This window comes from Mycobacterium sp. (assembly GCF_035633495.1).
GTDB lineage: Bacteria > Actinomycetota > Actinomycetes > Mycobacteriales > Mycobacteriaceae > Mycobacterium.
In genome coordinates this window covers 1-55,654 of sequence record NZ_DASQEU010000171.1, presented here as the reverse complement: position 1 = coordinate 55,654, position 55,654 = coordinate 1, and the positions used below count along the sequence as shown (strand labels likewise).

General features: G+C 67.3%; 55 protein-coding genes and 8 pseudogenes (1 of these 63 cut by a window edge). 23 read left to right on the top strand and 40 right to left on the bottom strand.

The features are described 5' to 3' along the window. Both VET27_RS25105 and VET27_RS25100 read left to right on the top strand, forming a co-directional pair. On the top strand, positions 1 to 852 hold part of the coding region annotated (locus tag VET27_RS25105; protein WP_526522550.1) for a monocarboxylic acid transporter (this coding region is incomplete at its 5' end). The annotated region extends 628 nt beyond the left edge of the window; 852 of 1,480 annotated nt are visible. 63 nt (positions 853 to 915) lie between these two features. Then, positions 916 to 2,112, top strand: coding sequence for an MFS transporter (locus VET27_RS25100; RefSeq protein WP_526522548.1), 1,197 nt, complete (start codon positions 916 to 918; stop codon positions 2,110 to 2,112). Here VET27_RS25100 and VET27_RS25095 read toward each other — a convergent pair. Together VET27_RS25095 and VET27_RS25090 are read right to left on the bottom strand one after the other, a co-directional pair. Next, a complete protein-coding gene (locus tag VET27_RS25095; RefSeq protein WP_284225155.1) occupies positions 2,109 to 2,279 on the bottom strand; it encodes a DUF5302 domain-containing protein in 171 nt (56 codons plus the stop codon). The genes VET27_RS25100 and VET27_RS25095 overlap by 4 nt on opposite strands. A gap of 17 nt (positions 2,280 to 2,296) precedes the next feature. Continuing rightward, complete coding sequence (locus VET27_RS25090; RefSeq protein WP_526522546.1) at positions 2,297 to 2,740, bottom strand: PPOX class F420-dependent oxidoreductase; 444 nt, start codon at positions 2,738 to 2,740, stop codon at positions 2,297 to 2,299. Between the two features lie 69 nt (positions 2,741 to 2,809). Here VET27_RS25090 and VET27_RS25085 point away from each other — a divergent pair, with 69 nt between their 5' ends. From VET27_RS25085 to VET27_RS25075, 3 genes are read left to right on the top strand one after another with little or no spacing between them, the layout of a single operon-like run. Next, complete coding sequence (locus tag VET27_RS25085; protein WP_526522544.1) at positions 2,810 to 3,631, top strand: class I SAM-dependent methyltransferase; 822 nt, start codon at positions 2,810 to 2,812, stop codon at positions 3,629 to 3,631. Next, positions 3,628 to 4,152 carry a DUF1697 domain-containing protein gene (locus VET27_RS25080; protein ID WP_526522542.1) on the top strand — a complete coding sequence of 175 codons (525 nt, stop codon included), beginning with the start codon at positions 3,628 to 3,630 and terminating at the stop codon, positions 4,150 to 4,152. The genes VET27_RS25085 and VET27_RS25080 overlap by 4 nt, the downstream gene beginning before the upstream one ends. 19 nt (positions 4,153 to 4,171) lie before the next feature. Continuing rightward, positions 4,172 to 5,014, top strand: a complete 843-nt coding sequence (locus tag VET27_RS25075) for a class I SAM-dependent methyltransferase (protein ID WP_526522540.1) — start codon at positions 4,172 to 4,174, stop codon at positions 5,012 to 5,014. Here the strand turns inward: VET27_RS25075 and VET27_RS25070 are convergent. After that, positions 5,011 to 5,376 carry an Rv1152 family transcriptional regulator gene (locus VET27_RS25070; protein WP_526522539.1) on the bottom strand — a complete coding sequence of 122 codons (366 nt, stop codon included), beginning with the start codon at positions 5,374 to 5,376 and terminating at the stop codon, positions 5,011 to 5,013. The two genes, VET27_RS25075 and VET27_RS25070, sit on opposite strands and share 4 nt — an antisense overlap. Before the next feature lie 36 nt (positions 5,377 to 5,412). Here VET27_RS25070 and VET27_RS25065 point away from each other — a divergent pair, with 36 nt between their 5' ends. Beyond that, positions 5,413 to 6,189: an SIR2 family NAD-dependent protein deacylase gene (locus VET27_RS25065; protein ID WP_526522537.1), complete on the top strand. Its 777-nt coding sequence runs from the start codon at positions 5,413 to 5,415 to the stop codon at positions 6,187 to 6,189. A 14-nt stretch (positions 6,190 to 6,203) separates the two neighbouring features. Here VET27_RS25065 and VET27_RS25060 read toward each other — a convergent pair whose 3' ends face one another. The 3 genes and pseudogenes from VET27_RS25060 to VET27_RS25050 form a co-directional block, all read right to left on the bottom strand. Continuing rightward, positions 6,204 to 6,842, bottom strand: a complete 639-nt coding sequence (locus tag VET27_RS25060; protein WP_526522535.1) for a class I SAM-dependent methyltransferase — start codon at positions 6,840 to 6,842, stop codon at positions 6,204 to 6,206. Next, positions 6,835 to 7,127 (bottom strand): annotated as a pseudogene (locus VET27_RS25055) (hypothetical protein). Before VET27_RS25055 ends, VET27_RS25060 begins: the two are co-directional and overlap by 8 nt. Before the next feature lie 60 nt (positions 7,128 to 7,187). Continuing rightward, complete coding sequence (locus VET27_RS25050; RefSeq protein WP_526522533.1) at positions 7,188 to 9,497, bottom strand: MMPL family transporter; 2,310 nt, start codon at positions 9,495 to 9,497, stop codon at positions 7,188 to 7,190. Between the two features lie 154 nt (positions 9,498 to 9,651). On the opposite strand from VET27_RS25050, the gene VET27_RS25045 reads away from it, so the two are divergent. After that, positions 9,652 to 10,197, top strand: coding sequence for a DoxX family protein (locus VET27_RS25045; RefSeq protein ID WP_526522531.1), 546 nt, complete (start codon positions 9,652 to 9,654; stop codon positions 10,195 to 10,197). 83 nt (positions 10,198 to 10,280) lie between these two features. Then, on the top strand, positions 10,281 to 10,403 hold the full coding sequence (locus VET27_RS25040; RefSeq protein WP_142271112.1) for a hypothetical protein: 123 nt from the start codon (positions 10,281 to 10,283) through the stop codon (positions 10,401 to 10,403). 39 nt (positions 10,404 to 10,442) lie between these two features. On the opposite strand, the pseudogene VET27_RS25035 reads toward VET27_RS25040, so the two are convergent. The 3 genes and pseudogenes from VET27_RS25035 to VET27_RS25025 all read right to left on the bottom strand — a co-directional run. After that, positions 10,443 to 11,017: pseudogene (locus tag VET27_RS25035) on the bottom strand (NAD(P)H-dependent flavin oxidoreductase); the annotation flags it as partial. Between the two features lie 392 nt (positions 11,018 to 11,409). Next, positions 11,410 to 11,805, bottom strand: a pseudogene (locus VET27_RS25030) (Rossmann-fold NAD(P)-binding domain-containing protein); the annotation flags it as partial. Positions 11,806 to 11,842: 37 nt separating this feature from the next. Next, a complete protein-coding gene (locus tag VET27_RS25025; protein WP_526522529.1) occupies positions 11,843 to 12,934 on the bottom strand; it encodes a CaiB/BaiF CoA transferase family protein in 1,092 nt (363 codons plus the stop codon). 107 nt (positions 12,935 to 13,041) lie between these two features. On the opposite strand from VET27_RS25025, the gene VET27_RS25020 reads away from it, so the two are divergent. From VET27_RS25020 to tet(V), 3 genes are all read left to right on the top strand, one after another. Next, positions 13,042 to 13,863 carry an enoyl-CoA hydratase/isomerase family protein gene (locus tag VET27_RS25020; protein WP_526522554.1) on the top strand — a complete coding sequence of 274 codons (822 nt, stop codon included), beginning with the start codon at positions 13,042 to 13,044 and terminating at the stop codon, positions 13,861 to 13,863. Positions 13,864 to 14,009: 146 nt separating this feature from the next. Beyond that, positions 14,010 to 14,360 (top strand): type II toxin-antitoxin system HicB family antitoxin, encoded by a 351-nt coding sequence (locus VET27_RS25015; protein ID WP_526522527.1) that lies wholly within the window; start codon positions 14,010 to 14,012, stop codon positions 14,358 to 14,360. Positions 14,361 to 14,429: 69 nt separating this feature from the next. After that, entirely contained in the window at positions 14,430 to 15,692 is a 1,263-nt protein-coding gene (gene tet(V) / locus VET27_RS25010; RefSeq protein WP_526522553.1) for a tetracycline efflux MFS transporter Tet(V), read from the top strand. Between the two features lie 4 nt (positions 15,693 to 15,696). Here the strand turns inward: tet(V) and VET27_RS25005 are convergent, their stop codons facing one another. Genes VET27_RS25005 through VET27_RS24990 form a run of 4 tightly spaced genes read right to left on the bottom strand, consistent with a single transcriptional unit; the run spans position 15,697 to position 19,075 of the window. After that, on the bottom strand, positions 15,697 to 16,449 hold the full coding sequence (locus VET27_RS25005) for a CPBP family intramembrane glutamic endopeptidase (RefSeq protein ID WP_526522525.1): 753 nt from the start codon (positions 16,447 to 16,449) through the stop codon (positions 15,697 to 15,699). Continuing rightward, on the bottom strand, positions 16,392 to 17,528 hold the full coding sequence (locus VET27_RS25000) for an NAD(P)H-binding protein (RefSeq protein WP_526522523.1): 1,137 nt from the start codon (positions 17,526 to 17,528) through the stop codon (positions 16,392 to 16,394). The genes VET27_RS25005 and VET27_RS25000 overlap by 58 nt, the downstream gene beginning before the upstream one ends. Positions 17,529 to 17,561: 33 nt before the next feature. Continuing rightward, positions 17,562 to 18,086, bottom strand: a complete 525-nt coding sequence (locus tag VET27_RS24995) for a gamma carbonic anhydrase family protein (protein WP_526522522.1) — start codon at positions 18,084 to 18,086, stop codon at positions 17,562 to 17,564. 23 nt (positions 18,087 to 18,109) lie between these two features. Continuing rightward, positions 18,110 to 19,075, bottom strand: a complete 966-nt coding sequence (locus VET27_RS24990) for a GlxA family transcriptional regulator (RefSeq protein ID WP_526522520.1) — start codon at positions 19,073 to 19,075, stop codon at positions 18,110 to 18,112. Between the two features lie 39 nt (positions 19,076 to 19,114). Here VET27_RS24990 and VET27_RS24985 point away from each other — a divergent pair. Together VET27_RS24985 and VET27_RS24980 are read left to right on the top strand one after the other, a co-directional pair. Further along, a pseudogene (locus VET27_RS24985) lies at positions 19,115 to 20,456 on the top strand (MFS transporter). 121 nt (positions 20,457 to 20,577) lie between these two features. Then, on the top strand, positions 20,578 to 21,306 hold the full coding sequence (locus VET27_RS24980) for a fasciclin domain-containing protein (RefSeq protein WP_526522518.1): 729 nt from the start codon (positions 20,578 to 20,580) through the stop codon (positions 21,304 to 21,306). A gap of 80 nt (positions 21,307 to 21,386) precedes the next feature. On the opposite strand, the gene VET27_RS24975 is transcribed toward VET27_RS24980, so the two are convergent. The 3 genes from VET27_RS24975 to VET27_RS24965 are packed head-to-tail and all read right to left on the bottom strand — an operon-like array spanning position 21,387 to position 24,476. Then, entirely contained in the window at positions 21,387 to 22,529 is a 1,143-nt protein-coding gene (locus VET27_RS24975) for an acyl-CoA dehydrogenase family protein (protein ID WP_526522516.1), read from the bottom strand. A gap of 7 nt (positions 22,530 to 22,536) precedes the next feature. Then, positions 22,537 to 23,334 carry an enoyl-CoA hydratase/isomerase family protein gene (locus tag VET27_RS24970; RefSeq protein ID WP_526522514.1) on the bottom strand — a complete coding sequence of 266 codons (798 nt, stop codon included), beginning with the start codon at positions 23,332 to 23,334 and terminating at the stop codon, positions 22,537 to 22,539. After that, the gene (locus VET27_RS24965; protein ID WP_526522512.1) at positions 23,331 to 24,476 is read right to left on the bottom strand and encodes a thiolase family protein; all 1,146 of its coding nucleotides are present in this window, start codon (positions 24,474 to 24,476) and stop codon (positions 23,331 to 23,333) included. Before VET27_RS24965 ends, VET27_RS24970 begins: the two co-directional genes overlap by 4 nt. Before the next feature lie 208 nt (positions 24,477 to 24,684). Between VET27_RS24965 and VET27_RS24960 the strand changes: the two genes are divergently transcribed. Next, complete coding sequence (locus VET27_RS24960) at positions 24,685 to 25,482, top strand: FadR/GntR family transcriptional regulator (protein WP_526522510.1); 798 nt, start codon at positions 24,685 to 24,687, stop codon at positions 25,480 to 25,482. A 42-nt stretch (positions 25,483 to 25,524) separates the two neighbouring features. On the opposite strand, the gene VET27_RS24955 is transcribed toward VET27_RS24960, so the two are convergent. From VET27_RS24955 to VET27_RS24945, 3 genes and pseudogenes are all read right to left on the bottom strand, one after another. Continuing rightward, on the bottom strand, positions 25,525 to 27,297 hold the full coding sequence (locus VET27_RS24955) for a DUF3556 domain-containing protein (RefSeq protein ID WP_526522508.1): 1,773 nt from the start codon (positions 27,295 to 27,297) through the stop codon (positions 25,525 to 25,527). Between the two features lie 91 nt (positions 27,298 to 27,388). Continuing rightward, a pseudogene (locus VET27_RS24950) lies at positions 27,389 to 27,649 on the bottom strand (hypothetical protein); the annotation flags it as partial. 4 nt (positions 27,650 to 27,653) lie between these two features. Beyond that, positions 27,654 to 28,178 (bottom strand): DoxX family protein, encoded by a 525-nt coding sequence (locus VET27_RS24945; protein WP_526522506.1) that lies wholly within the window; start codon positions 28,176 to 28,178, stop codon positions 27,654 to 27,656. Between the two features lie 150 nt (positions 28,179 to 28,328). Between VET27_RS24945 and VET27_RS24940 the strand changes: the two are divergent. Continuing rightward, a pseudogene (locus VET27_RS24940) lies at positions 28,329 to 28,923 on the top strand (TetR/AcrR family transcriptional regulator). Positions 28,924 to 28,934: 11 nt separating this feature from the next. Here VET27_RS24940 and VET27_RS24935 read toward each other — a convergent pair. Beyond that, on the bottom strand, positions 28,935 to 30,224 hold the full coding sequence (locus VET27_RS24935) for a WS/DGAT domain-containing protein (protein WP_526522504.1): 1,290 nt from the start codon (positions 30,222 to 30,224) through the stop codon (positions 28,935 to 28,937). A gap of 22 nt (positions 30,225 to 30,246) precedes the next feature. Between VET27_RS24935 and VET27_RS24930 the strand changes: the two genes are divergently transcribed. Further along, positions 30,247 to 30,972 (top strand): SDR family NAD(P)-dependent oxidoreductase, encoded by a 726-nt coding sequence (locus VET27_RS24930; protein ID WP_526522502.1) that lies wholly within the window; start codon positions 30,247 to 30,249, stop codon positions 30,970 to 30,972. On the opposite strand, the gene VET27_RS24925 is transcribed toward VET27_RS24930, so the two are convergent. From VET27_RS24925 to VET27_RS24870, 12 genes and pseudogenes are all read right to left on the bottom strand, one after another. Then, positions 30,969 to 31,868, bottom strand: coding sequence for an alpha/beta fold hydrolase (locus tag VET27_RS24925; RefSeq protein ID WP_526522500.1), 900 nt, complete (start codon positions 31,866 to 31,868; stop codon positions 30,969 to 30,971). The two genes, VET27_RS24930 and VET27_RS24925, sit on opposite strands and share 4 nt — an antisense overlap. A 10-nt stretch (positions 31,869 to 31,878) precedes the next feature. Further along, positions 31,879 to 32,535: an Rv1363c family protein gene (locus VET27_RS24920; RefSeq protein WP_526522498.1), complete on the bottom strand. Its 657-nt coding sequence runs from the start codon at positions 32,533 to 32,535 to the stop codon at positions 31,879 to 31,881. After that, positions 32,532 to 33,227, bottom strand: a complete 696-nt coding sequence (locus tag VET27_RS24915; RefSeq protein WP_526522496.1) for an Rv1363c family protein — start codon at positions 33,225 to 33,227, stop codon at positions 32,532 to 32,534. The genes VET27_RS24920 and VET27_RS24915 overlap by 4 nt, the downstream gene beginning before the upstream one ends. Then, positions 33,191 to 34,693, bottom strand: coding sequence for an MCE family protein (locus VET27_RS24910; RefSeq protein ID WP_526522494.1), 1,503 nt, complete (start codon positions 34,691 to 34,693; stop codon positions 33,191 to 33,193). The genes VET27_RS24915 and VET27_RS24910 overlap by 37 nt, the downstream gene beginning before the upstream one ends. A 1-nt stretch (position 34,694) precedes the next feature. Continuing rightward, complete coding sequence (locus VET27_RS24905; protein ID WP_526522492.1) at positions 34,695 to 35,849, bottom strand: virulence factor Mce family protein; 1,155 nt, start codon at positions 35,847 to 35,849, stop codon at positions 34,695 to 34,697. Then, positions 35,846 to 37,168 (bottom strand): MCE family protein, encoded by a 1,323-nt coding sequence (locus VET27_RS24900; protein WP_526522490.1) that lies wholly within the window; start codon positions 37,166 to 37,168, stop codon positions 35,846 to 35,848. The genes VET27_RS24905 and VET27_RS24900 overlap by 4 nt, the downstream gene beginning before the upstream one ends. Next, the gene (locus VET27_RS24895; protein WP_526522488.1) at positions 37,165 to 38,520 is read right to left on the bottom strand and encodes an MCE family protein; all 1,356 of its coding nucleotides are present in this window, start codon (positions 38,518 to 38,520) and stop codon (positions 37,165 to 37,167) included. Before VET27_RS24895 ends, VET27_RS24900 begins: the two co-directional genes overlap by 4 nt. Then, a complete protein-coding gene (locus VET27_RS24890) occupies positions 38,517 to 39,548 on the bottom strand; it encodes a virulence factor Mce family protein (RefSeq protein ID WP_526522486.1) in 1,032 nt (343 codons plus the stop codon). The genes VET27_RS24895 and VET27_RS24890 overlap by 4 nt, the downstream gene beginning before the upstream one ends. A gap of 43 nt (positions 39,549 to 39,591) precedes the next feature. Further along, positions 39,592 to 41,043, bottom strand: a complete 1,452-nt coding sequence (locus VET27_RS24885; protein WP_526522551.1) for an MCE family protein — start codon at positions 41,041 to 41,043, stop codon at positions 39,592 to 39,594. 2 nt (positions 41,044 to 41,045) lie between these two features. Then, on the bottom strand, positions 41,046 to 41,900 hold the full coding sequence (locus VET27_RS24880; RefSeq protein ID WP_526522484.1) for an MlaE family ABC transporter permease: 855 nt from the start codon (positions 41,898 to 41,900) through the stop codon (positions 41,046 to 41,048). Then, positions 41,897 to 42,664: an MlaE family ABC transporter permease gene (locus tag VET27_RS24875; RefSeq protein WP_526522483.1), complete on the bottom strand. Its 768-nt coding sequence runs from the start codon at positions 42,662 to 42,664 to the stop codon at positions 41,897 to 41,899. The genes VET27_RS24880 and VET27_RS24875 overlap by 4 nt, the downstream gene beginning before the upstream one ends. Before the next feature lie 314 nt (positions 42,665 to 42,978). Beyond that, positions 42,979 to 43,453, bottom strand: a pseudogene (locus tag VET27_RS24870) (VOC family protein). 191 nt (positions 43,454 to 43,644) lie between these two features. Between VET27_RS24870 and VET27_RS24865 the strand changes: the two are divergent. From VET27_RS24865 to VET27_RS24855, 3 genes and pseudogenes are all read left to right on the top strand, one after another. After that, on the top strand, positions 43,645 to 44,508 hold the full coding sequence (locus VET27_RS24865; RefSeq protein WP_526522482.1) for an alpha/beta fold hydrolase: 864 nt from the start codon (positions 43,645 to 43,647) through the stop codon (positions 44,506 to 44,508). Further along, positions 44,505 to 47,438: an aminotransferase gene (locus tag VET27_RS24860; RefSeq protein WP_526522480.1), complete on the top strand. Its 2,934-nt coding sequence runs from the start codon at positions 44,505 to 44,507 to the stop codon at positions 47,436 to 47,438. Before VET27_RS24865 ends, VET27_RS24860 begins: the two co-directional genes overlap by 4 nt. Positions 47,439 to 47,573: 135 nt before the next feature. Then, positions 47,574 to 48,340 (top strand): annotated as a pseudogene (locus VET27_RS24855) (adenylate/guanylate cyclase domain-containing protein). A 5-nt stretch (positions 48,341 to 48,345) separates the two neighbouring features. Here VET27_RS24855 and VET27_RS24850 read toward each other — a convergent pair. After that, complete coding sequence (locus VET27_RS24850) at positions 48,346 to 48,507, bottom strand: hypothetical protein (RefSeq protein WP_526522479.1); 162 nt, start codon at positions 48,505 to 48,507, stop codon at positions 48,346 to 48,348. Positions 48,508 to 48,533: 26 nt separating this feature from the next. Between VET27_RS24850 and VET27_RS24845 the strand changes: the two genes are divergently transcribed. Both VET27_RS24845 and VET27_RS24840 read left to right on the top strand, forming a co-directional pair. Next, positions 48,534 to 49,226 carry a guanylate cyclase gene (locus VET27_RS24845; RefSeq protein ID WP_526522477.1) on the top strand — a complete coding sequence of 231 codons (693 nt, stop codon included), beginning with the start codon at positions 48,534 to 48,536 and terminating at the stop codon, positions 49,224 to 49,226. A 29-nt stretch (positions 49,227 to 49,255) separates the two neighbouring features. Next, the gene (locus VET27_RS24840) at positions 49,256 to 49,513 is read left to right on the top strand and encodes a hypothetical protein (RefSeq protein ID WP_526522475.1); all 258 of its coding nucleotides are present in this window, start codon (positions 49,256 to 49,258) and stop codon (positions 49,511 to 49,513) included. A 4-nt stretch (positions 49,514 to 49,517) separates the two neighbouring features. Here the strand turns inward: VET27_RS24840 and VET27_RS24835 are convergent, their stop codons facing one another. Both VET27_RS24835 and VET27_RS24830 read right to left on the bottom strand, forming a co-directional pair. Continuing rightward, on the bottom strand, positions 49,518 to 49,745 hold the full coding sequence (locus tag VET27_RS24835) for a hypothetical protein (RefSeq protein WP_526522473.1): 228 nt from the start codon (positions 49,743 to 49,745) through the stop codon (positions 49,518 to 49,520). 472 nt (positions 49,746 to 50,217) lie between these two features. Next, positions 50,218 to 50,520: a hypothetical protein gene (locus tag VET27_RS24830; protein ID WP_526522471.1), complete on the bottom strand. Its 303-nt coding sequence runs from the start codon at positions 50,518 to 50,520 to the stop codon at positions 50,218 to 50,220. A gap of 228 nt (positions 50,521 to 50,748) precedes the next feature. Here VET27_RS24830 and VET27_RS24825 point away from each other — a divergent pair, with 228 nt between their 5' ends. Then, positions 50,749 to 50,988 (top strand): hypothetical protein, encoded by a 240-nt coding sequence (locus VET27_RS24825; protein WP_526522469.1) that lies wholly within the window; start codon positions 50,749 to 50,751, stop codon positions 50,986 to 50,988. Between the two features lie 307 nt (positions 50,989 to 51,295). Here the strand turns inward: VET27_RS24825 and VET27_RS24820 are convergent, their stop codons facing one another. Both VET27_RS24820 and VET27_RS24815 read right to left on the bottom strand, forming a co-directional pair. Beyond that, a complete protein-coding gene (locus VET27_RS24820; protein WP_526522468.1) occupies positions 51,296 to 51,559 on the bottom strand; it encodes a type II toxin-antitoxin system RelE family toxin in 264 nt (87 codons plus the stop codon). Then, positions 51,556 to 51,840 carry a type II toxin-antitoxin system Phd/YefM family antitoxin gene (locus VET27_RS24815; RefSeq protein ID WP_526522466.1) on the bottom strand — a complete coding sequence of 95 codons (285 nt, stop codon included), beginning with the start codon at positions 51,838 to 51,840 and terminating at the stop codon, positions 51,556 to 51,558. The genes VET27_RS24820 and VET27_RS24815 overlap by 4 nt, the downstream gene beginning before the upstream one ends. Positions 51,841 to 52,066: 226 nt before the next feature. Between VET27_RS24815 and VET27_RS24810 the strand changes: the two genes are divergently transcribed. Continuing rightward, positions 52,067 to 52,339: a hypothetical protein gene (locus tag VET27_RS24810; RefSeq protein WP_526522464.1), complete on the top strand. Its 273-nt coding sequence runs from the start codon at positions 52,067 to 52,069 to the stop codon at positions 52,337 to 52,339. A 155-nt stretch (positions 52,340 to 52,494) separates the two neighbouring features. On the opposite strand, the gene VET27_RS24805 is transcribed toward VET27_RS24810, so the two are convergent. The 3 genes from VET27_RS24805 to VET27_RS24795 form a co-directional block, all read right to left on the bottom strand. Further along, on the bottom strand, positions 52,495 to 53,274 hold the full coding sequence (locus tag VET27_RS24805; protein WP_526522463.1) for an alpha/beta fold hydrolase: 780 nt from the start codon (positions 53,272 to 53,274) through the stop codon (positions 52,495 to 52,497). Between the two features lie 99 nt (positions 53,275 to 53,373). Then, complete coding sequence (gene ychF / locus VET27_RS24800) at positions 53,374 to 54,465, bottom strand: redox-regulated ATPase YchF (RefSeq protein ID WP_526522461.1); 1,092 nt, start codon at positions 54,463 to 54,465, stop codon at positions 53,374 to 53,376. Positions 54,466 to 54,664: 199 nt separating this feature from the next. Beyond that, on the bottom strand, positions 54,665 to 55,654 hold a 990-nt coding region (locus VET27_RS24795; protein WP_526522459.1), incomplete at its 5' end, for a DUF559 domain-containing protein.

Here is a 55,654-nt window from a genome sequence, read left to right as displayed (position 1 = left end):
CTGCTGTCACTCGGCCTGGCACTCGTGCTCGGTACCGCGGGCCTTCCGCACGTGCTGATGCGCTTCTACACGGTGCCGACCGCCAAGGAAGCCCGCCGCTCGGTGGTCTGGGCGATCGCGCTGATCGGCGCGTTCTACCTCTTCACCCTGGTGCTCGGCTACGGCGCCGCGGCACTGGTCGGGCCCGACCGCATCCTCGCCGCGGCAGGCGGCCAGAACTCGGCCGCTCCGCTGCTGGCGTTCGAACTGGGCGGCGTGGTCCTGCTCGGCGTCATCTCGGCGGTGGCGTTCGCAACGATCCTGGCGGTCGTCGCGGGCCTGACGATCACCGCGTCGGCGTCGTTCGCGCACGACATCTACGCCAGTGTGCTGAAGAATGGCCAGGTCAGCGAGAGCGAGCAGGTCAGGGTCTCGCGGATCACGGCTGTGGTCCTCGGCATCTTCGCGATCGGGCTCGGCATCCTGGCGAACGGCCAGAACGTCGCGTTCCTGGTGGCGCTGGCGTTCGCGATCGCCGCGGCGGCGAACCTGCCGACGATCGTGTACTCGCTGTACTGGAAGCGGTTCAACACCCGTGGCGCGCTGTGGAGCATGTACGGCGGGCTGATCTCGACGCTGGTGCTGATCGTCTTCTCCCCCGCCGTGTCGGGTGCGAAGACGTCGATGATCCCCAGCGTGGACTTCGCCTGGTTCCCGCTGGCCAACCCGGGCATCGTGTCGATCCCGCTGGCGTTCGTCCTGGGCATCATCGGCACGGTGACGTCGAAGCTCCCCGGCGACCTCACGCTCAACGCCGAGATGGAGGTCCGCTCGCTCACGGGTGTGGGTGCTGAGAAGGCGGTCGCGCACTGATCCCTCGCCGGGAAGCCGAAACGGCTTCCCGGCGTTGACCGACACGTGCCTACCACCGACCGCGTGACCGGACCGCCGACCACGTCCACCCGTCGGCGGTTCGGATTCGCCCTGCTGGCCTACTCGTTTGCGGCGATCATGCTGGGCACCACACTGCCAACGCCGATCTACGCGCTGTACGCCGAGCGCATGAACTTCTCGGTGTTGACCACCACGGTCATCTTCTCCACCTACGCCGTCGGCGTCCTCACCGCGCTGCTGGTGTTCGGACGGTGGTCCGATGCGCTCGGCAGGCGGCCCGTCCTGCTTGCGGGGGCGGGCTTCGCGCTGGCCAGCGCGGTGGTGTTCCTGTTCGCCGACGACGTCCCGCTGCTACTGGTGGGCCGACTGCTGTCCGGGCTGTCGGCAGGCATCTTCACCGGCACCGCCACGGCCGCGATCGTCGAGGCCTCCCCCGCCGATCAGCGGGATCGGGCGACGTCGATCGCGACCGTCGCCAACATCGGCGGGTTGGGCGCGGGACCGATACTGGCCGGTGTCCTCGTCCAGTACGCGCCCCACCCGCTGCAGCTGTCGTTCCTCGTGCACATCGTCCTGGTGGTGCTGGCCATCGGCGCGGTGCTGCTGGCGCCGGAGACGTCGGCGCGCACCGGACACCTCGGGTTCCAGCGGCTATCCGTACCTCCCGAGGTGCGGCCCGTGTTCGTGATCTCGGCGACGGCGGCGTTCGCAGGCTTCGCCGTCACGGGCCTCTTCATGGCCGTGGTGCCGGCGTTCGTGAAGTCGGTCATCGGGATCGACAATCACGCCATCGCCGGCGTCGTCGCGAGTTCCATCTTCGTCGCCTCGGCGATCGCCCAGCTGTCGGCCCGTCGCATTCCGCCACGGCGGGCCATCGCGGTCGGCTGCGCGATCCTCGTCGCCGGCATGCTGATTCTCGCCGTCGCGCTGCACTTCTCGTCGCTCCCGGCGCTGCTCGTCGCCGCCGTCGTGGCGGGCATCGGGCAGGGCATCAGCTTCAGCCGCGGGCTGGCCGCGATCGCCGAACTGGCACCCGCCGACCGGCGCGCGGAGGTCAGCTCGACGTACTTCGTGGTGGCCTACGTCGCCATCGCGGTGCCGGTGGTCGGTGAGGGGTTCGCGTCCCAGCACCTGGGGCTGAGCACCGCGGGGGTCAGCTTCGCCATCGCTACAGCAGTGCTGGCGGCGATCTGCCTGGCGGCGATCGTCGTTCAGGAGCGACGGAGTCGCGTTGGCTAGCCGCTCTTGCGGCGGAACTCCCGATGGGCCTCCGCAGGACCGGTCGAACGCGGGCCGTGCTTGCGTCCACCGTCCTTGTGTTCGGAGCCGCCGCCGGCGTTGGCCTTCTTGCGCTCCAGCGCCTCGCGGAACTTGCGCTTGGTCTCGTCTTCGGGTTCCTCGGCCATGCGTTGAGACTAGCGCGTCAGCGCATGCCAGGTGGCATTCCGTACAGGTGGGAGATGGGCATCGTCATCAGCACGCGCCGGTCGTCGACCATCGCCCGCCGGTAGTCGTCCCAGTCGGAGTGCTCCCCGGCGATGTTGCGGTGCAACGCAATCAGCCCCTCGACGGTGTCGTCGTGCAGCGTGGCCGCCGGCGGGGTGAGGATGACGTCACCCTCCGCGACCGCATACGCCCAGCCGTCGTCGGAGCTGACGTGGACCGACGCACGCGGGTCCCGACGCAGATTTCGGGTCTTGGCTCGCGGTTCGGTGATCGACACCCGGATGGCCACCTCACGCGCATCGAAGTGGTAGGCGACGTTCGACAGCTGCGGTCTGCCGTCACGCTTGAGGGTGGCAAGCACGCCTAGCGAGTTGCCACTGAGCAGGGCCAGCAGCTTGTCGTCGAACACGTCGCGTGTCATGTCGCCAGCGTACGACCGCGGCGCGGGCGGGCGGCGGAGATTCCTCAGTCGAATCCCTACCATGACTTCATGACCACGATCGACGGCACCACGTTGGACGGTGTCTCCGCGACGACGCTGTGGACGTTGCACAACCGCGGCACCGAGGCCAAGCGGTCCGACGGGGTGATCCGAGATCCGTGGGCGGTCGCCCTGCTGGACGCGATCGATTACGACTACCTCAAGTTCGGCAAGCCCAACCAGTCCCACGGCCTGCGCGCCGTCGCGTTCGACGTCGCTGCTCGCCAGTATCTGGCGGCCCATCCGAAGGCGTCGGTGGTGGCCCTGGCGGAGGGATTGCAGACCAGCTTCTGGCGCCTCGACCGAACCGGTGCCGTGGCCGAATCCACCTGGTACTCAATCGATCTGCCGCCGGTCATGGAGCTCAGAAGTCAGTTGCTGCCCTCCGACGACCGGATCGTCGAACTCGCACAGTCCGCGCTGGACCGCAGTTGGATGGACCGCGTCGACGCGACGAAGGGCGTGTTCATCACCGCCGAGGGACTGCTGATGTACCTCGTACCGGAGGACGCGCTGGGCCTGATCGCCGACTGCGCCGCACGCTTCCCCGGCGGGCAGCTGATGTTCGATTCGATCCCGCACTGGTTCAGCAACCGCACGCTGCGGGGTGTCAAACTCTCGTCGCGCTACCTCGCGCCGCCCATGCCCTTCGGCCAGTCGGCCGACGAGGCGCTGGCCCTGGCGGGCACGGTTCCCGGTGTGCGATCGGCGCGGGACGTCGCGCTGCCGCCCGGTCGAGGGCTGTGGAAGCTGGGGTCGGCTTCCGTCATGAACCACGTCGGCCCGCTGCGCCGGAACCGGCCGAGCATCACCCTGTTGGAGTTCGGATGACGCGATACGTCGCCTTCCTCCGCGGCGTCAACGTAGGCGGCGTGAACCTGAAGATGGCCGAGGTCGCGGTAGCCCTGACCGACGCGAGGTTCACCGACGTGACGACCGTGCTGGCCAGTGGCAACCTGCTGATGACGAGCAGTGCCACGGTGGGCACGGTTCGCAAGGACGCCGAGAAGGCGCTGCGCGAGGCCTTCGGATACGACGCCTGGGTCCTGGCCTACGAAATCGACGACGTGCGGGCGGTGTCGGACGCGTACCCATTCGAGCGCGAGGTCGACGGCCATCATTCCTACGTCACGTTCGTCACCGACGCCGACGTCCTCGATGAGCTCGCGGACCTCGCCAAGGACGCCGGGCCCGACGAGAAGATCGAGCGCGGCGACGGCGTCGTCTACTGGCAGGCGCCCAAGAGCGGCACGCTGGACACCACCATCGGCAAGACGATGGGCAAGAAGCGGTACAAGTCGTCGACCACGACCCGCAACCTGAGGACGATCGACAAGGTCCTCGCCAAGTGACTTCGGTACATTCGCGATGGTGAGTCCCAACCCGAGTTCCACCCCGAAAGTCGACGTCGCCCTGACCGGCGTCTCCGAGACCGCGTTGTTGACCTTGCAGGTGCGGGCACACGAAGCCCGCAGGTCCGACGCCATCATCGACGATCCGATGGCGATCCAGCTCGTCGACTCCATCGAGTTCGACTTCGCCAAGTTCGGCTACACCCGCCGCCAGGACATGGCGCTGCGGGCGCTGGCGTTCGACGACGCCACCCGCAAGTACCTGATCGACCACCCCTCCGCGACGGTCGTCGCGCTCGCCGAAGGTCTGCAGACCAGCTTCTACCGGATCGACGCCAGCGGCGTCGGTGACCAGTTCCGTTGGCTGACAGTCGATCTGCCACCCGTCACGAAGCTGCGCGAGCAACTGCTGCCGCGCTCGGACCGGGTGGACGTCTGCGCTCAGTCGGCGCTGGACTTCAGCTGGATGGATCGCGTCGACACCGACGGCGGCGTCTTCATCACCGCCGAGGGCCTGCTGATGTATCTGGAGCCCACCGACGCGATGAGGCTGATCACCGAGTGCGCCCGCCGGTTCCCCGGCGGACGGATGATGTTCGACCTGCCGCCGTCGTGGTTCGCGGGCCTGGCGCGGCGCGGGATGCGGACGTCGCTTCGCTATCGCGTGCCACCGATGCCGTTCAGCCTGTCCGCCGCCGAAGCGGCCAAGCTGGTCGACGTCGTGCCGGGAGTTCGCACCGTCCACGACGTGCCCTACCCCGCGGGCCGCGGTCACGTGCTCAACACCATGATGTGGGTGGCCCAGCGGATTCCGTTGCTGGACCCGCTTCGGCCCGCTCTGACCCTGCTCGAATTCGGTTAACCGAGCGCCGTTTCGACGTAGCGCAGGGCGTCGGCCTTGCCGACCCCCAACGCCTTGGCCGTGGCCACGTAGATGTGTGCCGCAGTCGCCATCGCGGCATCGGCGGGGTCGACCCGGGCGACGAAGGTGCCGAACCTACCGCGCGTCTCCAGCAGCCCCGCCGCCTCGAGTTCGCGGTAGGCACGCGCCACCGTGTTGACCGCCATGTTCAGCTGATGCGCCAGGTCACGCACGGTCGGCAACCTGGTGCCCGGCGGAAGCCTACCGTCCCGAACGCCCCCGATGATCTGCGTTCGCAGTTGATCGAACAGTGGTCTGGCACCGTCCGAGTCGACGCGAACCCACTCCCCCAAATCCCCCATATGCCCAGTATCACAAAATGCGGCTAGTTTGGTGGCGTGCAAGTGACGGTGCTCAGCGGGGCGGGCATGTCCGCGGAGAGCGGCGTGCCGACGTTCCGCGACGTCGAGACCGGTCTGTGGGCCAAGGTCGACCCGTACGAGATCTCGAGCTCCGACGGCTGGCGCCGACACCCGGAGAAGGTGTGGGCCTGGTACCTGTGGCGGCACCACATGATGAAGTCCGTCGCGCCGAACGACGGTCACCGCGCGGTGGCTGCCTGGCACAATGGCGCCGAGGTACACGTCGTCACGCAGAACGTCGACGATCTTCACGAGCGCGCAGGCAGCAGGGACGTGTACCACCTGCATGGCAGCCTGTTCAGTTTCCGTTGTGACCGTTGCGGTTTGGCGTACCACGGTCCACTGCCCGCGATGCCGGAGCCCGTCGAAACCGTGGAGCCGCCGACGTGTGAGTGCGGAGGCCTGATCCGGCCCGACGTGGTGTGGTTCGGCGAGCAACTGCCCACGTTGGCGTGGGACCGTTCGGTGGCGGCGGTCAGCCGGGCCGACGTCGCGATCGTGGTCGGTACGTCCGCGATCGTCTACCCGGCGGCGGGACTGCCCGAGATGGCACTGGCCGGGGGAATTCCCGTCATCGAGGTCAACCCCGAGGAGACGTCACTGTCCGAACGGGCGACGATCTCGCTGCGCGAGAACGCGGCGACGGCGCTGCCGGGACTGCTCCAGCGGTTGCCCGCGCTGCTCGGCTTGCAACAGCTCGCCGAGACTACGGTTTCTGACGGGTTTCTGCCCATTTCACGTCACCAACCGTAGTCTCGGCGCGTGCGCTAGGCCGGCCGCACCGCCCGGCCGATGGCGGTCTCCGAGACGGGCAACGGCACCCAGGCGGGCAGCAGCCATTCCCGTCGGGCGTCGCCGACCTCGAAGCCGGCGTCGACGATCGACCGTTCGGTGTCCCGGTGGGTGTGGCAGTTGCCGAGCAGTCGCGGCCACAGTGTCGCGTCGGCGAGTCTTTGAAGCCGCGCCCGCGGGCCGGCGCTCGCCACGTGTTCGAGGTAGCGCAGTTCGCCACCGGGTCGCAGTGTCGAGAACAGCTGCCGCAGAACACCGTCGGGGTCATCGACCGAGCACAGCACCAGCGAGCACACGACGGCGTCGAACGGTTCGCCGGCCTGGTACTCCTCCACTGTGTCGGTGCTGACCGTGACGGGCACGGCTGCCTTGGCGGCGGCCTGCCGCGCGATGACCGCGAGCCGATGCTCGGGTTCGACCGCGACCACCTCGGTGACCGTCGACGGGTAGAAGGCGAAGTTGGTCCCGGTCCCCGCTCCGACCTCGAGCACCCGGCCCGACAACCCGGCCAGATTCTCGCGGCGCAGTCGGCGGATCGACTCGGGTTCGCGGGTCGACATCCTCGACCACAGCCGCGCGAAGAAGGGGTTGTCGACGGTTCCCTCATCAGCCATTCGCAAATCCTTTGATCATCGCGGCCGCCTCCTGCGGCGGCACGTCGCGTCCCATCATCCCCGTCATGATCTGACCACAGCACGCTGAGCTCAGGACGCGGTCGGCGAACTCCTCGACCTCGCCGAACGGCAGATAGGGCCACGAAATGAGCAGCGCTGCCACGCCGTGCGAGACGGTCCACAGTTCCAGAGCGGCCATCGTCGCGTCGCCCTGCGGATAGAGCGGATGGATACCGCCTTGGCGTGACCCGTCTCCATCAGCAGATCGGTTGTGGCATCGAGGATCTCGTCGCGGAGTCGCTCACCCGAACCCCGCGCGGCACGGCGGCTTCAGTGGCCGCGTCGTCACCGTCGGGTGTCCATGAACGAGACGGCTTCGCGGGTCGACGTCATCCCCGGCTGGTCGCCGCCGTCCGGTCCGGACTCGCTGATGCCGATCCGCTGGTGCAGTCGGACGAGCGATGCCGGCGCCCACCAGTTCCAGCCGCCCAGCACGTGCATGAAGGCGGGCACCAGCATCATCCGGACGAGGGTCGCGTCGACGAGCACGGCGAGGGTCAGGCCGACGCCGAACATCTGCATGAACGACACCTGGGCGGCGATCAGCGCGGCGAACGAAATCGACATCACCAGGGCGGCGGCGGTGATGACCCTGCCGGTGTGGGCCAAGCCGAGGGCCACGCTCTCGTCGTTGGCGGCCCGTTGCGCCGCGCGGGTGGCGCCCGTGGGCGGTCGAAGCCTCAGCCAGAACTCCCGGATGCGCGCCACCAGGAACACCTCGTAATCCATCGACAGACCGAACGCGACGCAGAACAGCAGCACGGGCATGTTGGCGACCAGCGTGCCCGTCGAGGTGGTGCCGAACGCGCCGAGATGGCCCTCCTGAAAGATCCACACCAGTGCCCCGAACGCTGCGGTCAACGACAAGACGTTCAGCACAACGGCTTTTAGCGGTAGGACGACGCTGCCGGTGAGGAGGAACAGCAGGCCGAAGCTGATGACGCCGATCAGGCCGAGTACCCACGGCAGGCGGGTCGTGATCGCCTCCACGCTGTCGCGGTTGATCTGGGCGATGCCCGCGAACCGAACGTCGCGACCGTCGGGTCCGGCTACGTCGTGCAGTCTGTCGAGCTGAGTCTCGGACGCGGCGGAGAACAGCGGTGCGCTGCTGCCGACGGTGAGCAGCGCGCTGCCGTCCGCCACACCCGTTGCGGCGGATGGCGGCCCGACCGCCTTTCCGGCGACGAAGGTGCCCGTCGGGGCGGAGACCGACGAGACGTCGGGCACCCGCGACAGGTCGGCGGCGTAACGCTCGACGTCGGCGTCCGACAGCCCGTTCGCGTCCGGCACCACGGTCGACACCGCGGTGGCGGAGTTGTCGGCGTAGTCGTCGCGCAGTTGATCACCCACCTGGTGTGCCGACGCCGATTTCGGCAGCACGCGCTCGTCGGGAAATCCCCACTTGACGGCCAGGAACGGGGCGCCCAGAGCCAGCAGCAGCACCACCACGGCGAGCCCGACCGGAACGGCCCGACGCATGATGGCCTTCGTCGAGCGATACCAGAACAACTGCTCGACGGGCTTTTGCGCCGGCGCGGGGCGACGGGTCAGGCGACGGAGCAACCTGCGGACGTCGAGACCGTCGAGCCGGTCGCCGAGCAGCCAGATCGCCGCGGGGGTGACGATCACCGCAGCGGCGGCCGCGAAGCCGACCGTCGCGACGCCCGCGTAGGCGAACGACTTCAGGAAGTACATCGGGAAGAGCAGCATCGCGACCATCGACAGCGCCACCGTCGTCGCCGAGAACAGCACGGTGCGCCCCGCGGTCGACATGGTCCGCACCAGGGCCTCGTCCCGCGGTACGCCGTCCGCCAGCTCGTCGCGATAGCGGCTGATGATCAGGAGGGTGTAGTCGATCGCGAGCGCCAAGCCCATGGCCGTGGACAGATTGAGGGCGAAGATCGACACGTCGGTCTGCAGCGTGACGAGCCTCAACACCGACATGGACCCGACGATCGCGAGCCCGCCGACGATCATGGGCAGGGCCGCCGCGACAAGACCGCCGAACACCCAGACGAGAACGAGGAAGCTCGACGGAATCGCGATCGATTCCATCAGCAGCAGGTCCTCTTGGGTCTGCTCGTTGATCTGCGCGTAGACCATCGCCGTCCCGCCCGAGCGCACCATGACGCCGTCCCGGTCGTGGACGACCTCGTCGGACAGCGCCTTGGCGTACTTCTGCGCGTCGTTCTCACCGCCGGTGATGCCTGCGACGATGAGGCCCGACGTGCCGTCCTTGCTGGTCAGCTCTGCGGCTGCCTGCGGCGGCGCGGTCCACGCCGAGGTGACCTCGGCGACGTGCGCCGACTGCTCGAGGTGATCGACGATGTCGTCGGCCACCGCGGTGGCGTTCGGGCTCCTGGTGCCGTCGGACGAGGTGACGGTCACCAGAAACTGCATGTCGCCCTGGTCGAACTTGTCGGTGAGCAGTTGGGTTGCCTGGGCGGATTCCGAGCTGGGGTCTTGGAACCCGCCTGCGGAGAGGCTCTTGGCCACCGGGATGCCGAACAGCGCGGCTGCGACCATGACCAACGCAGCGACGGCGAGAATGCGCCGCGGGGCGGCGATCGCCAGGCGTGCGATTCGGTGCAGCACGTGAAATCCTCTCCGGAGTATCGGCGGAGACTCATCAGCGATAACTCAGGATCGTCAACGGACCCTCATCCACAACCACGACTACGACGACCGGATCGTTCAGCTGCACCTCGTGGCAACCGTGGGTTCACAGAAAACGCCTAGGGTGGTCGCCGTGGCGACCACGGACGTGAGTAAACGCACCACCTCGGCCTCGTCTTCCCTGCACGACCTGGGACTGCTCGTCCTCAGAATCGCCGTCGCGGCGTCGATGCTGCAGGCGGGACTCGTCAAGGCCTTGGACTTCGACACCACCACGCAGCTCATGGAGAGCGGCGGCTGGCGGATGTCCACGTTCGCCGCGTATCTCGTGACGGCGACCGAGATCGCAGGCGGCGCCGCCCTGCTCCTGGGTGTGCTGACCCCGTTGGCGGCGTGCGGCATCATCGCGGCGATGATCGACGCCTGGGCGGTCAGCGTCTCCGGTGCCGCGTTCTGGTCGGATCCGTTCAACGTGCCGTTCATGGTGGCGTTTGCCGCGACGGCGCTGCTCTTCACGGGTGCGGGCAGCTATTCGGTCGACGCGAGGGTGTTCGGCCGAGCGCGGTGGCCGGGGGTCGTGACGATCGGGTTGTTCCTGGTGGCGATAGCCGCGGCCATCGCCACCTGGGTCTTCCTGAACGGCACCAACCCGTTGCACCTGAGCACCCCGTCCTCCTGAACCCTACTCAGAGGTAAGAATTGCCAGGGTTTTCCGAACCGTGACTCAATGAACTCTTAATGGTGATGGTTACTGTTCAGTACATGTGGATCGACGACACCAGTGCAGATGTCATCAAGGTTGACTTCGAGGCCTTCTATCACGGGGACTTCCTGGTCGAGGGTGACTGCTCCGAGCAGTTCCCCGACCTCGCTCAAGCAGTCTGATCGACCGCGGGTTCGCCCCCCCGCTGCGGACGTCGACGGTGTGACCATGCCACCGAGGCGCCCAGTGATCTGATCCTCCGCCTCACTCACGATTCTCGAGATCGGCTCCCACACGTGGGGATGTCATCGATCGAGCCCATTACGGTGCCCACGGTCCAAATGCCCGCGTCTAGGTCGCCGTCCTCGAACTGACCGCCACCCTTGAGGATCTCCACCACCCCGCGCGACACCACGTTGCTGGCCACGCGTGCGGTGTCTTGCAGGGTGCGGAAGATCAACTCGGTGCCGCGCTCGTCGCGGCCACGATGGCTTCCTTGACGTTCTGATGGATGCACGACTCCACGGTGCACATGAACCGCGTGCCCATGTTGATGCCATCGGCCCCCAACGCCAACGCCGCGACCAGACCCCCGGGCGTCGTCGAAGCCGGAGGCGATCATCGGGATCTCGATCTGCTTGGCGGCGGCCGGGATCAACACCAGCCCGGGAACGTCGTCCTCACCCGGATGGCCCGCGCACTCGAAGCCGTCGATGCCGATGCCGTCGACGCCGAGACCCTGGGCCTTCATCCCGTGGCGCACCGAGGTGCGCTTGTGGAGCACGGTGATCGCGTTTCTACTCTGCGCTGCCAGCAACGGCGTGAGCTAGACGCCGACGCACAATGATACGAACGGAATGGGCGCGCAGATGCTGGCCGAGACGTACGGCGTGGGACCGTTCCAAGGCGGTGGCGGTGGCGGTGGTGGCTGTTCTGCAACCACGCAAGCGTTGGATCCGGGGTCATATATGGTCCCCTGGCCGCAATCGGCTGCTTTGCTCACTCCCGGTGAAATAAGTATCACGAAAGCGAGCGGCGCGAGCGCGGTCGCGAGAACGATTGCCAAACGACGAACGATGCCCATGATCGCGGGCCCCCTTCGGATCTTTCCCCGACCCAAGGTCAAGGAATTCTACGACCTGCTGGAACCCGAATTCACCAGATTGACGATTCGGGTCGTCTTCAGGCTCATCGCGGCGCCATCCTGATCGCGCCGTCCAGGCGGATGACCTCGCCGTTGAGCATCGGGTTCTCGACGATGTGCACAGCGAGCATGCCGTACTCGTCGGGATCGCCGAGTCGGGCGGGATGCGGCACCTGCTGGCCGAGCGAGCGCTGGGCCTCCTCGGGCAGCGAGCCCAGCAGCGGGGCCTTGAACAGACAGGTCGCCGAGTGGGCAGCTTGACCGATCTGACCCTCGAACGCCGCGACCGACGCCGTGTTGATGATGACGCCGCACTCCTCCCCGATCGGCTCGGCCTTGGCGATGCGCTCTGCCGACAGACGCAGCACGTTGAAGGTGCCGATGCCTGCGCAGTTGACGTTGATCCTCAGGGTTCCGAGAGACTCTGCGAGGTCGAGCGCCGGTCGGCCACCATGCCGACCCACTGGTTGGTTGTGACTATACCCAGTCGTGGAGGATGGCTTCGGCGTCGACGCCCATGGCACCCGGGGGCGTCGGAGTCGGCGGCACGCTGCGCGAGAATCGGGGCGCGGGCGCAGGCTCGAGATTGTCCCCGTCGCGCCAGAACGTGTTGCGCTCGACGATGTGCGGCTCGGTCTCCACTTCGCCGAAGCTGAGGACGGGGGTGACACACGCGTCGGTGCCGTTGAACACCTTGGCCCAGTGGTCGCGATCATGGGCGGCGAACGCCTCGGTGAACGTCGCGCGCAGTTCGTCCGCGCGAGCCGCGTCGTGCTGGCCGGGGAGATCGGCGCCTTCGAGGCCGAGCCCCTGCAGTAGCTGCGCGTAGAACTGGGGTTCGATCGCGCCGACGGCGACGTACTTGCCGTCGGACGTCTCGTAGGTGTCGTAGTACGGCGCGCCGGTGTCGAGCATGTTGGTGCCCCGCTCGTCCGACCACATGCCGCTGGCGCGGAAACTCCACATCATCTGCGCCAGCACGCTGGAGCCGTCGATCATCGCGGCGTCGACCACCTGGCCCTTGCCGGATGTCTGCCGTTCCCACAGCGCAGACAAGATGCCGACGAGCAGGAACATCGATCCGCCGCCGAAGTCACCCGCGAGGTTCAACGGCGGCACCGGGCGCTCGCCCTTGCGACCGACGGCGTGAAGCACCCCGTTGAGAGAGATGTAGTTGATGTCGTGACCAGCCTGTTGCGACCGCGGTCCGCTCTGGCCCCAGCCCGTCATGCGCCCGTAGATCAGGCGCTCGTTGACCTTGGCGCAGTCCTCCGGCCCCAGGCCGAGGCGTTCGGTCACGCCGGGGCGGTAGCCCTCGATCATTACGTCGGCCCTCGCGATCAGCCGCAGCAACAGTTCGCGGCCCTCGTCGCTCTTGAGATCGGCGGCCACCGAACGCCGGTTCCGCAGCATCGAGTCGCGCGTCCCAACGGGCACGCCGCCGCCCTTGCCAGGACGCTCGATCCGCACGACGTCGGCGCCGAGATCGCCGAGGATCATCGCTGCGTGCGGCACCGGGCCGATGCCGGCCAGCTCGACGACTCTCAGTCCCTGCAGTGGTCCAGCCATCGTTGCACGTCCTCCACGAAATCGACCCCAGTTGACCGCGACATAGCTTACTTGTATAACCAAGTCGAGTGACCGCGGGCCTAGCGCTCGCCCAACCAGAGGCGGGCATGACGAACTCCGAGACCACCACCGAGTCCTACACCGGTATCGACGATCTCATCGTGTCGCTCAGCGACGGGGTGCTCTCGATGACGCTGAACCGACCCGACAGCCTCAACTCGCTGACGGCGCCGATGCTCCAGACCATCGCCAACGTCGTGGAGCGCGCGGCCACCGACCCGGCGGTACGGGTGGTCCGGTTGGGCGGTGCGGGTCGCGGCTTCAGTTCCGGTGCCGGCATCGGCGCTCCCGACCACGCGAACCCCGGCGCCATTGGCGCTCCCGGCGACGTACTGCGTGCGGCCAACCGCGCCGTCCGTGCGATCGTGGCGCTCCCGAAGCCGGTCGTTTCGGTAGTGCAGGGTCCGGCCGCGGGCGTCGGGGTGTCGTTGGCGATCTCCGCCGACATCGTCGTAGCCTCCGAAAAGGCATACTTTCTGTTGGCGTTCACCAAGATTGGTCTCATGCCCGACGGCGGGGCGTCGGCCCTCGTCGCGGCGTCGATCGGTCGCGCCAGGGCGATGCGCATGGCGTTGCTGGCCGAAAGACTCTCGGCCGCTGACGCTTTGACGGCAGGTTTGGTCAGCGCCGTGTATCCGGACGATGACCTCGAAGCCGGGGTGAACGCGGTGATCGAAACACTGAAGTCGGGTCCCGCGATCGCGCTTCGCAAGACCAAGCACGCCATCAACGCGGCGACGCTGACCGAACTCGAGGACGCACTCGACCGCGAGACCGAAGGACAGATGTCATTGCTGTCGTCGCATGACTTCCGCGAGGGCACGAAGGCGTTTCGGCAGCGGCGGCCTGCGGTGTTCACCGACGACTAACGAGGCGGCCCCTCCAACCACTGATACCTTTTCAACCTCGATATCGCCAGCGATATCGAGGTTGGGGAGGCATCGGTCCCAAGGCCTGGGGATAACCCCCTCCACACGGCCGCAGGCTGTCGGACCGCCCAGCCACGCTCGACACCATGAGGAACTACACCTACCGCGCACAGTGGTCGATGGAATCCGCCGACTACGTCGCCATCTGCCTCGAGTTTCCGTTGGAATCCGCTCGTGCACCGACGGCGGGCGAGGCGATCGCGCGCATTGAGCAGACCGTCGCCGCGATCGTCGCGGACTACGAGAAGGAGGACGCCGACCCGCCTCCGTCGCTCACCGACCGGCACTACAGCGGCACCTTTCTCGTACGAACTTCGCCGATGCTGCACGGACGGCTGATGATCGAGTCCGCCGAGCAGGGCGTATCCCTGAACCATTGGGTCGTCCAGAGATTGGCCGACCGGGGTCCGGTGCCTTCCACCGACCCGTGGTTCTGAGCCGAATAATCGTTCGACTTGGGGGAGGCGATCAGCCACCATCGTTTGGTGAGTACGCAATTCGACGTCGTGCAACCGGTGGAGGCCACCGGGGGCTGGCGCGTGCTCGCACCATTCCGGTTCCGCGAGTACCGCCTGCTGGTCGGCGCGCTGTCCCTCTCGATCTTCGCCGAGGGCATGTGGGCCGTCGTGATGTCGATGCAGGTGATCGCGCTCGACAACGACCCGACCTCGTTGTCGCTGGTCGCGGCGTGCCTCGGCACCGGACTGGTGGCGTTCGTCCTCGTCGGCGGCATCGCTGCCGACCGCATCGATCAGCGCACCATCATCATCGCCGTCGAGGCGGTGAACGTGACCGTCGTGCTGGCGGTGGCGGTCATGAGTTCCGTTGGCGTGCTTCGTATCTGGCACATGGCCGCAGCGGCCGCGATGCTGGGCATCGCGGCGGCGTTCTTCTTCCCGGCGTACAGCGCGATGCTCCCGCGGATCCTCCCCGCCGACCAACTGTTGGCGGCGAACGGCGTCGAGGGCGTCGTACGGCCGGTGTTCGAGCGCGCGATCGGCCCGGCGGTGGCCGGCGTGTTGGTGGGAGTGACGTTTCCTGCGGTGGGCGCGTTCGCGGTGGCCACGCTGTTCGCAGTGGGCCTAGCTCTTCTGGTGGTCACTCGGCCAGCGAAAGTCGTTGCGATGCAGCCAAATAAAGAACGTCCACACGCGCTGCGCGACATGCGCGACGGCTTCCGCTTCATGGTGCGGACCCCCTGGCTGTTGTGGACGCTGCTGTTCGCGAGCTTCTTCGTGCTTGTGGTACTCGGCCCGATCGAGGTGTTGCTGCCGTTCATCGCGCAGCACCGATTCGTCGACGGCGCGCGAATGTACGGCTTCATCCTGGCGGCCTTCGGGATTGGCAGCGCGATCGGTGCGCTGGCGGTCTCGTCGGGCCGGCTGCCACGTCGCTACCTGACGGTGATGATGGTGATGTGGGGCGCCGGCTCGTTGCCGCTGGCGATCGTCGGCTGGTCGTCGTCGTTCCCGTTGATGGCGTTGGCAACGTTCATCGTTGGCGTCACCGACGGGGCGGGCAGCGTGATCTGGGGAACGCTGCTGCAGCGGCGGGTGCCCCGCGAAATGCTGGGCCGCGTGTCGAGCCTGGACTTCTTCGTCTCGCTGGCGTTCTTGCCGGTATCGTTCGCGATCGCCGGTCCGCTGTCGAAGGTCGTGTCGATGGAGACGATCTTCCTGGCGGCCGGCGTCGTCCCGGTTCTGCTGGCCGCCATCGCGATGATCGCGGCGCGGATGCCCCGCGACGAGATCGCCAACCCGTTGCGCTAGTGGGTCAGACGCCGAAGATCGGTGGAAGTGCGAGCACCATGACGAGCCCCCAGAAGAAGTGGGTGAGCATGGATGCGAGCACACCACCGGTGATTCGGCGCTCGTAGGCGCACACCGCGCCGAGGATGATGCCCGCGAAGCCCAGCATCGGGTTGCCCGCCGCCGACACCGCCAGGGCGTAGACGATCGTCGACACCACCTCGGGATGGAACCTGCCGAGCGAGGAGTACAGCGCGCCGCGGAAGAACATCTCCTCCGCGGCGCCGTTGATCACGGTGATCAGCACGACGAGCCACGGCGCACCGTAGTTGGCGTACTCGAGTACCTGGACGATGTAATCGCGGACCGGACCGATCTCACGAGCCACCAGCCCGCCGACGATGAACACCGCACCGAGAAGTACGCCGATGCCCGCGCCGGTGAGCACCGGACGCCGTAGGCGGCCGCGGAACGTCACACACCCGAGGTGCAATGGGCCGGAGAGTCGAGCACCGACCGCCCAAACCGCAGCCAGTGCGAAGGTCAGCACGAAGAACGACGTATCGCCGGGCGTACTCCTCAGCGAGATCCCGAGCAAAGTCGCGCCGAGGATCAGCACGACAACCACGACGACGCGGCGCCTGCGGACCAGCGACGGCGGCTCATCGTGGTAGACGGGCGGTGTGCCGACGATCGCGCCGATCTCGCCCAACAGCCCCGTCACGGCATCCCCCTGGGAGCCAGACCGATGAGCGTGTCCAGGCCGGTTCGCACCCATCCGGCGACGGGTCCGGGAACGGCGCAGAGCAAGCCGAGGGCGGGCTGAGCGACGGATGGCGTGACCATCGACGCCAGGTTGCGGATCCGCGTGACGTCACCGCCCGCCCAATCCGGGTCGGTGTCGGCGAGGTGGTGCGGATCGGCCAGTCGGTCGACGGGCAGCCGTCGATGTCCGGCCAGGGACAGCATGATCGCGTCTTCGATGCCCACCGGGCCGTTGGGCGGATCGGGCACCAACCCGCGCAGGCCGTCGTTGGATGCCGTCATCGGATAGTCAAGCGACTGAACGAGATCCGCTGCCAAGCCGTGAGGAACGGGGACGAACAACGCGGCTATCTGCGACACCAACCCCATGTCCAGATCCGGCACGGGCACGCCGCTGCGCCACTTTCCCGACAGCCGCGCATAGGTCAACAGCAAATCGCCGTAGGTCGTCGTCTCGGGACCGCGGATGTCGTAGGACCCGGCGGGGACACGCTTCTCGTCCGCCGCCGCGACCAGGTAGCAGAGGACATCGCTGATGGAGATCGGGTCCAGGGGGTTGTGCGCCCACGGCGGCATGGGGATCAGCAGGAAGCGATCGCCGACTGCCCGCAGCATCTCGAACGACGTCGACCCCGCGCCGATGATGATGGCCGCGCCCAACCACACCACCTCCGGTCCCCCGTCGATGGTCAATGCTTCGGCAACCTCGGCGCGGCTGGTGAGGTGCTCGGACAGTTCGTCACCGTCGGGCACGAAACCACCCAGGTACACGATGCGCTTGACGCCTGCGTCCTTGGCGGCGTGAGCGACGTTGGCGGCGGCAGCGTTGTCGGCGTCGCGATACCCGGATTGCCCGATGCCGTGCACCAGGTAGTACACGACGTCGATGGGACCGGCGACGCCGAACGCGCTGGACACCGACTGCGGATCACCGGCGTCGAGCATGACGGGCGTGACGTCGTCCATCCAGCCGAAGTCACCGAGCCGCTCGGGGCTGCGGCTGGCAACGGTCACCTGGTGCCCCTCCCCGAGGAGGGAGGCAACGAGCCGCGAGCCGACGTAACCGGTCGCCCCGGTGACGAGTGTGCGCATGGGTTTCACCGTATGTAGGTACCCGCGCGAATGCTATTCCATCGCGGTGCGGTGCACGTCACTCAAGTGTTCGTAGACCTGCGCGTTGACGCGATTGTGGGCCACCTCGTCGGCGCTGAGCTCGCGACGGACCTTGCCGGGCACGCCCGCCACCAACGATCCCGGCGGAATCACCACGCCCTGAGCAACCACGGCACCCGCGGCGACCAGCGACCCGGCGCCGATGCGTGCGCCGTTGAGAACGACCGCGCCCATCCCGATCAGGCAGCCGTCCTCGATCGTGCAGCCGTGCAGAACCGCGTTGTGCCCGACGGTCACCCCCGCCCCTATGGACGCCGGGAAACCGGGATCGACATGGACCGTCACGTTGTCCTGGATATTGGCGCCTTCCCCGATGTCGATGGGCTCCATCTCGGCCCGTAGGACTGCGCCGTACCAGACGCTGGCCTTGGCGGCGAGCGTCACGGGACCGATGACGGTGGCGTTGGGCGCCACCCACGATTCGGCGTGCAGTTGGGGCGTGCGACCGTCGATGGACAGGATCAGGGGCTCTGGCATGGCCGAAATCCTAGCCTCGGCGATCAGACACCTTGATAGACCTTGCGGTAACTCGACGGTGACATGCCGACCCCGCGGCGCAGGTGGTGGCGCAGGTTGCCGGCCGAGCCCAGTCCGGCGAGGCGGGCCACCTCGTCGACGGACAGATCGCGCGACTCCAGCAGTTCGCGCGCGTGATCGACCCGCCGGTTCCGAATCCACGTTCCCGGTGCCTGACCCGTGTCCTCGCGGAATCGACGATTGAAGGTGCGCGGGCTCATGTGGGCGTGTCGGGCCAACCGCTCGACGGTCAGTTCCTCGGCGAGGTGCCGCAGCGCCCACTCCCGCGTGGACGCAGTGGACGCGTCGTCCTGCACGGGCAGATGACGGTCGATGAACTGCGCCTGGCCACCTTCCCGCCACGGCGGCACGACGCAGTAGCGGGCCACCGCGTTGGCGACCTGCGTGCCGTGGTCGGAGCGAATGACGTGCAGGCACAGGTCGATTCCCGCGGCCAGACCAGCGGAGGTCAGCACGTCGCCGTCGTCGACGAACAGCACGTTCTCGTCGACCTCGACGTTCGGATGCAGTCGGCGCAGCGCGTCCGCGAACTTCCAGTGTGTGGTCGCCGGACGCCCGTCGAGCCGGCCGGCCGCGGCCAGCACGAACGCACCCGTGCAGATGGACACCAGCCGCGTCCCCGGGCGGATCGTGTCGAGCGCGGCCCGGGCGAGCGGCGTCAGCACACCGTCGTTGCGCGCCGACGGGAAGCGCGTTCCGGGAACGATCACGGTGTCGGCGGTCGCCAGCGCGTCCGGGCCCGAAGCGGGCGCCATGGCGTAGCCGTGAGTCGTTGCCACCGGCTGATCGTCCAGGCCGCAGACCACGACGTCATAGAGCGGATCGCCGTCGTCGTTCATGGCCGCGCCGAACAGCATGGGAGCGATCGATGCGTCGAACCCGACCACCGGAGGCAGTAGCAGGACGGCGATGCGGTGTCGGGGAGCCATCCCGCCATCTTGGCATGTTATTGACGGATGGTGGCATTCATGCCATTGGCGCCGACCACCGCCGGCCCGCACAGTGTTCGGGTGACGGTCACCGCCCGAGACGACACCACCCGTCGTCCCCGCATCCACTGGGCCTGGGTGGTCGCCGCCACCAGCTTCGTCGCGATCCTCGGCGCCGCGGACTTCCGCTCGGTGCCCGGCGTGATGATGAACCCGCTGCACCACGAGTTCGGTTGGTCGCACGGCACGGTCGGGTTGGCGATGTCGGTCAACATGAAGCTGTTCGGGCTCACGGCGCCCTTCGCCGACGCACTGATGGACCGCTTCGGCAAGCGTCCGGTGCTGACGGCGGCGCTGCTCCTGATCTCGGCCGGGTCGGCGCTGTCCGTGACGATGACGACCAGTTGGCAGCTGGTCCTGCTGTGGGGCGTGCTCGTCGGGGTGGGGACGGGGTCCATCTCGATGGGCTTCGTCGCCACGATCGCCACCCGCTGGTTCGAGGAGCGACGCGGCCTGGTGACCGGCGTCCTCACGGCGGCCAGCGCGACCGGGCAGCTGATCTTCCTGCCGGTCATCGCCGAGGTCACGACGCGCCACGGCTGGCGGTGGGCCTCGATCATCGTGGCGGCTGCGGCACTGAGCGTCGTCCCGCTGGTGTTGCTGTTCATGCGCGACTACCCGCAGGACAAGGGACTCACCGCTTACGGGGAGAGCGAAGCGACGGGGGAAGGCACAGGGGGAACGACCGTCGCGCCCGCGGTGGTGCCGGCAAGCAGTTTCCGCGCGGCCTTCCAAGGGCTGCGGATCGGTGTGCGTGCCGGCGTTCTGGCTGCTCGCGGGCAGCTTCGCGATCTGCGGGATGACGACGAACGGCCTCATCGGCACCCACTTCATCCCGGCGGCCAACGACCACGGCATGCCCACCACGGTGGCGGCTGGACTGCTCGCGACGATCGGCATCCTCGACGTCGCGGGAACGATCTTCTCCGGATGGCTGACCGACCGCGTGGATCCGCGGTTGCTGCTCGTCGTCTACTACACGGGCCGAGGGATCTCGCTGCTGCTCCTGCCGTCCCTGCTGTCCCCGCACGCCGAACCGAGCACGTGGGTGTTCGTCATCTTCTACGGGCTGGACTGGGTGGCCACCGTGCCGCCGACCATCGTGCTGTGCCGCGGTTACTTCGGCGCCCGTACGCCGGTGGTGTTCGGCTGGGTGTTCGCGTCGCATCAATTGGGGGCGGCCGTCGCTGCCGCCGGCGCCGGGTGGTTGCGCGATCTACAGGGCGACTACAACCTCGCGTTCTACGTGGCTTCGGGGCTGTGCGCCATTGCGGCAATACTCTGCTTGAACGTGCGAAAAGCCCAGCTCAGCGCCCCTTAGTCGGGACTTCTGCACGATCGCGACTTTGCTGATTCGTGATCTGAGCCTTTACGCTTCCCCAGGTGCCGCCACGAGAGTCGGGCTCTGGGCGGCACGATCAAAAACGTTGAGGAGCCAAAAAGTGAAGACTCGCACCAGTCGAGCCATTGGAGTTTCCGCCGCGATCGCAGCGATCGCCGTGTCGCTGCCGCTGGCGATCACCGCCCAGGCGGACCCGCCACCGACCGAGACGGCTACGGTCAAGCCGCCGCCGGACCCGCAGGGCAACTGCGATCCCGTGAAGGCCGAGCTGACCGCGGCGGGGCAGACCTGGACCACGATGGACAAACTGCCCGTCGGCCAGGCGCTGGCGAACATCCCGTCGATCAGCACCTTCACGTCGGCGATCTCCGGCGGGCTGAACCCGGCCGTCAACATCGTCCCGGTTCTCGAGAACGGCCCGTACGTCGTGTTCGCACCGACCAACGATGCGTTCGCCAAGCTGGATCCGGCCCAACTCGAGGTGCTGAAGACCGATCCCGCCGCGCTGAGCAAGCTGGACTACTACCACGTCTTCCTGGGGCTGCTCGGGCCCGGCGACGTGGCAGGCCAACGTCCGACGCAGCAGGGCGCGGAGGTCAAGGTCACCGGCAAGGACGGCGACATCAAGGTCAACGACACCACCAAGGTGATCTGCGGTGGCATCCAGGCCGCCAACGCCCGCATCTACATCATCGACACCGTGCTCGACCCCGATTCGCCGCCGGAGCCGATCACCCCGACGCTGGCCACCAACACTGGCAAGCCGACAACCACGACCAGCACCACCAGCGAGCCGGCGCCCGCACCGGCACCGGCCCCCGTGGGCTAACCCCACCCCCCCAAGCGATTTCGGCGCGCTAACCGTCGCTGAGCGAACGGTAGCGCGCCGAAATCGCTTGGGGGGGTGGGTCAGAGGCCGAGGTCGCGGCCGATGATCTCCTTCATGATCTCGGTCGTGCCGCCGTAGATCGTCTGGATGCGAACGTCGACGTAGTCGCGCGCCACCTTGTACTCGTTCATGTAGCCGTAGCCGCCGTGCAGCTGCACGCAGTTGTCGACGACGCGCTTGGCGAGCTCGGTGCACCACCACTTGGCCTTGGACGCCTCGACCGCAGTCAGCTCGCCGTCCACGACGGCCCGTAGGCAACGGTCGACGTACTGTTCGGCGATCTCGAGCTCGGTGTCCATCTCGGCCATGACGAAGCGGTTGTGCTGGAAGCTGCCGATCGCCTGCCCGAAGGCCTTGCGGTCCTTGACATAACGCAGCGTGTCGTCGAACGTGGCGCGGGCGCCGGCGACCGCGGCGATCGCGATCGACAGCCGCTCCGAGGGCAGGTTCTGCATCAGGTGATAGAAGCCGCGGCCCTCCTTGCCAAGAAGGTTGGCGTGCGGTACGCGGACGTTCTCGAAGTGCAACTCGGCGGTGTCGGCGAAGTGCTGGCCCATCTTGTCCAGCTTGCGACCGCGACTGAAGCCCTCCATGTCACGCTCGACGACCAGCAGCGAGAATCCCTTGTGTCCCGCTTCGGCGTTCGTCCGCGCCACCACGACCACCAGGTCGGAGTTGATGCCCGCGGAGATGAACGTCTTGGAGCCGTTGAGGATCCAGTCGTCGCCGTCGCGGACCGCCGAAGTCTTGATGCCCGCGAGGTCGCTGCCCGCGCCGGGCTCGGTCATGGCGACGGCTCCGATCAGCTCACCGGTGATGTAGCCGGGCAGCCACCGCTCCTGCTGCTCCTCGGTGGCCAGATTGGCGAAGTACGGGCCGACGATGTCGTTCTGCAGACTCAGGCCGGGCGATGCTGCCCCGTACTTGGTGAACTCCTCGACGATCACGGCGTTGAACCGGAAGTCGTCGACGCCGCCGCCGCCGAACTTCTCGGGCAGGTTGAACCCGATCAGCCCGTACTTGCCCGCGGCGACGTAGGCCTCGCGGTCGACGATGCGGTCGCTCTCCCACTTCTCGGCGTACGGCGCGCATTCCTTCTCTAGGAACTGCCGTGCCGTCTCCCGCAGTTGTTCGTGCTCTTCTTCGAATACCAGTCGCTTCATCGTTCTCCTACTGTGCTTTCCATACGGGCTGACGCTTCTGCGCGAACGCCAGCGGTCCCTCCTTGGCGTCCTGCGAGCGCAGCACCGCGCCCATCTCACGCATGGTCCTGGTCCAACCGACTTCGTCGCCGGTGATGACGCCGTCGTCGATGCCCGCGGCCACGCGCTTGCTCGCCCACACCGCCAGCGGAGCATTGACCGTGATGCGCTCGGCCAGTGCCAACGCGGCGTCCACGACCGAGCCGTCGGGCACCACCTGGTTGATCAGGCCCCACCGCAACGCATCCTCCGACGACATCGGCTCGCCGGTGAACAGCAGTTCCATCGCGACCTTCCGCGGCAGTTGGTCGACGATGCGGAACACTCCCCCGGCCGCCGCGATCAGGCCGCGCTTGACCTCGGGCAGGCCGAACTTGGTGCGTTCCTCGGCGATGACGAGGTCGCTCGCCAGCGCCAGTTCGGTGCCGCCGCCCAGCGCCGTGCCGTTGACCGCGGCGATGGTGGGCTTGTCGATGACGTGCTGCACGTAGCCGGCGAACCCCCACTCCCCGTGTTCGGGGTGGTAGAGGTTCTCCCGCCGCGAGATTGCCTTGAGATCGGCTCCCGCGCAGAAGGATTGGCCCGCACCGGTGATGACGACCGCGCGGATCTCGGGGTCGCACTGAGCCTCGTGGAGGGCGTTGCCGACGCCGATGCTCACGGCTGCGTTGACGGCATTGCGTGCCTCTGGCCGGTTGAGGGTGATGAGGAGGACGTTGCCCCGCCGCTCGGTGAGAGCGGCGGGAACGGTCGCGGCTTCGGTCACAGCAGTTCGAGGATGGTGGCGTTCGCCTGGCCGCCGCCCTCGCACATGGTCTGCAAACCGTACTGAATTCCCTTGTCCCGCATGTGATATAGCATCGTCGTCATGATGCGCGCACCGGAGCCGCCGAGCGGGTGGCCCAGTGCGATCGCGCCGCCGTTGGGGTTCAGCTTCTTCTCGTCGGCGCCGATGTCCTTGAGCCAGGCCAGCGGCACCGGCGCGAACGCCTCGTTCACCTCGAACACGCCGATCTCGTCGATCGACAGACCCGAACGCTTGAGCGCCTTCTGCGTGGCCGGGATCGGGGCGGTGAGCATGATGACCGGGTCGGCGCCCGCCAGCGCGGCGGTGTGTACGCGGGCAAGCGGCTTGAGGCCCAACGACTTCGCCTTCTCCGCCGACATTATCAGCAGTGCGGCGGAGCCGTCGGAGATCTGCGACGCGTTGCCCGCGTGGATGACGCCGTCTTCCTTGAAGGCAGGCTTGATCGTCGCCATCTTCTCGACGGTGCCGCCCCGGCGAATGCCCTCGTCCTTGAGCACCGGATTCCCGTCCTGGTCCTTGATCGCGACGATCTGGTCGTCGAAGGCACCGGAATCCTGTGCAGCGGCGGCCTTCTCGTGTGACCCGAGGGAGAACTGGTCGAGCGCGGTGCGGTCGAAGCTCCACTGCTCGGCGATCATCTCGGCACCGGTGCCTTGGTTCGGGGTTTGGCTGTACCTGGCGCGGAAGGCCTCCGGGTACGGGTGTCCGCCGTTGGCCAGCGACGAGCCCATCGGGGTGCGCGACATCGACTCGACACCACCGGCGACCACGACGTCGTAGTGGCCCGCCACGACACCCGCGGCGGCGAAGTGCACCGACTGCTGGCTCGACCCACACTGCCGGTCCACGGTCACACCTGGCACGCTCTCGGGCCAGCCCGCCGCCAGGACGGCGGTGCGTGCGATGTCGAGCGCCTGCTCACCGGCCTGCATGACACAGCCCCAGATGACGTCGTCGACGAGCGCCGGATCGACGCCCGCCCGCTCGACCAGCCCGTTGAGCACCTGCGCCGAGAGTTCGCCGGGGTGAACACCGGACAGGCCGCCGTTGCGCTTGCCGACTGGTGATCGGACCGCTTCTACGATGACGGCTTCAGCCATGGGACATCTCCTTCGGGGTGGGGTTGAATCGGCGCCGAGTGGCCCCGGCGACCGTACGGTGGTTACCACCGAACGTAGAACAGTAGGTTTACTAGGTCAACCTACTGGTTGGTAGGTCACGCGGAGTTGCGACGGCTTCGACCTCGTCCACATGGTTTACTGAGTTGTACAACCGGCGTGAGCCGGCCATACCAGTTCGGGAGATCCGTTGGCTCGCACCACGCCTTTGGCACCCATGATGGGGCCGGATGCCGTCGCGCAGCGCGGTGGTACGGCGATCCGCTCACCCAAGACGGCCGAGCTGGTCGCGGGCACCCTCCGTCGCATGGTCGTCGATGGCCAGCTCAAGGAAGGCGACTTCCTGCCGAACGAGGCCGAGCTGATGACGCACTTCGGCGTCAGCCGCCCGACTTTGCGCGAAGCGGTGCGGGTGCTCGAGTCCGAACGGCTGGTCGAGGTGCGGCGCGGTTCCCGCACGGGCGCACGGGTCCGCGTGCCCGGCCCGGAGATCGTCGCGCGGCCCGCGGGTCTGCTCCTCGAACTGTCCGGCGCCACGATCGCCGACGTCCTCGTCGCGCGGTCGGGCATCGAGCCGCTCGCCGTGCGACTGCTCGCCGAGACCGCTTCACCCGAGGCTCTCGACGAGTTGGAGGCGATACTCGCCGAGGACATCCCGGCAGGCTGGAATTCGGGCCGGCTGGCCGAGGCGACCGGCGAGTTTCACCGCCGGATGGTAGAGCTCTCGGGGAACGCCACGCTGACGATCATCGCGGGCATGCTGCACGAGATCACCGTGCGACACACGGCGTTCGCCATCAAGGAACACCGCGAAGTGTCCAAGACCGACTACGACAAGCTGACGCGGTCCTACCGGCGGCTGATGACCCTGCTGCGCGCGGGCGACGGCGCGGGCGCGGAGGCGCACTGGCGCCGGCACCTGGACACCGCGCGCGATCTACTGCTGAAGGGAATGGAGACCGTCAAGGTTCGCGACGTCATGCAGTAGACGCGCAGAGACGCCACTGGTTGCACGACGAGACTGCAGCGATCACTTGAGCCTGCCGGCCGGATCGCGATCTGTGCGCAGTCTCGATGAATCCGACGACCACGTCACCCGAACCGGCACGGTGTCGTCCCAGGGTTGGCGCGTCACCATGTCGGATACCCGCACGACGCCGCGCTCGAACTCGCCGGTCGCCGCGTCGACGAGACGATACTCCTGCTGCTGCTTGTGGATCGGTTGCGCGTCGAGCATGACGACCCGCACCTCGCCTGGCTCGAACCGGCACCGCGTCTGCAGTGCAGCGACCAGTTGCTCGTTGCTCATGTGGCCGTCGCCGAAGTTCCAGCCGATCGCCGTCGACACCAGTCGCTCGCCGTCGGTCAGCGTGTAGTGGTCCTCGTTCTGACCGGCCATCGCCCGGTGGGCCAGCGTGAACATCGCGCGACCGTGAGTGTTGAAGGCACGGAACGCGTATCCCATGTACTGATACATCTCGGCAGTCTCCTTGCTGCCGTAGAACTTCTCCATCTGCGCGGCGGGCATGCTGGCTATCGCGACGATGCCGTCGGCGATCTTCTGCTCGGCCGAGGGCTTGAGGCACCACAGCGTGGTGTCCCAGTTGCCCGCGTAGTACCGCATGCCCGGCAGGAAGGAAACCTTGCGCGGGAACAGGTTCCCCAGCACCACGGTCCCGGTGACCACGACGAACAGCACGATCGGCCACGGGCTCTGCAGGTCGCTCAGCCCGATGCCGGCATGGCCGACGAAGAGCGCCAGCACGCTGAACATCATGAAGACGTTCCACTCCAGCGGCACCCCCATCGGAATCGACGACAGGATTCCGAAGTGGAAGCACAGCATGACGAACGCGGCGATGTAGGTCGGCCAGCCGCCGTGGGAGAAGAACAGCACCAACGGGACCAGTCCCTCGACGGCGGTACTGAAGTGCGCGACGAAGCGGGACAGTCGGCCGGGCCGGAGGTCGTCGGGGAAGTGCTCGAAGAACTTCCGCTTGATCCACCGCGGCCGGAACACCGGGTTGTTGCTCATCATCGTCGAGATGACGAACGGAAAGTGCTTGTTGAGCTTCGAGGTCGCCGCGCCGAGCCAGATCACCAGGCAGACGAGCTTGGCGCCGATGATCATGTCGACGCCACTGAACAGGAAGCACACCGCCAGGCTGGCGTACACCTCGCCGCGGGCGGCCAGGAATGTCACCTTGTCACGCAGGCCTGCGACGGCCAGGAGGCCCAGGATCGTCGCCGTCTGCCACACCGGCAGTACGCCCACCTCGCTGCCGAGTTCGGGGATGGGTCCGGTGCCGTCGGAGAACAGCGCGACGACGAGCATGGCCAGCAGTGCGCCGTAGACCAGCACGTCGAAGGGGGTGCGCGAGTCACCCCTGGTCAGCGGGATCCGGTTCGGCCACGGTGGCAGCCGAATCGTCTTGGGCCGCAACCAGTACAGGATCGAGCCCATCGGCGGGAAGAACCGGTTGTTGAGCGGGCCGAAGCCACAGCCAAGGCCGACGACCTCGAACAACATCGTGTAGAACACGACCTTCTGGTACACGATCGGCTCGGCGTACCAGGAAGCCACGTTCGTGAAGCCGTCGATGCCGCTGGTGCTCAGCACGATCAACCACGCCACGAGCACGTATAGCAGGATCTTCACCACGTAGAACAGATGCAGCACGCCGGGCGCCCCAAACCCCACTTCGGCCCAGTGCCGGGCCATCGGGACGATCCGCTCGGCGCGGGTGCCCTTGCTCCACTCCTCATAGTCGACGACCGGTGCGTCCTGCTTGAGAAAGCCCATGGCCACGAGATTAGAACGTGTTCTAGCCGAGCGGATTCAGTTGGCGACGAAACCTGACATCGCATGTGATACCGCAGTTGGGAGGGCGGACGACCCGGGCATACGGGTTGCGAGGATGGCCGACGATCGGTTCGTCCTCCTCGAACCAGTCCAGGCTGTCCCAGTCGAACCGGACGTTACCTGCCACCTGGCCGCCACCGTCGGCGTCGGCGTCGGCGTCGAAGACTCGCGCCGCACCGTTGAGGAGGGCGTCGCCCGCGCGCAGCGAAAACAGTCGCGACGGCTCGACCCGGCCGCGCTGCGCCGCCGCGGTAGGGAAGTCCGGTGCAGCGCCCGACGATTCCGCGGTCATGTCGCTAGGCGGCTTGCGAGGGGGCCGGGGGCCGGTAGAAGATCGCGAGCTGGCCGATGCCGCCCGCCAGGCCCAGCAGCACCGCGATCAGCAGTCCCCCCCAACCGTGCAGGTAGTCGTAGACACCCGTGGTGTGGAACAGGGCGTAGTCGAGGCTGAGCCTGCCTGCGCCGACACCAGCGACCGCCACCGCGGTGACGGCGAGGATCAGGTTGTACTCCCAGCCCTCCTTGACGATGAAGAAGCCGTTGTGCCGGTGCACCGTCCACGCCGCGACCAGCATCAGCGCGACGAACCCGGCCGCGGGAATCGGGGTGAGAAGCCCGACCGCAAGACCCAAACCCGCCGCCATCTCCGTGGACGCGGCGACGCGCGCATGGAAGATGCCGGGCTTCATGCCCATGCTGTCGAACCAGCCCGCGGTGCCGGCGATGCCACCCTTGCCGAAGAACTTGTTGTAGCCGTGCGCAGCCATGGTCAGGCCGAGCACGAGGCGCAGCACCAGGAGCGCGAAGTCGTAGGCAGTCACGCAACTGAATGTAGGGCTTCCGGCAGGAGCGACAGCGACCAGGGGAATGATCTGTTAAGTCAATGCCCAGCCCCCCGGCCACACCGAGTGGGCGACCGCGGCTGGCTGCGGGGTGTCGTTTGGACTCGTCAGTCCAAGAATGGACGCCCGATGACGGGCTCGGACGTCCAGAAGTTCACCGCCAAGGGCCAGGCCACCCGCCAGCGGATCATCGATGGCGCCGCCGCCGAGATCCGCGTGAGCGGTGCCATGGCCACCACCCTCGATGCCGTGCTGGCGCGCACCGGGACGTCGAAGAGCCAGCTGTTCCACTACTTCCCCCGCGGCAAGGAACAGCTGCTGCTCGCGGTGGCCGAACAGGAGGCGGCCCGCGTACTCAGCGACCAGCAGCCGCACCTGAGCCGGCTGACGTCCTGGGCTGGCAACGCTGGCGCGACGTGGTGGTCGAGCGCTCCCGCAGGCAGGGCCAGCAGTGCCCGCTGTCGACGGCGATGTCCGAGATCGGTCGCACGCCGGGTGCTCGGGCGATGACCTCGGCGCTGATCGATCAGTGGCGCACGGAGATCGAGTCCGGGGTGCGCACCATGCAACGGCAGGGCAAGATCGCCGACTCGGTCGACCCGACGCGAGCGGCGGCGGCACTGCTGGCGGGCATCCAGGGTGGGGTTTCGGTGCTGCTGAACACCGGCGACATCGGCTACCCGAGGCTGCACTGGACGTGGGCATCGCCAACCTGCGCGGGTGAGGGTCACGCCACTACCGCGCGGTCGACGGGCTCGGTTCGGACTCCAGCGCTGCCTCGAGGCGCGCCACGTAGGCGTCGACGTCACCCACCGCCGATTCCGCGGCGTGCACGCTGATCGACAGCGTGTCGCCGACGCCGACGACGACGTGCGTCAGGCCCATCATCGGCGACAGCCCGGCGAAGGCCGCCGCCAACACCACGGGTGCGCCGCCGAACGCGAAGTCCGCTGCGCCGCAGTTGACGCTGGACACCACGGTGTTGCCCGTCACCGCGTTCACGCGTAGCTCGGGATCGAATCGTTCCATCCCCCAACGCAACAACGGTGCCGGTGTCGCGGCGAAGGCCAGGTCCGCCGCGCGCATCGCGGGATGCCCCGCCCGACGGCGCCGCGCGTCGAGGTCTGCGGCGATCAGGGTCCGGCGCTCGCTCGCGGGCAGGTCCGGATACAGGCCGACGCCGACGTTGCCGAAGTGGTTGTACGACAGGCGCGGCGGCGGCTTGGCCATCGGAACCTCGGCCCCGAGCGCCGTCGGATCGTCGCCAAGGGCACGAAGGTGTGCGGCGAGCGCGGCCGACACCGTGGACAGGGCACCGACCGTCACCGTCGCCCCGGACAGCTCGGAGCGCTTTCGGACCACCGTGCGCAGGCTCATCGCACCCGACGGTAGGGCATTCGTCCGCAGCACCGGCCTCAGCTCCGCCTGCGCCGGAACCGTTCCCGCCTCGGTGTCGGCGATCAACTGACGGTGCGCCCGCCCCGAGCGAAACCCGACCAGCGGCAACGAGACCGGACTCGCGGACGGAGGGCTGATCTCGGGCACCACGGCACCGGCCCGGCCGAACATCAGCGCCGCGGGCGCAGAGGTGCGTCCACCGCCGCCGAGCGCGTGGGAGATCTGCAGCACCGCCACCGTGCCCGGGCCCACCACACCCGGCATGCCGTCCACGCCGGCGAAGACGTGCAGCCGCCACGCCGAAACGCGCGCGTCCAGCTGGTCGTCGATGAGCCGCCGCACCTCGGCCAGACACCCCGCCCAGGTGCGGTCGTCGGGGTCGTGCACCACGAACTGCGAGCCGTCGACGTCGCGACGCACCCAGTCGGGATAGCCGAAGAAACCCCGATCGTCGACGCGCACCGTCAGGTCGGGACAACCGCGGGCACGCGAGGCGACGTCGTCCATGGCCGCCGTCAGGTCGACGGGCACACCGGTGAATCCGTACAAAAGGAACGTGTCGTTGGGGATCTTGGCCGACATCCAGAACGTCTGCGCATCGGTCGGCGTCAGTCGCCGTGTGCTCATGCGCCAAGGTTAGGCTGCCGACATGCTTCCAGCGGCAAGTAGCAATGGGGTCGTCCCCGTCGCCGGCGCCTCATCGGGCATCGGCGAGGAGCTCGCGCGGGAGTTCGCCGGACGGTGCAGGCACGTGATGCTGGTCGCGCGGCGGGCCGAGAAGCTGCAGGCCCTCGCCGGGTCGCTCGGTTCGGCCGCCGACGTGCTGGCCGCCGACCTGTCCAAGCCCGACGAACGGGCCGCGCTGCCCGACCGGGTGGCCGCTCTCGGTCTGGTCGTCGACGTCCTGGTCAACAACGCGGGGCTGAGTACCGTCGGCCGGAGCGCCGAGTCCGACCCCGTCGCCGAACTCAACCTCGTCGAGGTCGACGTCGCCGCCGTCGTCGACCTTTGCAGCCGGTTCGTGCCGGGCATGGTGTCGCGTGGTCGCGGCGCGCTCTCCTACACCCAGGCGCTGGGCGAGGAGCTGCGCGGCACCGGCGTCGCCGTCGCCACCCTGTGCCCCGGCCCGGTCAAGACCGGCTTCGGCGAAACCGCGGGCATTGCGGACGAGGACGCCGAGGCCGCGCGGCCCAAGGCGATGTGGATCGACGCCGACGGGGTCGCCAGAGCAGCCATCGACGGGCTGGAGGCCGGCCGCACCGTGATCGTTCCCGGCACCTTCAACAGGGTCGGCGCCGCCGCCTACCAACTGCTGCCACGCAAACTGCTGCTGCCGATCCTGGCCCGTAGCCACCCGGCGCTGAAGAAGCGTTAACGTCCGACGAAGTCCAGGATGTGGCCAGCGACCACGTCGGGCTGCTCCAGTTGCATGAAATGCCCTGCGCCGTGCACGATCTCGACGCGGCTACCCGCGGGAAGCACCGGCTCCACCCACCGAGCGTAGTCCGGTGAGGCGCAGCCGTCGTCGGCGCCGTGCAGATACAGGGTCGGCAGGACCGGCGCCGACAGCCAGTGCTCGTGCAGGGCGGCGTAGCGGTCCGGCGGCTTGCTGCCCCGCATCGTGGCACGGTAGTACCCGAGCGCGGCGCGCCAGTTCGCCGGCGCCCCGATCGCGTCGAGTACGTACGCGACGTCCTCGTCGGCGGGGTATCCGGGTGACCACTGCCGCCACAGCCGCGGCACCACCCATGACGCGGAACGCTCGGGCAGCCAGGGCAATTGGAAGTACATGATGTACCAGCTGCGTACCAGCTGGCGCGGCAGCCGGGCGATCAGGCGCCCAGCGTCGGGCACCTCGCCGAACGGACGGAATGATGCGGCCGGCGGCACCGACATGATCACGGCCTTGCGGAATGGGCTGTCCGGCATGGCGGCCAGACCCGCGCCGGCGATGGCTCCCCAGTCATGCCCGATCAGGACGTCGCGACTGGTCGGGCCTGCCGCATCGAGCACGCGCAGTGCGTCGTCCATCAGCGCGCCGACGTGATAGCTGCCGTCGGCCGAGGTCGACGACGGGGCGTACCCGCGCATGAACGGCGCGACCACCTGCCAGCCGGCGTCGACCAGCACCGGCGCCACCTTGCGCCAGCCGTGCGCGGTATCGGGAAACCCGTGCAGACACAAAGCAATCGGTGCGTCGTCCGGACCCCACGTCAGTGCCCGCAGCGTCACGTCGGGGGTGACGACGTCGAGCAGGCGAGGTGCGGTCACCGCCGCCGGCCTAAACGGGCAGGAATTCGGAGATCAGCCACTTGTCGCCGTGCTTCTCCAGCGTCACCCGCACGCTCGACGCCGTGTCGGTGGGTGCGTCGGCACCGACCACCACGGTCTGGTTGACGAACACCAGCACCACGGCGTGGTCGGTTTCGGCCGAGACCGACGCCGCGGCGGGCACCGTCGCGACCGCGGCGATCTGCTTCTGCTTGGCGCCCGGGATCACGACGTCGTTGATCAGCTGGGTATACGAGTTCTGGAATTCGCCGGTCAGCAGGTTGCGTGCATCGTTCAACTGCTTCTCGACGGCGTCGGGCTGATATGACAGCAGGTCGACGGTGCTGTCCTTGGCGGCCTGGATGGCCTCGACGCGAGCGACATCGGAGTCGCGCACCGAGTTGTCCACGTACTTCAGGTAGCCCGCCGAGAGCGCCAGCACCAGCGCCAGACCGGGCAGGATCCCGAATGCCAGCACCCGGCCCCAGTCGATGCGACGGCGCGGCGCACGGTCCGCGGTCACGGACTCCTCGGTGGCCTCGGCATCCTTCGCGTTCTCGGCGACGTCGGAGTCGTCGGCGACCTCCGCGTCGGCCGTCGGCTCGTCGGACACCTCGTCAGCCAGCGTCGGTTCGTCGGTCACGGTCGTCTTCTCGTCGTCTGTCACGGTACGAACTCCACGTTGGAAACCTTGGTGTCATCGTCGGCCTTCTGCACCAGGATGCGCATCCGCCAGGCGCGGGGCTGCTGTTCTGGTTGGCCCTCGACGGTGGTGTTGACCGTCACCGCAACCAGCACCTGCGCCTCGGTGGCGGTCTCGGACTCCAGGCCCGCCTCGGTCACGGTGCCGACCGACTTAGACCTCACCTGCTTGACCACCTCGGTGAACGGCTGCGCGCGCTGCTGGAAGTCGTCGTAGAACGTCCCGGTCGCCGAGTCGAGGATGCGCTGGACGTCCTGGTCGACGTTCTGGTAGTCGATCGTGGTGAGATTCAGCGCGCCTTGACGGCCGACCTGAAGGAAGACCTTGCGCTGCGCGTCGGTCTGATGCGAGTGATAGGCGCGGAAGCCCAGCCAACCCACCAGGCCGCCGAGGGCGAGTACCGCCACCAGGCCGACGATCGTGGCCAGGCGGACGTGCGACATCCGCGGCTTGGCCGCCCCGTCCCCGAGGTCGGTCTCCGAATCCTCGTCGGCCTCGTCGGTGTCGGCCTGGACTTCGTCGGCTTCGTCGGCCTCGTCGAGGAACTCGGCCCCCGACGTCTCCGCCCCGTCGTCATCGATCTCGGCTGCCGGTTCGACCGGCTCGGCTGCAGGCTTGCTCAGCTCCCCGGAGGGGGCAGCAGCATCGTCTGCCATGTTTGCTCCTCTGTGGCATTTCGGGCCAGATTGGACTGCGTGTACACGTGTCCGTCCGGTCCAACGTACGTGCCGCTGGCCGGGTCGTACTCGGCGGCTGCGATTGGTGGCAGCGCCGGACCCGGTGGAGCAGTTGCTTCTGCAGGTGGAACGGCCGGAGGCACGTGCGGGACTGGCTGTCCGGACAGTGTCGCGTTGGGATCGCCCTTCCAGTTGTAGCCGTCGTTGAGCGGCACGTACTGCTCGTCGCTTTCGCACTGCTGCCACGTCGGGGCGCGTTTGCCGGGCACAGTGATGCAGGGCAGGTTGCGGGCGCCGCGCACGTTGAACGGCGCGTCCTGCGGCACCCGGCAGTAGACATCGCCCGGCGGCCTGTCGGGATAGTCCTCGAAGGTGGGCACCCGCGTCTGTTGGGCGGGCAGGAAGCCAGTCGTGCACGGCGGCGGCAACTGCTGCGGCGGCAGCGGTATCGGCGCCGGCAGTAAAGGGATCGCCAGGTTCAGGTTGAAGACCAAGGCATCGCCCTCGTAGTCCTGCTTCGTGTTCCGCTTGTGCACGCCGACGGCCTGCGTGACCGCGGTGCCCTGAGGCAGCAGCACGAGCAACTGTTCGAGACTCGGCTGGTAGGTGACGGCCACCTCCCCGACGCTGACCAGGTTGGCCAGCACGATCGGCAGCGTGGGCCGCAGCCGGTCGAACAATGCCCGCACCTCGTCGGCGGCCCCAGGGCCCTTGGCCAGAATCCCCGCCACGGCCGGATCCTGGCTCTGCAGCTGACCGCTGATACTCGCCAGATTCGCCGCCCACGCCTGGATCGAGCCCGCGGTGTCGGTCTGGGTGTCCAGCACCGGCTTGGACTGGTCGATCAGCGTGGTGAGCGAGTCGAGGTTCTTGCGGGCGTCGATGAGCAGGGTGGTGCTTCCGGTGACCAGCCGACGCAGTTCCGGCCCGAGCCCGCCGACCGCGATATAGGCCTCGTCTACGACGGTCTTCAGGTTTTCGCGCGGGATCGCCTCCAGGCCACGGTTCGTGTTGTCCAGGACCGCGTTGATATCGGTCGGAACCGTGGTGCGATCCATCGGGATCACGTCGCCGTCCTTCAAAACCGGACCCTCGCCGCTGCGGGGTAGCAGCTGGACAAACTGCTCGCCAACCGAGGACACGCTGCGCACCTCGGCTTCGAGGTCGGCGGGAATCTTGACGTCAGAGTTCAGAGACAGCTCCGCCACGACGCCGGTGTCGGTCAGGTCAACGCTCTTCACCTCGCCGACCTCAACGCCGCGGTAGGTGACATTGCCCCTGGGGTACAACCCGCCCGTCTCGGGCAACTCCATGGTGACGCGGTACTGGCCGACGCCGAGGAGGGCGGGCAACCGCATGTACGCCAAGACCATGATCGCCAGCGCCGTGGTCGCTATGACGGCGAAGATCGCCATCTGGATGAGGATTTGCCGGGTCATACGCATGCTATGGCCCCTGGTCCAAGCGGTACGGAGCGACCAACGGGTTACCCGCGGTGCCCGGCCCTCCCGCGTTGCACGGGCTGGGGAATTGGCCGATGGTGCGGCCCCACTGCAGCTCCAACCAGGTTAGGTCGCACTCCCAACGCGTTCCGGTGAAGAATCCGGAGTCGATCCGGCTCAACGTCAGGTCGAGAATCAACGTCAGGTTCGCGTAGTCGCCGCGCAGCCAATTGGTGAGCGTCTCCTTGGGGAACGGGAAGGTGGGCAGGAAACTCAGCGCGCGGGTCAACGCGGGACCGGCATTGGCCAGCTCCTGCAGGACCACGCCGAGGTCTTTGAGCTCTTGAACCAATGCCTCCTTGGTTTGGTTGACCGAGTCGGCGGCCAGCGCGCTGAACTTGCCGAGTTGCGCGAGCGCATCGGCGAGGTTGGTGCGCTGGTCTCTAAGCACTGCCAGCGCATCCGGAATCGTCCGTAATGCCTTGTCCACCACCGGCTTTTGCGCGGCAAACTGACCGATCAGATTGTTCAGGCTCTCCGTAGCGGCGATGATGTCCTGCTTTTGGTCGTCAAGGTGACCGATCGCGATGTCGAGTTGCTCGATCAGGCTGCGCAGATCGTTCTCGCGACCGGTGAACGCGGTGCTCAACGCCTCGGTGATGTCCTGAACCTCGCCGATGCCGCCGCCGTTGAGCAGCAGTGCAACCGCGGCCAGCGCCTGCTCGGTACTCGGATACGCACGCGATGACGACAAGGGAATCCGCGAGCCCTCGTGCAGCTTGCCCTCGCGCGCCGCGCCGGTCGGCGGCGCCAGCTCGATGTGTAGTGACCCCAACAGGCTGGTTTGACCGAGCGTCGCTGTCGCATTCGCGGGCAGATCGACGTCACCGTTGAGCTCCATCGTCACCAGCGCATGCCAACCCTGACGCTCGATCCGCCTGATGTGGCCGACATTCACATCACCCACCCGGACGCGGGAATTCGGTTCGATGTTGGCCACGTCCGGCATCTCCGCCTGAATGGTGAACGCCCCCGGCCCCACGCCCTCGACGCCCGGCAACGGAAGCGAGTTCAGCCCTCGCCAATCGGCACAGCCGGACAGCACCCCGGCCGACACCACCGCGACGATCACTCCGCGAAACACCCTGCCCCGCATCATGGCCCAACCCCTGGTGGTGCCATCAGCCCCTGCAGGCCGTCGGCCGGGTTCGGTGTGACGGGCGCCTCTGCCGCCAACGGCGGACCCGAGGCCGGCGCTGATGGCTGCACCTCCGCCGGCGGCGGTGACTGCTGCGAAACAGGTTGCGGCGGAATGTAATCCGGCCGTAGCCAATCCTCGCTGTAGGTGAGCTCATTCGGCCGCGTCGTGCCACCGACGAAGACATTCGAGGCGAGGGGCAGGAAGTTGTACTGGCGGTTCTTCATGATCGGCGCCAGGTATTGCACGCACAGCTTCGCCGACTGCTCGGCGCCCAGCCGTGACGCCGCCTGAATGGCGCCGCACAGAAAGGAAAGGGGATTGGCGAAGTTGTTGAGCATCGGCACGCTGCTGATCGCGCCCTGGGCCGGTTGCCAGATGTTCACGTAGTTCTGCAAGGTGTTGGGCAGTATGTGCAGGAGCTGCTTGACGTCGCCCAGGCTGTCGGTCAACGCCTGGGTCACCCCTGCCAACTTGTCCGACGTGGTGCCCAGCGCTTCGCGGTTCTCGGCCACGAACGTCTGGACCTCTCCGACGACGTTGTTGAGATCGCGGACCGCGTTGGCCACTTCATCGGGATCGTTGGCGAGCGAGCCGGTCACGGACGCCAGGTTCTGGTTGAGTTGGCGCATCAAGTTGGTACTGTCCTGCAGCGCAGACACCAGGATCGCCAGATTCTTGACGGTGGAGAAGATGTCCGTGCTGTGATCGCCAAGGGCCGTAACGGCTTGCGACAATTTGATGACGGTGTCACGGATGTTGGCGCCCTCACCACGCAAGTTGTCAGCGGCGGTGTTGATGACCGAGCCCAGCGGGCTCACCCCGCCCGGCTCGGTCGGCTGCAGCGTTTCGGTCAGCGTCTCCAACTGCTGTCGGACCTCGTCCCATTCCACCGGAACCGCGGTGCGTTCCCGCGGAATGACCGCGTCGTCGTCCATCACGGGGCCCTCGGTGTAGGCCGGGGTGAGCTGAACGCTCCGCGCCGTCACCAACGTCGGTGACAAGATCGCGGCCTTGGCGTCGGCCGGAACCTTGTACTTGCTGTCGAACCACAACGAGATCTTGACCGACGTGGGCTGCGGCTCGATGGACTCGATCCTGCCCACGGGCACCCCGACGATGCGAACGTCGTCGCCCGCGTAGATGCCGTTGCTGTTCTCGAAGTAGGCGACGACGTGTGTGCGGTTGATCCGTTCGGTGTTGCGTAACAGCACGACCGCGCCGCCCGCCAGTATCACGGCCAGTGCAACGGCCAGGAAGTTCCGGGCGGTGCGCGTCATTGTCCGGCCTCCGCGGGTGCAAGGTTGGGCGTCTCACCGGGAGCGGGCACCAGGACGGGACTCGGCGTCGGCTGCGGTGTGGAGTCCAATCCGGGTGGCGCCAACGCGGGCGGCCCTGGCGGCGGACCGCCGGGCGGCGGTGCGGGGAGAGGCTCGCGGTAGGGGTAGCAGCCAGTGGGTCCGGGCAGCGGCAGGCCTGGCGGACCGCACCCCTGGTCGCCAGGATTGCCGGTGATGGCGTCGGGAATATTCAGACGCGGTTCGCCGCCCTGCCCTGTCCGAGGGTAGGGCACCGGCAATGCCGGTGTCCCCGGCTGGCCTACCTGCGGGTCGGTGCGCTCCGACGGCAGCAGCACGTTGGGGTCGAGACCGAGGTCGGAGAACGCGGCGTCGACGAACGGCTGCAGGAATTGGCCCGGCAGTAGGTTGGCGACGTAGGTCTTGAAGAACGGCCCGGATGCCACCGATTCGCCCAACGACATCGAATACTGGCCGAGCAGTTTGATCGATCTCTGCAAGCGTTCCTTGCGGTTGTCGACGATCGTCAGCACGCCGTTGAGCTTGTCCAGAGCAGGTTTCAGGGTTTCGCGGTTCTCGGCGATGAAGCCCAACAGTTGATTGCTGAGCGCCGAGATGTTGCCGGAGATCTGATCCAGTGCGGCGCTTTGGCTTTCCAGCTCGATCAGCAGCGCGTTGGTGTTGGCGACCAGGCTCACGACCTGGTTGCTGCGCTCGGCCAGCACCGTGGTGGCCTTATTGGCGTTGACCAGCAGACCTCGCAGCTGCGCATCACGTTCGTTCAGCGTCTCGGAGAACCGTGCCACGCCCTCGACCGCGACACGCAGCTCCGGCGGGGTGTCGGAGAATGTCTCCGCCAACACCCTCAGCGAATCCGACAGCTGATTGGTGTTCAGGCCGCTGATCGTCATCGCCAGCTCGCCCAGCGCGTCGGGCAGTTCGTACGGCGACGTGGTGCGCTCGAGGGGAATCGTGTTCTCCTGTTGGCCGTCGCCGCGGGAGGTGACCTCGAGGACTTTCGTGCCCAACAGGCCCCTGGTCTTGATCGCCGCCTCGGTGCGATCGCCGAGCCGGATGTTCTTGGCGACGGTGAACTTCACCAGCGCCCGCGGCCCGTCCAACTCGATGGACTTGACATCACCCACCTTGAAACCCGAAACCTGTACCGCCTCACCGGTTGTCAGCCCGCCCGCCTCGGCGAAGTAGGCCGAGTACTCCTTGCCCTGGAGGAACGGCAGCCTGTCGTAGTTCAGGGACCCCAGCACGATGCCGATCGTCAACACCAGCCCGACGACACCGATGACGATCTGATTCCGTTCGCTGAAGGACTTCACTTTGGCGCGCACCTCCCAGTGGACTGGCCGGCGACCTTGACGTAAACCGGCTGGCCACCCTTGCCATTGAGCTTCAGCACGATGTCGCACAGATAGAAGGAGAAGAAGTCACCGTAGATGCCTTGCCGGCTCAGCGCTTGATACGCATCCGGCAGCGTGTTCAGCAGGTTGTCGAAGTACTCGTGGTCGGCCACCACGATTCCCGCGGCGCGGTCTGTCTCTCGAATCGCCTTCGCAAACGGTGGACGGGCCTGCGCCAACAGGTCCGTGATGCTGGCGGCGGCGGCGTTGGTGTACGCCACCCCGTTGCTGATGTCCACTCTGCGATCCTTGAGGCCCTTCACCAGTTCAGACAGCGCGTCGACTGCCTTGGCGAACTGGTCGCTTTGGTCACCGAGCGATCCCAGAACGACGTTGAGGTTGGAGATCACGTCGCCGATCAGTTGGTCCCTGTCGGCCAGAGTCGTCGTCAGCGCCGCGGTCTGGGCCAGGAATGAGTTGATCGTCGCGCCCTGACCTTGCAAGGCCTGAATCAGCTGGCCCGACAACGCGTTTACCTGATCGGGATCCAGCGCCTTGAACAGCGGCCGAAAACCACCGATCAGCGCGTCGAGGTCCAGCGCAGGGGAGGTGCGGGCCATGGGAATCGTGTCCCCCGGCTTGAGCGTCGCGGTACCGCCGGCACCTTCCTGCAGGGCCAGGAAGCGGCCGCCGATGAGGTCGTTGTAGCGGATGACGGCCCTGCTGCCCTCGGTCAGCACCACCGACTCATCTGCGGTGAACTCGACCAACGCCGTCGTGTCGGGTTGAATCGCAACGTCTTTGACCTGGCCCACCTCCACACCGGCGATGCGGACGAAGTCACCGTTTTCCAACCCGGTCACGTTGATGAACTCGGCTTTGTAAGTGTTGGTCACCAACCCGAAACGCAACTCCCCGAAGACCGCGAATAGTCCGAACACGCCGAGCAGGCATACCACCAAGAAGACGGCAAGACGCACCGCATCATGGCGAATCCTGGTGGTCATGCCTGGCATGGCGGGTTACCTCTCGTGGCTTTCTCGGTGTCGATCATGGGCCCGGCGCGGCCTCCCGCGGCAACGGGATCGGTGGTAGTGGTGTCGGCTGCATCTCTGCGGGCGCATGGACGATGAACGGCTCGGTGCCCGGCCTCGGGCCGGGATCCTTCGGCGCCATCGGGGGCGGCGCCGGCGGCAGCCCCGGCCACAGCGGGGTGCCGTCCGGCGCGTACAGGTCCGCGCCGTAGGCCGGGGCCCCCGGATACGGGATCGGCCCTGGTGCAGGCCCGCCGAACAGGTTGCGGATGCTTGGCGGTTCGGGCACTGCTCGGGTGGTCGGGAAGTAATTGGCCCAGGCCGGGAAGCCGATGCCGGGGTTGGGCCGCCAGTCGATCCCGGTGCCAAAACCGGTGTTCGTGACGAGATTTCGCACCGGCCAGTTCTGCGCGACATCGGGCAGCGAACCGCACCCCGGTTTGCCGCCCGGCCCCCCCTTGGCGCCGATGACCGGCAGGTTGTCCGGGTAGTGGTACGGGTCGTCCCCGAGCGACAGCCCGACGTCCAGCACCAGTGATCGCCCGTTTCCGCCGGGCGCTTCATAGCCACCCGTGTCCAGCAGGGTCTTCGCGCCCACCAGCAGGCAGGTGTACTCCGGGCTGTACTTGTACAGAAGGTTCGTGGTCGGCTCGAGCACGTTGATGGCCCTGATGAGGTTGGCCTGATTCGGCGCGAGCAGACTGATGCCGCTGTTGGAAAGCCCAATGGTGGCCAGCAGCAATGCATCCAACTGCTCGGCTTGGCTGGTGATGGTAGTGCTGGTTGTGCTGAGCGCGTCGAGTGTGGTCAGGATGTCCTGCGCCGCAACGCTAAACGTGTCGTTGAAGTCTCTCAGCGCTCGCAGATCGGCGGTTATCGTCTCGTTGCGCGGATTCAGTTCGAGCAGAACCTGATTCGCGTCAGTGGTCGCCTGACCGATCCGCTCGCCCTGACCGCGGACACCTTCGGCGAGCGCTGACAGCGTGCCGTTGAGCTTGGCCGGGTCGATCTTCTCGAGTACGGAGACCACGTTCTGGAACACCGTGTTGGCCTCGACGGTGACGTTGCGCGATTCGATCACCTGTCCGGGCGCCAGCCGCTGCTGGCTGGGGTCGCTGGGGTAGACGAGATCGACGAACTTGGCGCCGAAAACCGTGGTGGCCCGGATCTGGGCCTCGACATTCGCCGGGATGTACTTGATCTTGTCCTTGTCGATCTCCAGTTTCAGCGCCACCGGCTCGCTGCCACCCTGGATTGAGGCGACCCGCCCGACCTGGACGCCGCGCATTTTGACCCTGGCGTCGTTCTCCATCACCAGGCCTGACCGCTCGGAGGTCAGCGTGACAGTCTCGGTCGCCCTGAAGGTGCCGACGAACAACGCATACGTCAGCCAGAGGGCAACGGCGATCAGGACCACGAGGATCAACGTCCACCACGCGGGGTGCAGGCCTTCGTCTCGTGCGTCCATCGTCACCCGGCCAGGTTGAAGTTGCCGGATTTGCCGTAAACCGCAAGCGAGAGCATGACCAGGACGAAGGCCGAGATGATCAGCGATGAGCGCACCGCCCGCCCGACGGCCTCCCCTACCCCCGCCGGCCCACCTCGTGCGGTGAAGCCGTAGTAGGTGTGCACGAGCATGATCACCACCGACAGAGCGATGCATTGGCCGAAGGACCACATCAGGTCGGTCGGGTTCAGAAACGTGCTGAAGTAGTGGTCGTAGACACCTGTCGATTGCCCATAGATAACGGTGGTGCCAAACCGCGCCGCCCAGAATGCCATCAGCACGCCCACGCAGTACAGCGGGATCACCACGAGGAAGCCCGCGATGACCCGGCTTGAGGCGAGGAACGCGACGCTGCGGATGCCCATCACCTCGAGCGCGTCGATCTCCTCGTTGATTCGCATGGCGCCGAGTTGTGCGGTGGCTCCGGCGCCGATGGTGGCGGACAGCGCGATGGCGGTGGTGGCCGGTGCGATCAGGCGCACGTTGAAGTAGGCCGACACAAATCCCGTCAGGGCCTCCACGCCGAGTTCGGAGAAGTCGCTGTAGCCCTGCACCGCCACCAGCGCGCCCGTGGTCACGGTCAAGAAGCCGACGATCGCGACCGTGCCGCCGATGATGATGAGCGCCCCCGCCCCCAGGCCCATCTGAGCGATGATCCGAACCAACTCGACCCGGTAATGGATCAACACGTAATGCATGGAGCGCAGGGTGCGACCGTAGAACTTGGTTTGCGTTCCGATGTGGTTCCAGGGGTCGGCCACGCTGCGGAACCGGCTTTTCAGCCACGGGAACTGGGAGTGAGGCCTCGATACCATCATAGCGTGATCTTGATCGCTACGGCGGTTGCGACGATGTTGATGGCGAACAGCGCCATGAAGGTGAACACCACGGTTTCGTTCACCGCGTTACCAACACCGGCCGGGCCGCCACGCACGGAAATCCCCTTGTAGCAGGCGATCAGAGCGGCCGAGAGCCCAAACAACGCCGCTTTCACCAGCGCGATCACCACGTCGGTGGCACCGACGATCAGGGTCAGGCCGGCAGCGAAGGCGCCCGGTGAGACGTTCTGGATGTAGACGACGAAGAGGTAGGCGCCGGAGATGCCGACGAGAATCACGGTGGCAGACAGCGCCAGCGACACTACGGTGGCGGCCAGCACCCGGGGAACCACAAGCGCCTGAATGGGATTGATACCCATCACCCGCAGCGCATCGAGCTCCTCACGAATTGTCCGCGCACCCAGATCTGCGCACATGGCTGTGGCGCCAGCTCCGGCGACCACCAAAACCGTCACGATAGGCCCGATCTGCCGCACCGTGCCGAGGGCGGCCCCCGTGCCGGAAAAGTCCGCGGCACCGATCTCGCTCAGCAGGATGGTTTCGATGAAGGTCAGCAACACCGTGTACGGAATGGTCAACAACAGCGTCGGCACAATCGACACCCGCGCGACGAACCACGACTGAGCGATGAACTCACGCCACGCGAAGGGCGGCTGGAACATCCCCACGAACGTGTCGAGCGCCATGGAGTAGAACCCGCCGAAGGCACGCACCGGCTTGGCCATGACATTGGAAGCGACCATTCAACGGGTCCTTCCTCGTGTGCACCTCGCGGCCACGGCCGCTGTCCCTCCAACGGAGCCTGCGCCCAGTCAGTTCGGCTGAGGCTACACATGGGTGGGCGCTGAGGAACCGTTTATCACCAAACATTGACGCGACAACAGGAGACCATTTCCGTGCCGTTCCCGGGGGTGCCGAGCTCCGGCTCCCGGTACCCGGGGCGCCGAACGACCTTTTCGGGACCGCCAGCCGGGTGGGCCAGCGAACGCGGCACGGTGCCGGGCGAAGGCCGTATGCGACACAACAACCATCCTCGACCGGCTGACGCGGTGATCCGCTACAGGCCGGCGACCGCCTCCTCCAGTTCCGCGATGACGATCTTGCGCATGCCGAGCATCGCCCTCGTCGCCGCGGCAGCCCTTGCCGGATCGGAGTCACGCACCAACTCGAACAGCCGTTCGGGCACGATCTGCCTAGCTCAGCCCGAACCTGTCCTTGCACCAGCCGCACTGGGATTCCTCGCCGCCGTCGACGAGCCGGTCCCAGTAGTAGTCCACCTCGTTCTGGTCGGCGCAGCGCACCTCGAACGACACCGCCCTGGTGAAGGGGAACTGCGGACCTCCGTTGATGCCGACGAAACGCGTGCCGTCCAACACGAACGTGCCCGACACCACCTCGCCCGGCGTCCCGGGGCCAGCGTCGGTGTATCGCTCAAACCCTTCGATCGACGAGTTGGGAAACACCGATGTGTAGAACCGAGCGGCTTCTTCGAGGTCGTCGTTGAACCAGAGGCTTGGCGTGATCGCAGGCATGTAGATCCGACTCGGGCTGGTCCGGAAACTCATCGCATCCCCGGGCGGGAACGCCGAGAGTGGGGGTCATGGGTGAATCCGCCGGCCCGATTTCGTTCACAACCCCCACGCTCGACGTGCTGCCATCCCCATTTCCGTCGCCACGAACCGGCTGGGTAACGTGAGGTCAGGGGCCGGTCGAGAGGATGTCCGTGAGCACTGCGAGCAACACACCGCAGACCGTGACGTTCCGCGGCGTCGACGATCTCAGCCTGATCGCCGACGAGTGGAACCGCGGCGCCGAGTCGGCCGGGACCCAGCCGACCATCCTGATGCTGCACGGCGGCGGCCAGAACCGGCACTCGTGGAAGAACACCGGCCAGATCCTCGCCGACTCGGGCTTCCACGTCATCGCCATGGACAGCCGCGGGCACGGGGACAGCGACCGCTCCCCCACCGCGAACTATGCGGTGGAGACGCTGTGCACCGACACGCTGCAGGTGCTCTATCAGATCGGCCGACCAGTGGTCCTGATCGGCGCGAGCATGGGTGGACTGACGGGCATCCTCGCCGCGCACGAGGCAGGGCCGGAACTCGTCACCAAGCTGGTCCTCGTCGACGTCGTGCCGAGGTTCGAGAAGGACGGTAGCGCCCGCATCCGTGAGTTCATGTTCAGCCACGTGCACGGCTTCGACTCGCTCGAGGACGCCGCCGACGCGGTCGCCGCGTATCTGCCGCACCGCGCCAAGCCGCGCAGCCCAGAGGGTTTGAAGAAGAATCTGCGCCACCGCGACGGTCGTTGGTACTGGCACTGGGATCCGGCGTTCCTCACCAAACCCGCCGACGATCCGTTCGCCCGGGTGGACCTGCTCGAGCAGGCTGCGGTCAACCTGGAGGTCCCCATCCTGTTGATTCGCGGGAAGCTGTCCGACGTCGTGAGCGCCGAGGGCGTCCAGGACTTCCTCACCAAGGTGCCGCACGCGGAGTTCGTCGAACTGTCCGAGGCGGGCCATACCGCGGCCGGCGACGACAACGACGCGTTCAGTGAGGTCGTCGTCCGGTTCGTCAACCCATGACACTCGGGTTCAACTTCCTGGAGCAGCCCGAGCTCCCTGCGCCCCAGGTCACCGAGGCACAGGCCGAGCAGCTCCTGTCGACGCACTACGGCCTCACGGCCCGGGCGGAATCGCTTGGCAGCCAACAGGACAAGAACTTCCTGGTGTTCGACTCCGACGACCGGCTCCTCAGCGTGCTGAAGGTCGCAAACCCGGCGTTCACGGCGGTCGAGCTGGCCGCGCAGGACGCGGCGGCCGAGGCCATCGCCGACGCCGAACCGACCCTGCGGGTCGCGGTGCCGTTGCCCAACCTCGCGGGCGAGAAATGCACGTTGGCAACGGATCTGCTCGATGGCACGGCGCACGTCCGGTTGTTGCGTTATCTACCCGGCGGCACGCTGGTCGGTGCGGGCCACCTGTCCCCCGAGGTGGTGTCGGGCATGGGCGAACTTGCCGCCCGGGTGAGCAACGCCCTGGCCGGCTTCGAACACGACGGCCTGGATCGCGCGCTGCAGTGGGACCTACGCCACGGCCACGACGTCGTAGAGACCCTGGCCTCGCACGTGGACGACCCGGCGTACCGCGACCGGCTCACCTCGGCCGCGGAGACCGCGTGGGCGCGCATCGCGCCGTTGGCCGGCGAACTGCCCCGCCAGGCGGTGCATCTGGATCTCACCGACGCGAACCTCGTCGTCACGCGGACCGACGGCAACGCCCCCCGACCCGACGGCATCATCGACTTTGGCGACTTGTCGGACACCTGGGCCGTCTCCGAACTCGCCATCACGCTGTCCTCCGTGCTCGGACATCCCGGCACCACGCCGACGTCAATCCTGTCGGGTATCAAAGCATTCGACGCGATCCGGCCGCTGTCTTCCGCCGAGGCCGACGCCCTGTGGCCGCTGCTGGTGTTGCGGACCGCGGTGCTCATCGTCAGTGGCGCGCAGCAGGCCGCGCTGGACCCCGACAACGACTACGTCACGAACCAGTCCGACGACGAGTCGCGCATGTTCGAACAGGCCACGTCGGTACCGATCGACGTGATGACGGGCGTCGTCCGCGCCGAACTCGGCCTGGCCGCGGCACCATCCGCGTTGTCCGGTGGTCCCTTGATCACCGGCCTGGACCCGGCGACGGTCGTCGCCCTCGACCTGTCTCCCACCTCCGACGTCTTCGACGCTGCCTTCGCACCTGGCGAGTGGTTGCGGCCCGACGTCGAGGACGAATTGGCAAGGGCGGCAGTACGCGACGGTGCGTCGTTCGTCGTCACCCGGTTCGGCGAGCCGCGCCTGACCCGGGCACCCGCACTCAGTCAGGACAGCCCCGAGGTGATACCCACCGGCGTTTCGGTGTGGCCGGCACGCACCGCAGCGGTGATCGCGCCCTGGCCGGGAGTGGTCGAACACCTCGACGACGGCCTGGTGCTGCGCGGGGCCGACTACGAGCTGACCCTCACCGGCGTCGAGGCCGACGCGCCCGCCGGTCCCGTCGAGACGGGCGCACTGCTGGCGACCGCGGCGGCCGACCGTTGGTTCGAGGTCGCCGTCCGCCCGGCAGGCTCGCCGGCCGCACCACCGCCGTTCACCACCGCCGAGTTGGCGCCGGGGTGGCTGGCGCTCGCGCTTGACGCGGGCCCGCTGCTCGGTGTGACCGCCCCGGTCGCCGCGGTCAACCGGGATCTGTTGGCGCGCAGGGATGGCAGCTTCGCCAAGGTGCAGGAGCACTACTACCGCCATCCGCCGCAGATCGAGCGGGGCTGGCGGCATTTCCTGATGTCGACGGCCGGTCGGGTGTACCTCGACATGGTCAACAACGTCACGGTCCTCGGGCACGCGCACCCGCGAATCGCGGATGCCGCCGCCCGCCAACTGCGCAGGCTGAACACCAATTCGCGTTTCAACTACGAGGCGGTCGTCGAGTTCAGCGAGAGGTTGACCGCCACGCTGCCCGATCCGCTGGACACCGTGTTCCTGGTGAACTCCGGTTCGGAGGCAAGCGATCTGGCGTTGCGCCTGGCGATGGCGGCGACGGGGCGCCGCGACGTGGTCGCCGTCCGCGAGGCCTATCACGGCTGGACCTACGCCACCGACGCGGTGTCGACGTCGACGGCCGACAACCCCAATGCGCTCGCCACCCGCCCGGACTGGATACACACGGTGGAGTCGCCGAACAGCTTCCGCGGTAAGTACCGCGGTGGCGACGTCACCCGGTACGCGGTCGACGCGGTCCGGCAGATCGAGGAACTCGTCGCCGCCGGCCGGGCACCCGCGGGGTTCATCTGCGAGTCGGTGTACGGCAACGCCGGTGGCATGGCCCTGCCCGACGGGTATCTGCGGCAGGTGTACGCCGCCGTGCGCGAGGCGGGCGGATTCGCCGTCGCCGACGAGGTGCAGGTCGGCTATGGCCGTCTCGGCGAATGGTTCTGGGGATTCGACCAGCAGCAGGTGGTGCCCGACATCGTGTCGATCGCCAAGTCGACGGGCAACGGCTATCCGCTCGGTGCCGTCATCACCAGCCGGGCGATCGCCGAGGCGTTCAGTTCGCAGGGGTACTTCTTCTCGTCGACTGGCGGCAGTCCGCTCTCGTGCGCGATCGGTCTCACGGTGCTCGACGTGTTGCGCGACGAGGATCTCCCACGCAACGCCGCGCGGGTGGGAGGTCATCTCAAGGCCGCACTGGTGGCGCTGCGGGAGAAGCACCCGATCATCGGGACGGTGCACGGGATGGGCCTCTACCTCGGCGTCGAGATGATCCGCGACCAAGACACGCTCGAGCCCGCCACCGAGGAGACCGCGGCCATCTGCAATCGCATGCTCGAACTCGGCGTCGTCATCCAGCCGACCGGCGATCGCCAGAACATCCTGAAGACCAAACCGCCGCTGTGCCTTGACATAACGGGCGCCGACTTCTACGTCGCGACCCTGGACCGGGTTCTCACCGAGGGCTGGTAGTCGGCGCGTCGCCGAACGTGAGCCCACTGCGACGAATCTGCGAAATATTCGCAGTGGCGTCACGCTCGCGGTCGCCAAGGGACCCACCGGCCGCCCAGCGGTTCCGCACTCGATACTTGAGCGGTGTCGGTAACCATGATCGCGATCTACGCCCTCATCGCCGTCGCCGTGATCGAGGCAGTCGCCATCCTGGTGCTGTGGCGGCGGGTCGCCACCCGCGACGAGGAACTGGCCGAACTCCAGCGCAGGCTCGACACCCGCGCCAACCTGCTGTCGGGCGGGCGCGAGGCCGTCAAGACCGTCTGGCAGACCGCCAACATCCTGCGCAGGGAGGGCTGGGCGCAGCCGTCCGCTCCAACATCGAGGACCTCGCCGACTGGGCTGCCGTCGAACGCCCCGACCTGGCCCGGCTGGCACCGAACGGGCGGGTCGCGATCGTGTTCTCCGACATCGAGGAGTCGACCGCCCTCAACGAACGCATCGGCGACCGGGCCTGGGTCCGACTGATCGACCGACACGACAAGATGGTCAGCCGCCACGTCAAACGCCATTCCGGCTACGTCGTCAAGAGTCAGGGCGACGGATTCATGATCGCCTTCGCCCAGCCGGAGCAGGCGATCCACTGCAGCGTTGACGTCCAGCGCGAACTGGCTAGGCGGCCCAACGGAATTCGGGTTCGCATCGGCATCCACGCGGGCAAGTCCGTGCGACGCGGAGACGATCTGTTCGGACGCAACGTCGCGATGGCGGCGCGGGTCGCCGCGGCGGCCGACGGCGGCGAGATCCTGGTCAGCGAATCCGTGCGCGACGCCGTCGGCGACGACGCCTCCTTCGACGACGGCCGCGACGTCGAACTCAAGGGATTCAGCGGAACTCACCGGCTGTATGCGGTGACACCGTGAACCACCTATCCGGCCGAGTCGGACTCCGCCAGCCGCTGGTGCAGCTGCGCCCGGATGTCGTCGGGCGTGTAGGCATTTCGCCTGCGTTGATCGCGCGCGACGAGCACACCGCCCGCGACGACTCCGGCGACGCCCGCCAGCCCGACCCACTTCCAGATGCCTCGCATCACCCTAGTTTGCCTAAGCTGCCCTGGTGGATGCGAATACGGTGACGCTCGAACGCGCGCTGGCCGAAACCCGGACCGGCGACATCTGGCTGTTCCGCGGCGACTCGGGACCCGACCGGGCCATTCGGACGATGACCAACGCCCCCGTCAACCACGTCGGGATGACCGTGGCGATCGACGACCTGCCGCCGCTGATCTGGCATGCCGAGCTCGGCGACAAGTTGGAGTGCCTGTGGAGCGGCGGCAATCACCGCGGTGTCCAGCTCAACGATCTGCGCCAGGCAGTCGAACGATGGATGCTCACCTACGGCCAGCGGTGCTGGTTGCGGCAGATGACCCCGTACGCCACCCGCAAGCAGGAGGACGACCTGCTGCGCGTCATCGCACGGATGGACGGCACCGCGTTTCCCACGACCGCGAGGCTCACCGCCCGGTGGTTCCGCGGCCGGGTGCCGACGGCAGCCGACTGGACACGGGGCATCCCCGTCTTGGACGACCAGGTCAAGAAGGCCACCCGGCGAAAGCTGGCGGAACGCCGCAAGGTGGGGCTGGAAACGGCCTACTGCGCCGAGACCGTCGCCGTGACGTACCAGGAGATGGGCCTGCTGGCAGGAGACAAGGACACGAACTGGTTCGACCCCGGAAAGTTCTGGAGCGGCGACACTCTCCCCCTCGCCCCGGGCTATCGGCTCAGTGACGAGATCTCCGTCTTCCTCTGAGGCATGGAGACGTCCCGTAGCGTCGAACCATGTACCGAACCGTCGCGGTGTTGGCCGCTATTGGAGTCGCGCTCGCCGGCTGCACCGCGAACGGTGACGGATCCACCACCTGCCGGGACTTCACCGGCATGAGCCAAGACGAGCGGGGGGCGACGGTGGCACGGATGCTGAAGGAACGCAACGGTTTGAACTCGTCCACCTCGGACGTGCAGACAAAGGTGCGGAGCACCCTCGCCTTTTGTGGCCTGGACGGCAATCAGGACAAGACCGTCGGCGACGCGAACTGACTCGCTAACTGGTGCCGGCCGGCCGCTCGTCCGGCGACACCACTTCGGCGGCGGCCGTCCAACGATCACTCGCGCCGGTGTGAATCGCGGCCGCCGCTTCGGCCGACTCGCGATCGGGGTGAGGCGGTTCGATCTGTTTGCGCTCGCCGTCGACTACGTGCACCACCATGAAGCCGCGATCGGTCTGTTCGACCTCGACGGTGAAGGATTCAGGAGTTCCACTGGTTGTCATGTCTGTGACTACCCGTGACGGAGGTCACCAAACGATGGCCTGCGATGCACTCGACAACGCCGAGTGTCGGCCGAGGTCGACCTTGAACGCGTTCTGGCTCAGCGGTCGAGCACCCACCATCATCCGCTCGGCCGCCTGCCGGAAGCACCTTCGGTGGGCGCGCGGCCACCGGTGGCTTGCGGTCCGCCGCGGGGTCTCGGCGGCGCGGACCGCCACAGCCGGGGCGTCGCCGCCGACGAATACACCATGCCCCCGATGGGCAACGCCGAACGGCTCCGCCATCTCGGTTGGGCAGCGGACTTGGTAGTCAGCCCCAACCGTGACGGGTAACGCTATTCGATCACTTATTTGACGTGAGCGCCAGTACTTTCTTGCGATTTCTAGCTACGCCAAAATCTTGGTAATAGCCATTCCCAACAGCTATTTCATTAATTTAACGACCGTCGGGCAACCCTTGGAAGCGGTACGCGCGTCACCACCGTCGCTGCCGTCGGTACGCCTGCCGCGGGCCACGCGCGACCTTCCTCCGCGGCACGTCACGAGCATCGGGAAGGACGCTCGCCAGCACGCGATCGATGTTCCAACGGATCCCGGACCGTGGCCCTTGCCAGGTCCACAGCCTGCCGGGAATCCGCACGACGCCGAGGACTCGACTCACCCGGCGGCGCCTGGCGCGGAACTTCACCATGAAGCGGTACCCGATGCACACTGCTGCCAGCACGACAGCGATCCAGAGAGTCGCCGCCAGCAGATAGATCACCTCGACTGCGGCCATGACGACGAGCGTCCAGTGTCGCGGTCGCGTGCAGGTCACGGGCGAGCCTCACCTCGGCGACTAAAGCCGCGATGGCCCACTGATTTCCATTGCGATCCCGCTGTCCGCCACCGGCGCATTCCAGCTAGCAGGAGGGTGGAATGGGTGTCAGCAGTGACGACACTGTCGTGCGCGAGCGACACGATGGGAAGTGTCCAAGAAAGCCGTTCGAGCACACAGGAGACGATCATGAAGACAGCGTTCACGTACGGAGCATCGTGGTTGGTCGCGATCGCCATGGGAGCGGCCATCGCGTTCGCGCACATCGCCAGCGCCACCACCCTCTCCGCGCCCGTTGTCGGCGCCGCGACCCCATCCGCCATGGGCAGTGACGGCACCGAACCTCAGGTGCCCTACCGGCTGGGCTACATCGACTCGAACCATGACGAGGTCGATACCACCAACGGTCACGTCGATCTGCCGTTCTGACACAACCGTTTCGGGCGGAGAGTTGGTCCAAGAATCGCGAGAATGGCTCTCCCGTAACGGTATTGAGTCGCTCGCGACCGATCAAAGCGTCGCCGGTCGGTCACCGACGCTGATCGAAGGTCGAGACCACGAGCCAAGTCCGTGGGCCGCAGGGGTCCGTGGACGTCGAGCAACCGCAACGCCTGCATGTCCGTGGCGTTCATGCCCATCCGCCGCGCCTGACGCCGCTGCAGCTCGTCGTGTGCCTCGAGGAATCCCCGCCGAGGAGCTCGGCCTAAACGTTGAAGCGGAACTCGACCGAATTGCCTCACCGATAAACGTCACGGCGATGCGCGATATGGATGACGCGGACGACCACCCGTTCGTCGAAGATCCGGTAAATCACGCGAAACTCGCCCCGCCGCGCCGCGTGCCGACCCTCCAGTTGATCACGAAGTGGTTTGCCCACTCGGTGGGGATTCTTGGCGAGCGGGCCCCGAATGAACTCCCAACACGCAACTGCCGCTGTCTCTGGGAAGACCTCGGTGAGCGCATTCTTCGCAGCTTTCGTCAACTCGATTCGGTAGGTCACTGCGGGAGCCGCCCGGCCGCGCGCATCTCCTCAGTCACCTCGTCGAGCGTGTAGACCTGTCCGGCATCTGCTTCGGCTTCGGCTGCTCGGACCTCGCGCATCAGCTCCGGATCGCCGAGGATCGCTAGAGTTTCCGTGATCGAGTCATAGTCGTCGGCACTGAGAATCACTGCTGCCCTGCGACCGTTCCGAGTGACCTCGATTCGCTCGTGAGTACGGACGACCTCGTCTACCAGCTTGGAAAGGTTGGCCCGGACCTCGGCCAACGGAAGCGTTGCCATGTACAGGATTCTAGCGTGATCAGAAGACTTCCGATGTTGCTCCGGAACACGCCGCTAGACGTTGGAACCGGAACTCGACTACGTCGCCGTCAGCCGCGCGACCGGAGGCTCCGTGAACCGAGAGGGATCTGGCCGTTGTTGGGATCGGTAGTCACCCCGACACCTTGTACTTGTCGCAACGGCGAAGCGACCAGATGCGGAGCCTCAAGCAAAGGAAGACTCCAACATGAACACCACCCACAACCTGAAGAAGATCATCGTCGGTGCGCTGATGTCGGGCGGCGTCGCGCTCGCCGCATTGGGGCTGACCGCGGGCACCGCCGCCGCCGCACCGCAGAATCCGGGCCCGTCGATCGACCACTCGGATTTCGCCGGCCCCCTGGTCGAGTGCAATCAGTGCCAGCGCACCCTTCCCGGCGACGGTTCTGTGCGCGTCAACCCCGGACCCCAGTTGGGCGGCGGCTCGGTGCGCGTAGCCGCTCCCGCCGCCATCCGCTGAACAGCGCAGGGACACAGCTCGGCCCGCCACCACATCGCAGGTGGCGGGCCGAACACCGTGGCATCTGTGCCAGTCGAAAAGGACCTACCTTACTTCTGTCCAGAGCTTGCTTGGAACCGGAACTCGACCACTTCCCCGTCGGCGTTTGACGGCGATCACGACTCGGTGCCGCCGGTTGCGGCGAGGATAGTGCGAGCGACCAGTTCGGGATCATCGAGCATGGGGACGTGACCGACGTCGGGCAGCACCCTTGCCCACGCCTGCGGAATGCGTTCGTTCTTCCCGTGCGCGCCCGAAGGCAGCAGCGTCTCCATCTGTCCCCACGCGATGGTAATCGGGCACGGTAGCGGATCGAGCCCTGCGATTTGCCAGTCGGGAGCGCAGAGGTCTGTACAAAGGTCCGCGAGGACGGCGCACTTGATGCCGTCGTCATTGACCTCCAGCGCCCTGGCAGCGGACAGCCGATCTCCGCGGTAGGCGATGTCGCGGAAGATGATTCGACGCAAGGCGGCAAACCTGTAGAGGAACGGCAAAACGGGTCGTGATAGCCGACCGATCGTCACGCCGCGTTGCAGTCTGCCGAATGCTCGCTTCTGGTAACCATCCCCGGGTGTCCAGAAGCCCACTGGCGAGAATGCGCACACGGTTGCCGCCCGACCGCGACGAGCCAATTCGATCGCCACGAAGCCGCCCATGGAGTTGCCGGCAAGATGCGGCCGGTCCAGCCCACACTCGTCCAGATAGCGCTGCGCCGCGTCGACCATGTCGGTCATGGTCACCGGATGTTTCCGCGCTGCGGGGCCGCCGCTATGACCTACGGCGGTCGGCACGTACACCTCGTGATGAGTGGCCACTAGAGGGACCACTTCCTGCCACGCGTTGCCAGACATCGCCAGGCCGTGCAAGAGGACAAGTGGCGACGAGCTGGTGTTCATGTCGAAATTGGACACCAAAAGCTCGATGGGTGCCAGTCCGTTTCGGATCTCGATTCCACCGCGCCATAAGCGACCAGAAAACAAGCCCGTGGCCGACCCTCACCCCTTGCTTGTAGACGTTGTTCCGAACCGGAACTCCACCACGTCACCGTCGGCCATCACGTAGTCCTTGCCCTCCATGCGCACCCGCCCGCGGGACTTGGCGTCCGCCATCGAGCCGGCGTCGACGAGGTCGGTGAACGACACGACCTCGGCCTTGATGAAGCCGCGCTGGAAGTCGGTGTGGATCACGCCGGCCGCCTCGGGGGCGGTGGCGCCCTTGCGGATCGTCCAGGCGCGCGCCTCCTTGGGCCCGGCGGTGAGGTACGTCTGCAAGCCGAGCGTGTCGAACCCGACCCGGGCCAGCAGGGCCAGGCCCGGCTCCTCGACGCCCATGGACTGGAGCAGCTCGAGGGCCTCGGCGTCGTCGAGCTCGGTGAGCTCGGCCTCGATCTTGGCGTCCAGGAAGATCGCCTCCGCCGGAGCGACCAGCGCCGCCAGCTCAGCCCGGAGCTCCGCATTGCCGAGCTCCTCCTCGTCGACGTTGAAGACGTACAGGAACGGCTTGGCCGTCATCAGGTGCAGCTCGCGCAGCGGCTCGGGGGCGAGCTTCGCGCCGAACACGGTCTGGCCGGCGTCGAGGACCTGCTGCGCCTCCTCGGCTGCGGCGAGGACGGGCGCGCGGTCCTTCGACGTACGCGCCTCCTTCTGCAACCGCGGGATCGCCTTCTCCAGCGTCTGCAGGTTGGCGAGGATCAGCTCGGTGTTGATCGTCTCGATGTCGTCGGCGGGCGACACGCGGCCGTCGACGTGCACGACGTCGGGGTCGGTGAAGACCCGGATGACCTGGCAGATCGCGTCGGAGTCCCGGATGTTGGTGAGGAACTTGTTGCCGAGACCCGCGCCCTCCGACGCGCCCTTGACGATGCCGGCGATGTCGACGAACTCGACCGTCGCGGGCAGCTCGCGCGCCGACCCGAAGATCGTGGCGAGCTGGCCGAGTCGGGGATCGGGTACGGGCACCACGCCGACGTTGGGCTCGATGGTGGCGAAGGGGTAGTTCGCCGCGAGCACGTCGTTCTTGGTGAGGGCGTTGAAGAGGGTGGACTTGCCGACGTTGGGCAGGCCGACGATGCCGATCTGGAGAGCCACGAGGGAGGAGTCTAGGTGGGCCGCGCGTCCCTTCTTGCCGCCGGACCAGCCGGGAACGCCCGCGATGATCAAGGAATCCTGCACCGGTCTGGCCGTCCGGACCGGTGCAGGTTTCCTTGATCATCGCGGAGGGGGCGGCTCACGAGGACCGGGCGCGGCTCATGACTGGACCGGGGGCGTCACGAGGACGGTGCCGGCGTCACGCGGCCTTGGCGGCGGCGGCCAGGCAGTCCCTGACGAGAGCTTCCAGCGCCCACGGACGACGGAGGACCTCGTCGGCGGTGATGTGGAGGACCGTCCAGCCGGCCGCCACGAGCAGGTTGTGGCGCTGCGCGTCGATACGGCGCTGCCGCTCGCCCAGGTGGACGCGCCCGTCGTACTCGACGATGAGCTTTGCCTGGCGCCACACCAGGTCGGCCCTCGCCAACCAGGTGCCGTACTCGTCGCGGACCTCGGCCCCGACCTCCGGTGGCGGCAGCTCGGCGAGGGCCAGGGTCACCCGGGTCCAGCTCTCCATGGGCGACTCGGCGCGGCCGTCGAGCAGGGGTACGGCCTGCCGGGCCCGGACGATCCCCCGCCGACCGACCCCCCACTGGACGAGAGCGGCGAGCTCTTCAACACTCACGAGTCGCCGGTGCAGCATGGCGTCGCCGAGCGCGACCAGGTCCTCCAGCCGCAGCTCCGCCGCGCGGTCGATGAAGGTCCGAGCGGGCGAGGTCGCCGGTCCGAGAGGCGTCGGCGCCACCTGCCACGCGGGGATGAGCTCGACGTGGCAGAGGGCTCCGCCCCGGTCGACCGGCGGCAGACCCACGGGGGTCGCGAGGTGGGGCAACCACGGTTCGGGCTCACGAATGCCGAGCGGCAGCCCGTACGCCAGCACGGCCGAGGCATGGCTGAGCACAGCATCGGGATCAGCGCGGCAGGCGGCCCGGCAGAGCACCCGGTGGTCGAGCGGCTGCTCGGCGGAGACGTACACGTCGCGCGCCAATCGGCGGAAACGCCTGCCCTGGAGCATCCGCCGGGTCAGCCCGCACGCCGCGGCCTCGGCGCGGGTGAACGGCCGCCCTCGAAGAGCTTCCGGGACCTCGAGCTGCGGGCGCACGTCGAGCACCGTCGCCCGCGCCGGCCCTCTCCCGCACCGGGCGCCCGCACACCTGTGGAGGGCCGGCGCGCTGTGGAGGGCCGGCGC

Bases quoted from the DNA above. Each gene is read 5' to 3' on its own strand.
- VET27_RS24905 (WP_526522492.1), bottom strand. From the start codon at position 35,849: ATGATGCGGGGCAGGGTGTTTCGCGGAGTGATCGTCGCGGTGGTGTCG.
- VET27_RS24825 (WP_526522469.1), top strand. From the start codon at position 50,749: ATGAAGACAGCGTTCACGTACGGAGCATCGTGGTTGGTCGCGATCGCC.
- VET27_RS24910 (WP_526522494.1), bottom strand. From the start codon at position 34,693: ATGCGTATGACCCGGCAAATCCTCATCCAGATGGCGATCTTCGCCGTC.
- VET27_RS24995 (WP_526522522.1), bottom strand. From the start codon at position 18,086: ATGCCAGAGCCCCTGATCCTGTCCATCGACGGTCGCACGCCCCAACTG.
- VET27_RS24810 (WP_526522464.1), top strand. From the start codon at position 52,067: ATGAACACCACCCACAACCTGAAGAAGATCATCGTCGGTGCGCTGATG.
- VET27_RS24815 (WP_526522466.1), bottom strand. From the start codon at position 51,840: ATGGCAACGCTTCCGTTGGCCGAGGTCCGGGCCAACCTTTCCAAGCTG.
- VET27_RS25025 (WP_526522529.1), bottom strand. From the start codon at position 12,934: ATGGCTGGACCACTGCAGGGACTGAGAGTCGTCGAGCTGGCCGGCATC.
- VET27_RS24935 (WP_526522504.1), bottom strand. From the start codon at position 30,224: ATGAGCACACGGCGACTGACGCCGACCGATGCGCAGACGTTCTGGATG.
- VET27_RS24860 (WP_526522480.1), top strand. From the start codon at position 44,505: ATGACACTCGGGTTCAACTTCCTGGAGCAGCCCGAGCTCCCTGCGCCC.
- VET27_RS24915 (WP_526522496.1), bottom strand. From the start codon at position 33,227: ATGGCAGACGATGCTGCTGCCCCCTCCGGGGAGCTGAGCAAGCCTGCA.
- VET27_RS24880 (WP_526522484.1), bottom strand. From the start codon at position 41,900: ATGATGGTATCGAGGCCTCACTCCCAGTTCCCGTGGCTGAAAAGCCGG.
- VET27_RS24975 (WP_526522516.1), bottom strand. From the start codon at position 22,529: ATGAAGCGACTGGTATTCGAAGAAGAGCACGAACAACTGCGGGAGACG.
- VET27_RS24805 (WP_526522463.1), bottom strand. From the start codon at position 53,274: ATGAACACCAGCTCGTCGCCACTTGTCCTCTTGCACGGCCTGGCGATG.
- VET27_RS24875 (WP_526522483.1), bottom strand. From the start codon at position 42,664: ATGGTCGCTTCCAATGTCATGGCCAAGCCGGTGCGTGCCTTCGGCGGG.
- VET27_RS25040 (WP_142271112.1), top strand. From the start codon at position 10,281: ATGTGGATCGACGACACCAGTGCAGATGTCATCAAGGTTGACTTCGAG.
- VET27_RS25005 (WP_526522525.1), bottom strand. From the start codon at position 16,449: ATGGGTGCGAACCGGCCTGGACACGCTCATCGGTCTGGCTCCCAGGGG.
- VET27_RS25070 (WP_526522539.1), bottom strand. From the start codon at position 5,376: ATGGGGGATTTGGGGGAGTGGGTTCGCGTCGACTCGGACGGTGCCAGA.
- VET27_RS24840 (WP_526522475.1), top strand. From the start codon at position 49,256: ATGTACCGAACCGTCGCGGTGTTGGCCGCTATTGGAGTCGCGCTCGCC.
- VET27_RS24930 (WP_526522502.1), top strand. From the start codon at position 30,247: ATGCTTCCAGCGGCAAGTAGCAATGGGGTCGTCCCCGTCGCCGGCGCC.
- VET27_RS25085 (WP_526522544.1), top strand. From the start codon at position 2,810: ATGACCACGATCGACGGCACCACGTTGGACGGTGTCTCCGCGACGACG.
- VET27_RS25090 (WP_526522546.1), bottom strand. From the start codon at position 2,740: ATGACACGCGACGTGTTCGACGACAAGCTGCTGGCCCTGCTCAGTGGC.
- VET27_RS24990 (WP_526522520.1), bottom strand. From the start codon at position 19,075: ATGGCTCCCCGACACCGCATCGCCGTCCTGCTACTGCCTCCGGTGGTC.
- VET27_RS24885 (WP_526522551.1), bottom strand. From the start codon at position 41,043: ATGGACGCACGAGACGAAGGCCTGCACCCCGCGTGGTGGACGTTGATC.
- VET27_RS25095 (WP_284225155.1), bottom strand. From the start codon at position 2,279: ATGGCCGAGGAACCCGAAGACGAGACCAAGCGCAAGTTCCGCGAGGCG.
- VET27_RS25060 (WP_526522535.1), bottom strand. From the start codon at position 6,842: ATGGCTGATGAGGGAACCGTCGACAACCCCTTCTTCGCGCGGCTGTGG.
- VET27_RS25020 (WP_526522554.1), top strand. From the start codon at position 13,042: ATGACGAACTCCGAGACCACCACCGAGTCCTACACCGGTATCGACGAT.
- VET27_RS24955 (WP_526522508.1), bottom strand. From the start codon at position 27,297: ATGGGCTTTCTCAAGCAGGACGCACCGGTCGTCGACTATGAGGAGTGG.
- VET27_RS25000 (WP_526522523.1), bottom strand. From the start codon at position 17,528: ATGCGCACACTCGTCACCGGGGCGACCGGTTACGTCGGCTCGCGGCTC.
- VET27_RS24835 (WP_526522473.1), bottom strand. From the start codon at position 49,745: ATGACAACCAGTGGAACTCCTGAATCCTTCACCGTCGAGGTCGAACAG.
- VET27_RS24850 (WP_526522479.1), bottom strand. From the start codon at position 48,507: ATGCGAGGCATCTGGAAGTGGGTCGGGCTGGCGGGCGTCGCCGGAGTC.
- VET27_RS24965 (WP_526522512.1), bottom strand. From the start codon at position 24,476: ATGGCTGAAGCCGTCATCGTAGAAGCGGTCCGATCACCAGTCGGCAAG.
- VET27_RS24830 (WP_526522471.1), bottom strand. From the start codon at position 50,520: ATGGCCGCAGTCGAGGTGATCTATCTGCTGGCGGCGACTCTCTGGATC.
- VET27_RS24890 (WP_526522486.1), bottom strand. From the start codon at position 39,548: ATGACCACCAGGATTCGCCATGATGCGGTGCGTCTTGCCGTCTTCTTG.
- VET27_RS25015 (WP_526522527.1), top strand. From the start codon at position 14,010: ATGAGGAACTACACCTACCGCGCACAGTGGTCGATGGAATCCGCCGAC.
- VET27_RS24900 (WP_526522490.1), bottom strand. From the start codon at position 37,168: ATGACGCGCACCGCCCGGAACTTCCTGGCCGTTGCACTGGCCGTGATA.
- VET27_RS25080 (WP_526522542.1), top strand. From the start codon at position 3,628: ATGACGCGATACGTCGCCTTCCTCCGCGGCGTCAACGTAGGCGGCGTG.